The organism is Mesorhizobium sp. LEGMi-168a, assembly GCF_058312955.1.
This window is the reverse complement of sequence record NZ_JBZEGV010000007.1, coordinates 223000-278151: the sequence shown is the minus strand read 5'-3', so window position 1 is coordinate 278151 and position 55152 is coordinate 223000. Positions and strand designations below refer to the sequence as shown.

The window sequence follows — 55152 nt, the reverse complement described above, 5'->3', positions numbered from 1 at the left end:
CGTCGGGCGACTTCGCCAAGCCTCGAATCGGATGGCCATCCGGTTCGAGGCTCAGTCGCTTCCATCGCACAAAGTCTCCTCCGTGCAGATACAAGGGGCAGCGCCGACGCTTCATGGCTTGTCGTCCAGGAGGAGACAGCCTCGGCGACCGGATGGAGCCGCTTCAGATCACCGAATCGGTCCAGCGAACAATATCCTTCGCCGCCTGGCCGAAGGCGCTGTCCAGCGCGCCGACATAAGCGGCGTTGCCGCTGCCGGAGACCGGTGCGCTCGCCGTGAAGCTCTTGGAGGCACGCACCTCGCCATTGCGGTCGTTGAGGATGCGCACGAACAGATCGACGTCGGCATGCTCGCCGCCATTGACACGGACTTCGAAGGACCGGACCTCGACGATGATCTGGTAGTCGATCGCCAGCCCCTCGCCCGGCTTGCCGACGCCGGCGAAGCTGCCGGAACGCTGGAAGGTCTCGGCAAGCCTGGCCTGCACGATCAGCGGCAGTCGGTCCGCCCATTGCGCGCCCTTGAGGAACTGGATCGACTGGTCGGAGGGCCTGATCACGATGTTCTGGCTGTCCAGCGCCTTCAGCGCCGAAGGCTGTGCGATCAGGATCTGGCGGCGGCTGTGGCCGCGCATATCGACCGAAGGAGCCGAAAGCTCGAACGTATCGAGCGGCGCCGGTTTGCTTGCCAGTGCCGCGCAGCCGGCAAGCGCAAACACGAGCGCCGCGGCGGCAACCGGCTTCAACCACCCTCTACCCGACTTCACGCGCGATCCCCGTTGTCCCCGGACCTTACGATCAACTTATAGCTGCAAGCCATGTTCTTGACGTTCGCAGCAGCCGAAGTCAACGCCGCGCCCTGCCATCAAACTGCCGAACCTCTCCCTCGCCGCCCGTCAGGATGCGCTGCGGATTGCGGCTGAGATCGGTCACCGCTTCCTCGATGCGGTTGATCGAGCGCCGGCTGTCCTGCACCAGTGCTTCCACATTCTGCAGCCCCGGGCCCGAGAAGCGCGCCAGATTGTCGGTGATGGTGCCGAGACGCGCGTTCAGCGTATCGGCGACCTGCTTGAAGGATTTCAGCGTCGCCCTGGCGTCGGCCATCACGCCATTGGCCTCGCCGGAGCCGAGCAGATTGTCGACCTTTTCGAGGATGCCGTCGACGCGCACCGAAGCGTCGTTGAGCCGCTGCGCGAGCTGGCGGGCATTCTTGATGGTGTCATTGATGTCGTCGGCGCGGCTGGCGATCTTGTCGGTGACCTTGGCGATGTCGGCGGCCGCCTTGTTGGCGCTGTCGCTTGCCTTCTGGATGTTGGCCAGCGCCGTGCGCACGTCGGCCGGATCGATGCCATCGAGCACGTTGTCGACTTTGGCGAGCGTGCCTTGCGTCTGCTTGGCGAAGTCGTTGATCGAGCCGACCGCCATGTTGACGTTGTCGATGGTGGTGTCGAATTGCTTCGAGGTTTCCTTCAGGTTTGCGGTCACCGTGTCGACATTGGCGACGATGCTCTTGATCTGGTCCTTGTCGACCGAGTTGAGCAGGCCCTCGGCCGCCTTCAGCGTGCTGTCCAACCGGCCCGACACATTCTGCAATTGCTCCGAGAGCGAGCTCACCGCGGACAGGAATTTGTCGATGCCGTCCGAGTTCTTGGCCAGCGCGTCGGAGAAAGTCTCGACGTTCTTGACGGTCTGCGTCAGTGGTCCGCGAACATCCTTGGTGAAGCCCTCGAGTTCGGAGAGCACCTTGTCGGCTCGGGTGAAGATGTTCTGCGCCGTCTGCAACAAGTTGGTCACGGCCGACGGATTGGCGACGATTTCCGGAACCCGGCCTTCTTTCTCGGCCTGGTCGAGCAGCTTCACTTCCTTGGGATCGGCGCCCTTCAGCTCGATATTGGCCTGGCCGGTGAGGCCGGCAAGACCAATATCGGCCTGCGTCGACTTGGTGATCGGCGTCATGCGGTCGATCTCGGTGTCGGCGATGGCGACGGTCGGATTGTCGACGTCGATATAGACCCGTTTGACGTCACCTACCTTGACGCCGTTGAACAGCACGAAGCTGCCGCGGCCAAGGCCCGAAGCCGACCCCGGGATGCGCACGCGAAGCAGAGTCGTCTCGCCCCGTTCGCCGATCGCGGCGGTCCAGTAGACGAAGGCGAAGGCCGCGAGGATCGCGGCCAGCGTGAAGATGCCGACAATGACGTAGTTGGCTCTGGTTTCCATTGCCTCACTTATGGCTATGCGCGCGCCGCAAGATCAAGTTGCCGAGCGCGTTTTCCGCGGAAATAGGATTTTACCCACGGCTCCTCGCTCTTCAGCATGTCGTCGATCGTGCCTTCGACCAGCACCCTCTTCTTGCCGAGCACCGCAACGTGGTCGCAAGCGGTGAACAGCGTATCGAGGTCGTGCGTGACCATGTAGACCGTCAAATCCATGGTATCGCGCAGCTTGACGACCAGTTCGTCGAACTCGGCGGCGCTGATCGGATCGAGGCCCGAGGTCGGTTCGTCGAGAAAGACGATATCCGGATCGAGCGCCAGCGCGCGCGCCAGCGCCGCGCGCTTGATCATGCCGCCGGAAAGCTCAGACGGGAATTTCTGCGCCGCGTCGGGCGGCAGGCCGACCAGCTCGACCTTCAGCATGGCGAGCTCGTCCATCAGCGCCTTCGGCAGGTCGAGATATTCGCGCATCGGCACCTGCACGTTTTCCTGCACCGTCAGCGCCGAAAACAGCGCTCCGTGCTGGAAGAGAACGCCAAGCCGCATGTCGATGCGCAAGCGCTCGGCCTCGCTTGCCTTGTCGACGTCGACGTCGAACAGCCTGATGGTTCCCGATTGCTTCGGCATCAGCCCGAGGATGGTGCGCAAGAGCACAGACTTGCCGGCGCCGGACGCGCCGACGAAACCCAGGATCTCGCCGCGCTTGATGTCGAGCGAAAGCTTGTCGAGGATCAGCTTGTCCTCGATGGCAACGGTGACGTCCTTGACCGAAAGCACGATCTCGCTCTCGTTCGCGTCCTCAGTTGTCTTGCTGCCGTTGCCGTTCGCGATTGCCATCTCAGAACTCGATCGCTGCGTAGAACATGGCGAAAAGCCCGTCGAGGATGATGACGACGAAGATCGATTTCACCACCGAGGCGGTCACATGCCGGCCGAGCGATTCGGCGCTGCCGCCGACCTTCATGCCTTCGACGGAAGCGATGGTGCCGATGATCATGGCCATGAACGGCGCCTTGATCAGCCCGGCGAAGATGGTGCTGAGGTCGATGGCGACACGCAGCCGGTCGATGAAGGCTGCCGGTGGAATGTCGGAATAGAGCCAGGCGGCGATAATGCCGCCGCCAAGGGCGGCGAAATTGGCGATGATCGTCAAACATGGCAGTGCGATCACCAGGGCGACGAGCCGCGGAAACACCAGCACCCCGATCGGGTTCAACCCGATCACTTTCAGCGCGTCGACCTCCTCGCGCATCTTCATCGAGCCGATCTCGGCGGTGATGGCGCTGCCCGAGCGGCCGGCAAGCATGATCGCCGTCATCAGCACGCCGAGCTCGCGCAGGATCAGCACGCCGACGAGGTCGACAACGAAGATGTCGGCGCCGAAATAGCTGAGCTGGTAGGCGCCCTGCTGGGCGACGATCGCGCCGACGATCGCCGACATCAGCACCACCACGGGAATGGCGCCGACTCCCATGCGGTCGATCTGGTTGAAGATCGCGGCCGGATTGACGGCATGGCCGCGCCCGAGCTTCATCTGCGCGCCGCGAATGGTGGCGCCGAGGATGTTCATCGATGAGAGGAAATCGTCGCGCATCTCGTAGACGCGGCGGCCGACCAGCTCCAGCGCGCGCAGGATGATGTTGGGCGGCCCGGCCGGTCCCGATTCGGGCTCGCGCCGCACCGCGTCGCCGACCGCGCCGAGCAGGATCGAGGCGATCTCGCTCTGCCCCAGCACATGGACTTCGGCGCCTTTCTTCTCGAAGGCGCTGGCCAGCCGATCGATCAGCCAGGCGCCGGCGGTGTCCATCTTCTCGATGTTGGAAAGGTCGAGCATCAACTGCTTGGCGCCGCTGCGCTTCTCGATCTTGCGCATCTCGGCGTCGACCGATGCCACGGTCCGCGTCGTCCAGACACCGGAAAAAGCGCAGCCGAGCACGCCGCCTTCCTCGCCGACGGCGATGCGCGGCTGGTGGTTGTCCTTGGCGGCGGCGCTTGCGTCGCGTTTGCGGATGGTCAACATGGCGTCCTGTTTAGCGTGACGGGACTGGCGTGTCGATTTGCCGGCAGACCGGTGTCGCACAGCCGGAGAAGAAAAATATGGCGCGTGTCATTTCGGTCGAGGCCCAGCGATTCCCGATCGCCGGCACCTTCACCATCTCGCGCGGATCGAAAACCGAGGCCGAGGTCATCATCGTGACGATCGGCGACAACGGGCATGCCGGGCGCGGCGAATGCGTTCCCTACAAGCGCTATGGCGAGACGATGGAAAGCGTGCACGCTGCAATCGAGGCCATGCGCGAGCGGGTCGCAAGCGGCATCGACCGCACCGCTCTGCTAGCCGCGATGCCGGCAGGCGCGGCCCGCAATGCCATCGACTGCGCCCTGTGGGATCTCGAGGCCAAGCTGAGCGGCAGGCCGGTGGGGGACGCGATCGGCGCCGTTTCGCCGAGGGCGCTGGAAACCGCCTACACGCTTTCGCTCGCTGAGCCTGACATGATGGCCGCACAAGCCCGCGCCAACGCTGCGCGGCCGTTGCTCAAGGTCAAGATCGGCGGCGAGAACGACATGGCGAGGATTCGCGCCGTGACGGAAGCCGCCCCGCAAAGCCGGATCATCCTCGACGCCAACGAGGGTTGGACGGACGACAATATCGAAGCCAATCTCGCCTTTGCCGCACAGCATCGCATTGCGCTCATCGAGCAGCCGCTGCCCGCCGGCCGCGACGGCATCTTGCGCAAAATCGCGCATCCGGTGCCGATCTGCGCCGACGAAAGCGTGCATGAGGCGAAGAACCTCGAAGCGCTTGTCGGCCTCTACGACGCCGTCAACATCAAGCTCGACAAATCGGGCGGCCTGACCGAAGCGCTGACGCTGCGCGACCGTGCCCGCGAACTGGGTTTTGGCATCATGGTCGGCTGCATGGTCGGCACGTCGCTCGCCATGGCGCCGGCGGTGCTGCTGGCGCAAGGCGCCGATTTCGTCGATCTCGACGGCCCGCTGCTGCTTGCGCGCGACCGTGAACCCGGCCTGGTCTACCAGGGGTCGCTGGTGTCACCCCCTGACCAGGCGCTTTGGGGCTGAGCGGGCGGCGAGCCCGATCAACACCAGGCCGACAATCGCGATCGGGATCATGGCCAGGAACCCGTCAACGCCGAGACGGTCGTAGAGCGGGCCGGAGGCGAGCGTCACCGCGGCCATGAAGAAGCCGTTGAAGAAATAGGCAATGCCTTGCGCGGCGCCCGTGCGCTCTTCGGAAACCGTTTCGCCGATCATCTTCTGCAGGCCGATCAGCACCATCGCCACCGACACGGCATGCAGCGTCTGGACGCCGAAGAAGCCGGCGACGCCGAGCCCGAGCGGCCAGACCAGCGGGAAAGCGATCCAGCGCACGATCGAGCCGATGCCGGCGATCACCATCACCCTGACGACCGAGACGGAGGCGAAAATGCGGTTGAAGAACAGGAACATGCAGACCTCGGAGATCACGCCCCAAGCCCACAGCAGGCCAACGACGGAATCGCTGATGCCGATCGACTTCCAGTAGATCGACACGAAGCCGTAGAGGAAGGCGTGGCTGGCGGTGATGATGCCGACGCCGAGGGTGAAATAGAGGAAATAGGCGTTGAGAAGGCTCGGGGCCGAATGCTGGATATCGGTCGCCGACAGCGGCGACGCCTTGCGGGGCCGTCCCATGCGCGGCGCCCACAGCCCGGCGACGAGGGCGGCGGCAAGGGCCACGAAGATGATCACCGGAACGGCTTGAGGACCCGTGGCTGCCAGGATGAAGCCGCCCACGACATTGGCGCAGAAATAGGAGATCGAACCCCATTTGCGCATGGCTGTGTAGTTCGAGCCGAACCGGCGCACGCCTGACAACGCCAGCGAATCGGCCATCGGCGAATGCGGCGTCCAAGGGATCGAGAGCAACAACGAGACGGCCAGCACGCCTGCATAGGTAGCCGGCAGGAAATAGCCGGCCGAAAGGATCATCGATGCCGCGACAAGCGCGATATAGACGTTGGCGCGATCCTTCGCCCGGTCGGCAAGCGCGGTCAGCATCGGTGTCGTCACGACGCGCAGGAACATCGGCGCGGCCAGGATGACGGCGATCTGCTCGGCATGAAAACCTTTCGCCTCCAGCCAGAGTGGAAAATAGGGCAGATGCGTGCCCTGCGACACGAACAATGTCGCGAAGATCAGGCTCATGCGCAGTTCGAAATGGCTCGGCTTGACGAGTTGCTCAGGCGAAAGCGGCGGCAGCGACATGAATCGATCCAATTACGCTGCATCCCACGACCCGCAACGCGTTTCGATCCCTATCATGCGGCAAGGAGCGGCGGAACTGCCTGGACCAATCGATCAAGCTAAAGCTGTTGAAAGATAAAGGAACTCAAGCCCGAGGCGCTCCTGCGCCCCGGGCTTGCCGTGCTCCTCGCTCAGTTCTGGAAATAGACCGGCTGGTCGACGTCCTCGATCAGCCCGGGCTGCGTCGGCTCCCAACCCAATTCCTGTCGCGTCAGCGCGCTCGAAGCCTCGTTGTCGATCGCCGCGAAATGCGCGAACCAGCCGAAATGTTCGGCCGATTCTTCCCGGCTCTTGCTGACCACCGGCACGCCGAGCCTCTTGCCGATGACACCGGCGATCTCGCGGAACGGCACGCCCGCCTCGGCGACGGCGTGGTAGCGGGCGCCGCCCCGGCCCTTCTCCAGCACCAGCCTGTAGAGCCTGGCGGCATCGAGCCGGTGCACGGCCGGCCAGTGGTTGAGCCCTTCGCCGGTATAGACCGAGGCGCCCTTCTCGCGGGCAATGCCGATCAGAATCGGAACGAAGCCGTGATCTCCCGCGCCATGCACCGACGGCGGCAGGCGGATGATCGACACGCGGGCGCCCTTCTCGGCCGCTTCATAGGCCGCCTGCTCCGAGACGCGCGGGATCGACGGGTTGGATGCGGGCGGGACGTCCTCGGTCGCGACGCGGCCGGACTGCACCAGGCCGATGCCGGAGGTGACGATCAGCGGCCGGTCGGAGCCGGCGAGCTCCATCCCCATCGCCTCGATGGCGCGCCGGTCGGTCTCGCAGTTCTCCTTGAACCGCGAGAAGTCATGGTTGAAGCCGGTGTGGATGACGCCATCCGCCTGCGCCGCGCCGCGGCGGAGGCTGTCGAGATCCTCCAGATTTCCGCGCAGCACTTCGGCGCCCGCGGCGGCGAGAGCATTGGCGCCGGCATCCGAGCGGGCGAGGCCGAGCACCTGGTGGCCCGCTCCGAGCAGTTCCTGGACAGTGGCCGAGCCGACAAAGCCGGTGGCTCCGGTGACGAAGACACGCATTGCAGTTTTCCTTCGCTTGATTTGATCGGCGCCGCTGCCTTGGCGGCCCGTGACGCTCAAATAAGCGCTTGAGAAAAGACGATCTATGCGGCAAAGTCCTTATTATCTTCGCAATCGTCCAGGAACGCCTATGGACCCGCTATCCGACGTGCTGTCGTTGCTGAAACCGCAAAGCAATGTCTCGGCCGGCTTCGATGCCGGCGGCGACTGGGCTATCGAATTCCCGCGCAACATCGGCATCAAATGCTACGCGGTCGTCTCGGGCCGATGCTGGCTGGTCGTGGAAGGCGTTCCGGAGCCGGTGCATCTCACCACGGGCGACTGTTTTCTGCTGCCCGGCGGTCGGCCGTTCCGTCTGGCGAGCGGTCTCGAGGTGACGCCAGTCGGCGCGCACACCATCTTTCCCCCTGCCCGCGCCGGCGGTGTCGTCACCTATAATGGCGGCGGCGACGTCTTCCTGGTCGGCAGCCGGTTCGTGCTGAGCGGCCGTCACGCCGACATCCTGCTCAAGATGATGCCGCCGATCATCCATATCCGCCGGGAAGAGGACAAAGCTGCGCTCCGCTGGTCGGTGGAGCGGATGATGCAGGAGCTCAGCGAAGGCCAGCCCGGCGGCTTCCTGGTGGCGCAGCACCTTTCGCACATGATGCTGGTCCAGGCGCTGCGCCTGCATATGGCGGAAGGGCCGAATGGCGGCGTCGGCTGGCTCTTTGCGCTCGCCGACAAGCAGATGGGCGCCGCGATCGGCGCCATGCACGAGGACCCGGCGCATCGCTGGACCTTGCAGGAACTGGCGGAGCGCGCCGGCATGTCGCGATCGAATTTCGCGCTCAAATTCAAGGAGATGGTCGGAACGTCGGCGATGGAATATTTGACCCGATGGCGCATGCTGCTCGCCGGCGAAAGGCTCGCCAATTCCAGTGAGCACACCTCGGTCATTGCGCTCTCGCTCGGCTACGAATCCGAAAGCGCCTTCAGCACGGCCTTCAAACGCGTGATGGGCGCTTCACCGCGCCAGTATGGCCGCGACCGCAGCGCGGTTGCCGCTTGAGACTAAGAGGGCGGGAAGGCGCCTCAGGCGGCCTTGGCCGCCCTGCCCTTGAGATTGACGATATCGACCGGCACCATCGCGTCCTTGCCAGCCGAAACCTCGGGCAAGACGTGCGCCCAGGTCAGGATCTCCATGCGGCCGTCGAAATGCTCGACCACAGCCGTGCAGCTTTCCACCCAATCGCCGGTGTTGATGTACTGCACGTCTTCATAGTTCTCGATCGCGGCGTGATGGATGTGGCCGCAGACCACACCGTCGACATGCGAGCGCCGCGCTTCTTCGGAGAGCACCGTCTGGAACGAACCGATGAAGTTCACCGCCTTCTTGACCTTGACCTTCGCCCACGACGAGAACGACCAGTAAGGCAGCCCGAGCAGGTGGCGCAGCTTTGTCACGACGCGGTTGACCAGCATCGCCGCGTCATAGGCGTAGTCGCCGAGATAGGCGAGCCAGCGCTGATTGTGCACGACGGTGTCGAACTGGTCGCCATGGACGACGAGCAGGCGCCTGCCGTCGGCGGTCTCGTGGATGGCGCGGTCGGCAACGACGATGCCGCCGAAATGCACGCCCTGGAACTGGCGGGCGAACTCGTCATGGTTGCCAGCGATGTAGGTGATCGAGGCGCCCTTGCGCGCCTTGCGCAGCAATTTCTGCACCACGTCGTTGTGGCTCTGCGGCCAATGCCAGCTGCGCCGCAGGCGCCAGCCGTCGACGATGTCGCCGACAAGGTAGATGGTATCGGCGTCGTGATGGCGCAGGAAATCGATCAGGAAATCGGCCTTGGCCGCCTTCGAACCGAGATGCACGTCGGAAATGAACATCGTGCGAAAAGTACGGGGCTCTGGACCGGACATCGCGATTTCATCCTCTGCTTTCGCGTGCCTATGCCTCGATTCATGCAACAACCGTATGACGGTTGCGGTTGGTCCAGCCCAAGCGCTAGCTTGCCGCCCTCGAAAAAGGAGAAATCACCATGGATCTCGGCATTCGCGGCAAGAAAGCCATCGTCTGCGCTTCGAGCAAGGGACTGGGCCGCGGCTGCGCGATTGCGCTTGCCGAAGCCGGCGTCGACCTCGTCGTCAACGGCCGCAATGCCGAGTTGTTGGCCAAGACCGCGCAGGAAATCCGCGAAAAGTTCGGCGTCAAGGTGATCGAGATCGCCGGCGACGTGTCGAAGCCTGAGGTGCAGAAGGCAATGCTTGCCGCCTGCCCCGATCCCGACATCCTGGTCAACAACAATGGCGGCCCACCGCTTCGCGATTTCCGCGAGCTCGACCGCGCAAAAATCCTCGAAGGCGTGACGCAGAACATGGTGACGCCGATCGAGCTGATCCAGGCGGTGATCGACGGCATGGCCAAGCGCGGCTTCGGCCGCATCGTCAACATCACCTCGCTGTCGGTCTATGTGCCGATCCCCGGCCTCGACCTGTCGTCGGGGGCGCGTGCCGGCCTGACCTCGTTCCTCGCCGGCGTGGCGCGCACGGTGATCGACCGCAACGTCACCATCAACAGCCTCTTGCCGGGCAAGCTCGACACCGACAGGCTGCGCGGCCCGCATGAGGCCGGCACGCCGGAAGACCCGGCAGCCGCCGCCGCGCGCAAAACCCGCATCAGCGCCGACGTGCCGGCCAAGCGCCTCGGCACACCGGAGGAATTCGGCCAGGTCTGCGCCTTCCTGTGCTCGGTCCACGCCGGCTACCTCACGGGACAGAACATTCCGGTGGATGGCGGCCTGTACGTCAGTGCATTCTGACAAGGTCAAAACAATCCGCCGTAAGCTCCTGAGCCAACAGACTGAAATGGATTGATTATTTTGGCTTCGGCATTGTGAACGTCGGAGCCGAGATTTGGCGTCGCGAAGAATCGTCGTCGCATGCTAAAAGGCTCGAAAGCAGGAAGCGCAGGGAGGGGCCGGATGGACGGCGAGAGCAAGAAAACGGCCCGGTCGGACCTCGACGAGGCCGCGCTCTTCTTCCACAAGCATCCCACCCCGGGAAAGCTCGAGATCCAGGCGACCAAGCCGCTCGGCAACCAGCGCGACTTGGCGCTCGCCTATTCGCCGGGCGTCGCAGCACCTTGCCTCGAAATCCGCGACGATCCGGCGACCGCCGCCGACTACACGGCGCGCGCCAATCTCGTCGGCGTCGTCTCCAATGGCTCGGCGGTGCTCGGCCTCGGTAATATCGGTCCGCTCGCCTCCAAGCCGGTGATGGAAGGCAAGGCGGTGCTGTTCAAGAAGTTCGCCGGCATCGACGTGTTCGACATCGAGATCGATGCGCCTGAGATCGAGCGCATGGTCGAGACGGTGGCCGCGCTCGAGCCGACCTTCGGCGGCATCAACCTCGAGGACATCAAGGCGCCCGAATGCTTCGAGGTCGAGGAGCGCCTGAAGGCTCGCATGAGCATTCCGGTGTTCCATGACGACCAGCACGGCACGGCGATCATCGTCGCCGCGGCGGTGCTCAACGGCCTGGAATTCGCCGGTAAGACGATCTCCGACATCAAGATCGTCACTTCCGGCGCCGGTGCTGCGGCGCTCGCCTGCCTCAATTTGCTCGTCTCGCTCGGCGCCAAGGTGGAAAACATCTGGGTCACCGACCGCTTCGGCGTCGCCCATAAAGGCCGCGTCGAGGAGATGGACCGCTGGAAAGACCCTTACGTGAAGGACACGGAAGCGCGCACGCTGGCCGATGTCATCCCCGGCGCCGATGTCTTCCTCGGCCTCTCCGCCGCCGGCGTGCTGAAGCCCGAACTCCTGCAGCACATGGCGCCAAAACCGCTGATCCTGGCGCTCGCCAACCCGACGCCCGAGATCATGCCGGAAGTGGCAAGAGCGGCCCGGCCGGACGCCATGATCTGCACCGGGCGTTCCGATTTTCCAAACCAAGTCAACAACGTGCTCTGCTTTCCTTACATCTTCCGCGGCGCGCTGGACTGCGGCGCCAGCGCCATTAACGAGGAGATGAAGATGGCTGCGGTCAGGGCGATCGCGGCCCTTGCCCGCGAGGAACCGTCGGATGTCGCCGCTCGCGCGTATTCGGGCGAGACGCCGGTGTTCGGCCCGGATTTCCTGATCCCTTCGCCCTTCGACCCGCGCCTTATCCTGCGCATCGCGCCGGCGGTGGCGAAGGCCGCCTGCGACACCGGTGTCGCGACACGGCCGATCGCCGATTTCGCCGCCTATATCGACAAGCTCAACCGCTTCGTCTTCCGCTCCGGCCTGGTGATGAAGCCGGTGTTCTCGTCGGCCAAGACCTCGAGCGCCAAGCGCGTCATCTATGCCGACGGCGAGGACGAGCGCGTGCTGCGCGCCGCCCAGGTGGTGCTGGAGGAAGGCATCGCAGAGCCGATCCTGATCGGCCGCCCGCATGTCGTGGAGGTCCGGCTGAAGCGCTACGGCCTGCGCATCCGGCCGGGCGTCGATTTCGGCCTGATCAACCCGGAAGACGATCCGCGCTACCGTCACTATGTCGACCTGCTGATCGAGCTTGCCGGCCGCCGCGGTATAACGACGGAAGCCGCCCGCACCATGGTGCGCACCAACAATACGGTGATCGCGGCGCTGGCGCTGAAGCGCGGCGATGCGGATGCAATGATTTGCGGGCTCGAAGGCCGCTTCGAGCGGCATCTGCGCAATGTCACGCTGATCATCGGGCCGCGCGCCGGCGTCAAGGACCGCGACCTGTCAACGCTCTCCATGCTGATTTCGCAGCGCGGCATCATTTTCCTTACCGACACCTATGTCTCCATCGACCCGACGGCCGAGGAGATCGCCGAGATGACCGTCCTGGCAGCCGAGGAGATCAGGCGTTTCGGCTTGGAACCCAAGGCCGCCCTGCTATCGTTCTCGGATTTCGGTTCGCGCGACGCGCCGAGCGCATTCAAGATGCGGCAGGCCGCGGCGATCCTGGCGCGCATCGCGCCCGACCTGCAATGCGACGGCGAGATGCATGCCGATACAGCGCTGTCGGAACATCTGCGCCAGCGTGTCTATCCGCATTCGCGGCTGAAGGGCGAAGCCAATCTGCTGGTATTTCCGAACCTCGATTCAGCCAATATCACGCTGACGGCACTGGGCGCCATGATGGATGCGCTGCATGTCGGACCGATCCTGCTCGGCACCGACAAGCCCGCGCATATCCTGACGCCTTCGGTAACGTCGCGTGGCGTCGTCAACATGACGGCACTGGCTGTGGTCGAAGCTGCGCACAAGGCACAGGCGATCGCCCATTTGGACTAAGCAGATTGGGTCTGGTTGCAAGCTAGGGAACAGTTAACCACGAACGCGGTAGCCTTCCGGCCACGGGCAATCTGGGTTTCAGGCGGATGAAAGGGTTGAAGCTGACGCATCTCGCGGCGCTGCTAGCGGCGCTGGCGGGGTCGGCTGTCGCCGTGACCGAACCGGAAGCAGCCTCCCGCACGTGCCGCCAGCTCGAAGCCGAGCTCGACGCGGCCCGCGGCGGTGGCGGCGGGCCAGGCCTGATCCGCAAATATGACGACGCGATCGCACGCCAGCGCGAGCAGCTGGCGAAGGCGCGCAACCGCGCCAGCGATGCCAATTGCGGCTTCACGCTGTTTTCGCGCAATGTCAGCCAATGCGCCTCGATCAATGCCTCGATAGAGCGCATGAACGCCAATCTCGACACTTTGCAGGCCAAGCGCGAGCGGCTGGCCGGCGGAGGCACGCGGCGGGACCGCAGCCGTATCCTCGCGGCGCTCGACGCCAATGGCTGCCGCGACGACGAGATCGCGCCCCGGCGCGCTCCCGTTCAGGAGGCCGCCCGCGACAACGGCAACGGCAATCTGTTCGAGCAGCTTTTCGGCCGCGATCAGGAAACCGAGCCTCTCGACGTGCCCGATGCATCGGAGGTGCCATCCGATGATCCCAGCGTGCGCAACATCCGCCGCGTGATCAACCAGCCGGACGGCATGGACCTGCCGAGGATGAACGGCGAGTTCCACACGGTGTGCGTGCGCACCTGCGACGGCTATTTCTTCCCGATGTCGAACGCCGCCTCCTACGGCGATTTCGAACGCGACCAGAAGAATTGCGAATCGAGCTGCCCCGGCACCGAGATGCAGGTCTTCTACACGCGCGGCATGGACGACGATGCGGGCTCGATGACCTCGTCGGTGACCGGCCGCCCCTACAGCGAGTTACCGAACGCCTATCTTTACAAGCAGCCCAATTACTCGCGGCCGCCCGCCTGCGGCTGCAACGCTGAGGCTGAGAACTTCTCGATCATCGCCGGCAATCCGCCCAATCCGGAACAGTCGCAGCCGGACAGCGAGGTGACCCCGTTCGTCCCGGTGCCGGCCTCAAAGCCAGATCCGGGCGCCGATCCCGAGACGCCCGCCAATGCCGAGGGCGGGCTCGATCGCGAGGAGATCAAGCGCCTGACCACCAAGACGCCGGTGTCGCCTGTATCGGCACTGCCGCCGGAGCAGCGCAAGGTCAGGGTCGTCGGGCCAGCGTTCCTTCCCGACCCATCAGCGGCAATAGATCTGCAAGCTCCGGCCCGGAAGAGCGCCCAGTAAGCGCGAGCCGCAGCGGCATGAACAGCGGCTTGCCCTTGCGCCCCGTCGCTTCCCTGATCTTGCCGGTCCAGTCCTTCCAGACGGTGCCGTTCCATGGCTCCTCGGGCAACAGATCGAACGCCTGGTGGAGGAAGTCGCGGTCCTCGCCGGAGAATTCCGCCGCCTCCTGCGGGCCATCGCTCAGGATTCGCCACCAGGCGACCGCATCCGACAAACGGTCCAGATTGCCGCGCACCGCCAGCCAGAACGACTCGGCCTTGTCGCCGGAAATGCCGAGCACGATCAGCCGGTCGCGCGCCTCCTCGAACGACATGTGATGCATGAGGGCCCGGTTGAGTACGAAGAGCTCGTCGGGGTCGAACTTGGCGGCGGACTTGGACGTCGCCGCCGGGTCGAAATGGCCGGCGAGTTCATTGAGATCGTGCGCCGCCGTAACATTTTCCGACGTGCCGACGAGCACGGCGAGCGACGCGACCGCCATCGGCTCGATGCCGTCCTCGCGCAGGCTTTCGATCGACAGCGCGCCGGTGCGCTTCGACAGCCCCTCGCCCGACACCGTGGTCAAAAGGTTGTGGTGGCCGAAAACAGGCGGTTCCGCTCCCAGCACCTGGAACAGCGCGATCTGCACGCCAGTGTTGGTGACGTGGTCGTCGCCGCGGATCACGTGGGTGACGCCCATCTCGATGTCGTCGACCACGGACGGCAGCGTATAGAGATAGGTGCCGTCCTCGCGCACCAGCACCGGGTCCGACAGCGAGGCGAGATCGACGGTCTCCTCGCCGCGCACCAGGTCATTCCAGTGCACCTCGGTCCGCTCCGGCTGCAGCGGGTCGCTGGTGAAGTTCGGCAACAGGAAGCGCCAATGCGGCCGGCGCCCGTCCGATTCGTACTCGGCCACCTGCTCCGGGGTCAGCGTCAGCGCCTCGCGGCCATAGACCGGCGGCTGGCCGCGCGTGCGGCGCACCTTGCGGCGCAGGTCGAGTTCCTCCGGCGTTTCGTAGCAGGCATAAAGCACCCGCGCCGCCTTCAGCCGCTCCACCGCCGCATCGTAGATATCGACGCGCCGCGACTGGTATTCGGTGACATCCGGGAAAATACCCAGCCAATGCAGATCATAGAGGATGGAATCGGCGAATTCCTGCTTCGATCGGGCAATGTCGGTGTCGTCGAAGCGCTGGATGAAGCGGCCCTTGTTGTTCATGGCGAACAGCCAGTTGAACAGGGCGGTGCGCGCATTGCCGATATGGATGCGGCCGGTCGGCGATGGGGCGAAACGAACGGTAACTGTCATGAGCGGGGCGTAACGAATGCTTTTAGGCTTGACAAGACACGCCCCCGCGCAACGGCAAGAGATAGTGCAAGCCAGCTAAAATGAAAAGCCGCTCGTCAGGCTCGGCCTGGAGCTCTCCCGCGAACCGTGCGCAATGCCCCCCAATCCAGACTTTCCGAGCGCCTTTCTGTCCCCGTTATCCACATATGTGACACACAACATATTGGGGGTCACAAAACCTACAAAAACGAATCCTTGACGGTTCAAAACGAGTCGCTTTTTATAGGCCATGCGCTCCTGTTGCGGGCGTGACCGGAAAGTTCAGCGGCCGGTCTTTTTTCCCGGATTTTGTGCGTTTTGCCCGCATTTCCGCCTATTCACGAGGCCGGCGGGAGCGTTGGGATGTTGGGGCTTGGGTGGGTGAAAAGGGAGAATTGTCGGCCTGGAAAAAATGATCTGTTAACACTATATTTAGTGTTTGCAGGCAGGCTCGACCCTAGATAGTGTGAACCTCCCTCGAATGAGGGAATCGACCAAAGTTTCTGTTTAAGGACCCGCAGGGGTCGGTCTGCAGCCCAGGCGAATGCCTGGCAAGGCGTTTTGCCGTCTGCATGGCTGCACCTGCGACGAGGAGAATGTCGGCGTCGCCAGCGATGCCGGCAAACGGCGGACCGCGCTTATCGCCTTTGGGGCAGAAATCCCTGGGGAAAAGCGCTATATATAGACAAAAGGGACCGGACCAATGCGCATCGAGCGTCGCTTCACCAAGCCAGACCAAGTAGGTCAAGAAAGGGCAGCTTATGCGGAGATCGAATTCCGCAAGGCCCTGTCGGAGATCAAGAATCCCGACGGCTCGGTGGTGTTCCGCCTCGACAACATCGATGTGCCGGCCCAGTTCAGCCAGGTCGCGGCCGACATCCTGGCGCAAAAGTATTTTCGCAAGGCCGGCGTGCCGGCGCGGCTGAAGAAGGTCGAGGAGAACGACGTCCCCTCCTTCCTGTGGCGCTCGGTTGCCGACGAGGCCGAGCTCGCCAAGCTCCCGGAGGCTGAACGCTATGGTTCGGAAACCGATGCCCGCCAGGTCTTCGATCGGCTGTCCGGCACCTGGACCTATTGGGGCTGGAAGGGCGGCTACTTCAAATCGGAAGAAGATGCCCGCGCCTTCCGCGACGAGCTCGCTTATATGCTCGCCACCCAGCGCGTCGCGCCGAACTCGCCGCAGTGGTTCAACACCGGCCTGCACTGGGCCTATGGCATCGACGGCCCGAGCCAGGGCCACTTCTATGTTGATCCCTTCACCGGCAAGCTGACCAAGTCGAAGTCCGCCTACGAGCACCCGCAGCCGCATGCCTGCTTCATCCAGAGCGTGCAGGACGACCTCGTCAACGAGGGCGGCATCATGGACCTGTGGGTGCGTGAGGCGCGTCTGTTCAAATACGGCTCCGGCACCGGCTCGAACTTCTCGATGCTGCGCGGTGAAGGCGAAAAGCTGTCCGGCGGCGGCCGCTCCTCCGGCCTGATGAGCTTCCTCAAGATCGGCGACCGCGCCGCCGGCGCCATCAAGTCGGGCGGCACGACGCGCCGCGCCGCCAAGATGGTCATCGTCGACGCCGACCATCCCGATATCGAGGAATTCATCGACTGGAAGGTCAATGAGGAGCAGAAGGTCGCCTCGCTGGTCACCGGCTCGAAGATCGTCAAGATGCACCTCGAAGCGATCATGAAGGCCTGCGTCAATTGCGAAGGCGATGGCGACGACTGCTTCGACCCGGCTTTGAACACCGCGCTGAAGCGCGAGATCAAGGCGGCCAAGAAGGACGCCGTGCCGGAGAACTACATCTATCGCGTCATCCAGTTCGCCCGCCAGGGCTACACCTCGATGTCGTTCAAGACCTACGACACCGACTGGGATTCGGACGCCTATCTCACCGTATCCGGCCAGAACTCCAACAACTCGGTTTCGCTGAAGGACAATTTCCTGCGCGCCGTCGAGGCCGATGGCGACTGGCAGCTCACCGCCCGCAAGGACGGCAAGGTTCTGAAGACGCTGAAGGCCAAGGACCTGTGGGAAAAGATCGGCTACGCCGCCTGGGCGTCGGCTGACCCCGGCCTGCACTTCAACACGACGATGAACGACTGGCACACCTGCGCTTCCGCCGGTGCGATCCGGGCCTCCAACCCGTGCTCGGAGTACATGTTCCTCGACGACACGGCCTGCAATCTCGCCTCGATCAACCTTTTGCCCTACCGCAAGGAAGACGGAACGATCGACATCGCCGCTTACGAGCACACCGTGCGGCTGTGGACCGTCGTGCTCGAAATCTCGGTGATGATGGCGCAGTTCCCGTCGAAGGAGATCGCCAAGCTCTCCTACGACTACCGCACGCTCGGCCTCGGCTATGCCAATATCGGCGGCCTGCTGATGACCTCGGGCATCCCTTACGACTCCGACGAGGGCCGCGCCATCTGCGCCGCGCTCACCGCTATTATGACCGGCGTCGCCTACTCGACCTCGGCCGAGATGGCTTCGGAGCTCGGCGCCTTCCCGGACTACGACCGCAACGCGCAGAACATGCTGCGCGTCATGCGCAACCACCGCCGCGCCGCCTATGGCGACAAGGACGGCTATGAGAAGCTCGCCGTCAATCCGGTGCCGCTGGTCGCGTCCGACCTCAAGCAGCAGGCGCTGGCCGAGCATGCCCGCGCCGCATGGGACCGCGCCATCGAGCTCGGCGAGGAGCATGGCTATCGCAACGCGCAGGCGACCGTGATTGCGCCGACCGGCACGATCGGCCTGGTCATGGACTGCGACACCACCGGCATCGAGCCCGATTTCGCGCTGGTGAAGTTCAAGAAGCTCGCCGGCGGCGGCTACTTCAAGATCATCAACCGCGCCGTGCCGGAAGCGCTGAGGACGCTTGGCTATTCCGAAAGCCAGATCGCCGAGATCGAGGCCTATGCGGTCGGCCATGGCAACCTCAACCAGGCGCCGGGCATCAACCCCTCGTCGCTGAAGGCCAAGGGCTTCACCGACGAGAAGATCGCGGCGCTGAACGCGGCGCTGAAGTCGGCCTTCGACATCAAGTTCGTGTTCAACCAGTGGACGCTCGGCGCCGACTGGGTGAAGGAGACGCTCGGCTTCACCGACGAGCAGCTCGGCGACTTCTCCTTCGAGATGCTGCCGGCGCTGGGCTTCTCCAGGAAGGACATCGACGCCGCCAACATCCATGTCTGCGGTGCCATGACGCTGGAAGGCGCGCCTTTCCTCAAGGCCGAACATCTTTCGGTGTTCGACTGCGCCAGCCCCTGCGGCAAGATCGGCAAGCGCTCGCTGTCGATCCAGAGCCACATCCTGATGATGGCGGCGGCGCAGCCCTTCATCTCGGGCGCCATCTCCAAGACCATCAACATGCCGAACGAGGCGACGGTCGAGGACGCCAAGAACGCCTACATGCTGTCCTGGAAGCTGGCGCTGAAGGCCAACGCGCTCTATCGCGACGGCTCGAAGTTGTCGCAGCCGCTCAACGCCTCGCTGCTCGCCGATGACGACGAGGATGAGGACGAGGCGGTCGAGCAGTTGATCGCGGCACCGGCCGCGCAGCGCGCCGTGCAGGTGACGGAAAAGATCGTCGAGCGCGTGGTGGAACGCCTCTACCGCGACCGCGAAAAACTGCCGAACCGCCGCAAGGGCTACACCCAGAAAGCCGTCGTCGGCGGCCACAAGGTGTATCTGCGCACCGGCGAATTCGACGACGGCCGCTTGGGCGAGATCTTCATCGACATGCACAAGGAAGGTGCCGCCTTCCGCGCGATGATGAACAACTTCGCCATCGCCATCTCGCTCGGCCTGCAATACGGCGTGCCGCTCGACGAATATGTCGAGGCCTTCACCTTCACCAAGTTCGAGCCGGCCGGCATGGTGCAGGGCAACGACGCGATCAAGAACGCGACGTCGATCCTCGACTATGTGTTCCGCGAGCTTGCCGTCTCCTATCTCGGCCGCCACGACCTCGCCCATGTCGACCAGTCGGACTTCGACAAGACCGCGCTTGGCCGCGGCATCACCGAAGGCAAGGCGACGCCCTTCTCCAAGGGCCTCTATCGCGGCGCCTCGCCGGTGAAGCTGGTGTCCGGCATCGGCGGCGAGCCCAAGGGCCTTGGCGGCTCCGGCCCGACCACCGCGCCTGCCCGCGCCGCGCCCACCGCCTTCGCCGGTTCCAACGTGCTGGCGCTAAAACCGGCAAGCGACGAGGCCCTTGCCTACAAGCGCGACTATGAGGAGCGCGCCAGGGAACTGGCCGAGGAGATGGTGGAAGCGGAAGCCGAGGCCGCGGGCGGCGCCGAAGCCCTCTTCACCGACGCCGCCGCCAACGAAGCGGCCGAGGCGAAGAAGCTCGCCGCGACCCGTCGCCAGCAGTCGCTGCTCCAGGGCTACACCGGCAACGAATGCTCGGAATGCCACAACTTCACCATGGTGCGGAACGGCACCTGCGAGAAGTGCGACACTTGTGGATCGACGAGCGGGTGCAGCTGAGAACGGAACACCTCCAGGCAAATTACTGATTGAGATTTCCCGAGCGCTAAGGCGTTCGGGAAATTGAAATAGGAACAAAACAAAAACAGAGGCGCAAGAACATCCCGCCGAGCCGCTAGCGTTGATTGGATGGAATCGTGGCAACCTCACTTAATTTAAGTCCAACCGATATCCTCACCGCAATCTTGGTATTTATTACCGGTATATACGCTTGGCTTACGTATAATATAGCAAAGTCAAATAGAATGATGGTGACCGAAGTTCAGAAGCAGATTGAAGTTCAAACGAGACCGATAATTTCCTTCAACATCGAAATTCACCATCATACGATTTTTGTCGCCCGCATATGGAATAACGGGTCATCGCCGGCGGAGGACGTAAAATTATCTATTGATAAGGACTTCTATCGATTTGGCGAAACCAGAGGAGAATCAAAGAATATTGCTGATATGTACATTTTTAAAAACACGCTACCGACGCTTGCGCCGGGAGATGGCTTCTGGATCGATCTTTGCACTGGCCCAGAAGTTGGCAGAGAAGTCGACGGAAAAGTTATTACGCCGGATAAATTCGCTATCCAAGCTTCATATAAGTATGGAACACGTGAATATATTGAAAATTTCGCTGTAGACCTCAGAGCATACTTTTACACGTCGGGCCAAAAGAGAATGCCTGAGCAGCTCGAAAAAATAGCCAAATCGCTCGATCAACTGGCAAAATCGAAGCAGCTATAGGCCACGATGATCGACCACATCACCATCGAAGTGAGCGACCTCGCCAAGAGCAAGCTCTTCTACGAAAGGGCGTTTGTGCCGTTGGGGTATCGCCTCTCCTTCGGCAAGGAAGGCGTGTTCTGGGCCTTCGATGTCGGCAATGGCTGCCTGTTCGAGATCCAGAGCACGGGCGAGAAGCCGCCGCTCACCCGTCTGCATGTCGCCTTCCGTGTGAAGGGCAAGGCAGAGGTAGATGCGTTCTACCGGGCCGCGCTTGAGGCGGGCGCCGCGGACAATGGCGCGCCCGGGCCGCGTCCGGACTATGGCGCGAACTACTACGCCTGCTTCGTGCTCGATCCCGATGGCTACAACATCGAGGCGATGATCAACGAGGCCTAGCGCCCTCTCCTTCTCCCCTTGTGGGAGAAGGTGGATCGGCGCGCAGCGCCGAGACGGATGAGGGGTGGTCCAGCGGAGTGAGACGTCGGCGATCCATCGCAGCGTCCAACACTGGCGAAGGTCTGCGCCAAGCTGGAACACCCCTCATCCGGCCGCTTCGCGGCCACCTTCTCCCACAAGGGGAGAAGGGAAGATGCGCTCAATCCGCATCCGCCACCATCTGCCCGCCGCCCAGCCAGTTGCGCCATTGCCGCTCGTCGCCATGGAAGACGTTGAGGTCGATGCGTCCCCTCACCCCATGCGACAGGCCGGAGCCGGAATACTGCCAGAACAGCCATCTGCGGCCCGGATAGACCTTTGACGGATGCGCCGCCACAGCGCGCAGCCAGAACGGATAGTCGAGGAAGGCGCCGCGCAGGTTGTCGCGATAGAAGTCGGGGCTGGTGTAGATGATGGGTCGCTGGCCGTAGTACCGCTCCAGCTTGTCCATGAACACCTGCATCTTCTCCAGCACTTTTTCGCGTGAAGGCCGGCGCTTGCAGGAGGAGTCGCCGTTCCACTCGACATCGATCACCGGCGGCAGCGCGCCCTCGACCCGCGGCACGTTGCGGATGAACCAGTCGGCCTGCTCGCCGGCGGTGCGGCACCAGTAGAAGAAATGATAGGCGCCGCGCTTCAGCCCGGCGGCGTCGGCGCCGCGCCAGTTCGCCCTGAACATCGGATCGAGATGGTCGCCACCGTCGGTCGCCTTGATATAGGCGAAGTTGGCGCCCTGGGCGCGCAGCTTTTCCCAGTTGATGTTGCCCTGCCAGCGCGAGACGTCGACGCCGTGGACGGCAAGGTGCCGCGGCGAGGCGCGGCCGAAATTGATCGGCTTGGCATCGCGGAAGGCATAGCGGGTGACCGGGCTCGCGAGCATCGCCGGTGCCGCGCGCGACAGCCGCTTCGGCGTCGACACCAGCGCCGCCTCTTGAACCGGCGGCTCGACCCTGTCCGGCAGATCCTGAGCGGGGAACGCCACCGTCTCTTCCTCGGCCAGGCCGAAAGGACGCGAATTCTCGTCGTCAAGGCGCGAATTCTCGTCGCCGGGGCGCGCATTCTCGTCGCCGGGGCGCGAATTTTCTTGATCAAGACCCGCGCCCTGGTCGTCAAGCAGCGGCGCCGGCGGCCTGAAGCGCGCAGCGCCCGTCATCGACGCGGTTTCGACGGTGGTCTCGGCGTCGGCCGTCTTCATCGCCTTGGCGACAGGCGCACTAGGCCTGACCACGGAACTCGTCGTCTCGTTGGACGGCATCTGCAGGGCATCGACGCCGGACGTAGACGAGCAGCCTGCAAGGCAAAGCGATGCGAGCACGAAACTGACGACGCTAAGATTCCGCATCTTGACCTGTACGCAAAACAAAACAGACCGAAGGCAGGAACGGCGCCGCCGGAAGCCCCTTTCCTAATGAGAAATTACCAACAAAGTTTGAATCAAAATTTACTTTTGGTCCGGGGAAGCGATTCGCGACCGGCCGCGCCGCCGTGAAACCGGGAAGCCGCGGACCTGATCGGAAAGTTGCGCACCCCGACACAACCGACGTCTTGAAAGCCAGGGTCTAACCCTGCCCCAATTCGTACCCATATAGGGGCTCGCTAGATGCGTTGAAACGCTCCGACCAAAGGATTGTAACCAATGTCAAAATCACGGACGATCAAAGTTGCGTCGATCTTCCTGATCCTGCTGATGGCGCTCGGAAGCGTGTCTGTCGGCACCGCCGAGGCGCGCATGGGCGGCAGTTTCGGCAGCCGTGGCAGCAGGACTTTCCAGGCCCCGGCCCCGACGAACACCGCGCCATACACAGCGCCTGTAAGGCGCTCGATGACGCCCAACACCACCCAGTCGATCCCGCCGGCGCAGTCGTTTCCAGGTCAGGCGCGCCCGGGGTTCTGGAACGGTTTTGGTGGCGGCCTTGTCGGCGGTCTGGTCGGAGGGCTCCTCTTCAACGGCCTGTTCGGCATGATGCTCGGCCACGGATTCGGCGGCATCGGCGGCGGCCTGAGCTTCATCTTCCAGCTGCTGCTCATCGGCGGCCTCATCATGCTGGCGATGCGGTTTTTCAGCCGCGACAATGCCGCGCCGGCCAATATGAGAAGCTCGGGCCTTCCCTTCGGCCGGCAAGACTGGGGAGGCGCGCAGCCCAGCTACCCATCCCGCATCACGGGTTTGGGCGCGGCCGGCTCATCCGGCGCTGACGAAATCGGCATCACGGATACCGATCGGGACGCGTTCGAAAATATCCTCGGCGACGTGCAGGCCGCATTCAGTCGCGAGGATCACCAGGGATTGCGAAGGCTGACGACGCCCGAGATGGTTTCCTACCTTTCTGAAGAGCTGGCGGACAACGCCACCCATGGCCTCAAGAACGATGTGACAAATCTTGAGCTGCTGGAAGCCGATATTGCGGAGGCGTGGCGAGAGGGCTCGCGCGACTACGCCACCGCGGCAATGCGCTGGTCGGCCATCGATGTCATGCGCAACCGCCAGACCGGCGCCGTCGAAAAGGGCGATCCGAAAAATCCGGTCGAAGCGACCGAGTTGTGGACCTTCACCCGTGAGGCCGGAGGGCCGTGGCTGTTGTCCGCGATTCAGGACGCGTCCAACTAAACACAATCGCGGCGCTATCCGCGTCGCGGTACCCTACGGCGGTGCCTACCGACCTCGCCTGAACACCCCGATCATCGGCCCAAGATTCCAGAAATCGTCGTTGCGGCCGATGGCCGGCGCGTACAAGCTGGATATGGAGCCATCGAGGAACAGCGCGTTCGGGCAGCCGAGCTCGTCGCGGAACAGGCGCGCGAATTCATGGAAGGTCACGACGTCGTTCGAGATGGCGAAGACGGCAACCCCATCGGCCCGCACGCCGACGCCGTCGCGGATCTTTCGCGATGGGCTGCCGGCCTGGAATTTCGGATGCAGCTTGCCGTCGATGACCAGCATCGGCCCGGACTGGGTTGCGTAATCCACGCGCGGCGAACGCTTCAAAAAGTCCTTCGTCGCGCGAACGCCTGCCTTGCCGTCGCCGAGATAAAAGATGCCGTTCGGCTGCATGGAAAAGTTACCGGTGCCGGCCCCGGTCTTCGCCGGCGTGATCTGTTGTCCCTGCTCGACATAGAGCCCGACCGGCGCGAGGTTGGGATGATACATGCCCGCATTCATGCCGAACAGCATGGTGCGGCCGGCGGCCTGCTCGGCGGTGCGAAGATTGTGTAGCGAGCGGTAGAGCTCGCCGTCCTTGTTCTTCCAGAACAGCTCGATCGAAAAATGCTTCGGATCGGTCTCGCAGACGAGATAGCTCGCCCTTTCGAAGCTGAGGTCGCGGCACGGCGGCAGCGCCGCCAGCCACTGACCGGCGCCTAAGCCCGCGCCGACAGCGGTCGGCAGCGCCAATTTCACCAGCGTCGCCAGCAAGGGCACCGATTGCAGCAGCGTCGCAAGATCCATCAGCGCACCCGAAGCGAAGGTTCAGGGTGCCGGTATAGCGGATTCGGTGAAAGCCTCTAGCTCAACCAGCCGACGGCGACGCCGATCAGAAGCACGATGCCAAGCAGGCCGCGATAGATGACGAAGGGCCAGGCGGAAAAGCGCTCGAGCACCCGCATCAGCCCCCATATGGCGAAGAAGGCCGAGATCGAGGCGACGACGAGGCCGACACCCAGGACCGACCAGCCATAGGCGCCAAGATGAATCTTGTGCAGTTCCCAAAGCTCTTTCAGGCCGGCAAGCGCGATCGCCGGCAGGCCGAGCAGGAAGGAGAGCCGCGCCGCCTCCGGCCGGGCATAGCCAAGACCCAGCGCCGCCGTCAGCGTCGAACCCGAGCGTGACACGCCGGGAATGAGGGCGCCGACCTGGGCGACGCCGACCAGCAAGGCGTCGAGCACGGACACTTTTTCGAGGGTCAGCCTGTGGCGGGCATAGATTTCGGAAAGCGCCAGAAGCACGGCCATGACGATGCAGGCCCAGCCGATCACGGCCAGCCCTCGCAGCGGCGAATTGCAGGCATTGAGAACACTGGAAAGCGCGAGCCCGGCAATGACGATCGGAACGGTCGCAAGCACGATGCCGATCGCCAGGCGAAAGTAGCGGTTGGCGAAATCGCGGCGCGCGAGCGCCGACAGCGACCCCATCGCGACATCCCTGATATCGCTCCAGAAATAGCTGACGACCGCCGCCAATGCCGCAAGCTGCATGGCGGCCGAGAAGGCGGAGCCGGGATCCTGCCAGCCGAGCACGGCGGGCACGACGCGCATATGCGCCGTCGAAGAGATCGGCAGCAATTCGGTGATGCCTTGCACGATGCCGAGAAATGCCACCTTGGCATAGCCCAGGCCGACAAAGCCGGTGTCCAGTCCCTGCGTGCAGACGTCAGTCATCCCGATCCTTTCCCCAGAACAAAGTGCATCGTCATTCGCAAAGCCCCTCAACGACAGCCTTATCCGCGCGATACCGGGAATCCAACTCACGGATTTGTAAGGTGCCGCTAATCCTGCTTGACAATGGGTGTCTCCATATTATCATCCGCTAATCTTACGCTGTAAGGCAGATCGGAGGAGGACCATCATGTCGACCGCCGCCCTCTGGGAGCTAGAGCCGCCGCCGGAACCGCATCTGCCGGAAATCGCGATCGAGGACGTCTCGCGCGATCTGAGCCGCGCCATCGAGCGCGCCGAGGTCAATGCCTGGCTCGACCTCTATGACGCCGCGCCCGCGGATTTCGCCGCCAGGCACGGCCTGTCGATCGCCCGTGACGGCGATCTTGTCTGGACCACCTGCGCGACGATCCCGTTCATCCACTTCAACTGCGTGAAGAACATCGGCGTCGAGGCACCGGCTTCGGAGGCCCAGCTCGATGCGCTGCTGGCACATTACCGCGCGGCCGGCATCTTGCGGCCATGGTTCTACACCAGTCCGCATACCGAGCCGTCGCGGCTGAGATGCTGGCTGGAAGCGCGCGGGCTGCAGCATCAGAGCGGCTGGGAACGCATCTTTCGCGATGCGACCCCGCTGCCGGCCGAACCGCTCTTCCCAGCCGACGATCTGTCGGTCGAGGAGGTCACGCCCAAAACGGCTCCGGAATGGGCGTCCTTCATCGACGCCAAATACAGGCTGCCCACTTCGCCCTGGCTCCTGGCGCTGGTCGGCCGCAAAGGCTGGCGTCACTATATGCTGAAACGAGATGGCGCGGTGGCCGCGGTGCGCTCACTGTTCATCTCAGACGGCGCCGCCTGGAGCGGCATCGACGCGCCGGTGCCCGGCATCATGGCGCCAAGCTTCGATCTCGACGCTGTGCTTGGCGAAAGGCTGGTACGCGACGGCATCGCCGCCGGCGCGAAACTGTTCGTCGCCGATATCGAGGCGCCGCACCCCGACCGCGACGGTCCGGCCTACCGCAACTACGCGCGGCTCGGTTTCAAGATTGCCTATTTCCGCAGTCATTATAGCTATTTGCCGGCGTATTCGAGCTGATGGAAAGAGGGCGCGGCTCTAGCGGTACAGCCATTGCGTCAGGCAGCTCCTGGCCACGACATGGGCCGGCGGCACCATAGGCTGGTCGATCCGGGAATCGTCGGCGGCCCTGTCGCGCGCTTTTTCCAAGAGCATGCGGAGTTCCGCCGGGCGCACGCGGTCGCGTTCCATCACGAGTTGGATCATCGGGTCGTTCAAAAGCTCGTCCAGGGTGTTGATGCTCTCGCTCATCCGTCGCCTCCTCGCGATGCCTTCCCGCATGGCGCTTAGATAGGCAGCCAATGATGGCCCGCCAATGACGCTTTGCCGGCTATCTCGTGAATCGAAGATGAAATTTTTGTGCAGGCCTTAACCTTCTCCCCTTGTGGGAGAAGGTGTCGCCGAAGGCGACGGATGAGGGGTGCTGGAAGAAACGGGACGGCGGCAATTCCAAGCATTTGCCAAGCTGGAACACCCCTCATCCGTCTCGGCGCTGCGCGCCGATCCACCTTCTCCCACAAGGGGAGAAGGGAGAGGGCTAGGTCGGCGGAGCGCCTTCATATTGCGGCAGGCCGTCATCGAGCCGCACCCAGGGCTGCATGGACGCCGTCCAGAAATGCATGTCGGGCTTGAACACGGACGGATCGTCGAGCGAACCGGACGTGACGCCGAGAATGCCTCTGGAGTCGCGCCGCGAAAACATCGTCGTGCCGCAGGCGGGACAGAAGCCGCGCTTGAGGTCCGGCGAGGAATTGACCGTCGCCAAAGGCCCTTCGACGGTCACATCGTCGATGCGGAACAGGAGCCGCGCGTTGAAGGCGGCCCCGATCGCCTTCTGGCAGATCCGGCAATGACAGACGCGCTCGTTGATCGGCTCGGCCTCGGCGCGATAGCGCACCGCGCCGCACAGGCATCCGCCCTGGTATTTCGTCATTGAAAGCACCTGCTTTGTGGAGTTGGCCACGGTAGTAGCGGTCGCCATCTCAGCGTCAATTGAAAAGCTTTGATGGGACGCGATCGGTTGTCGTGATGCAGGCGCCGACGTAGCAATAAATGGGATGGCTCAGTGGCGCCGGGCCTGGACGAGGTAGGCGTCGATCTCGGTTTCGCCGAGCCATTTGGCGGCCTCGAGCCGATGCAGCCCTTCGACCAGGACATGGCGCTTGCCGTCGTGACGTACCTGGATCGGCGTCTTCATGCCGTTCTCGAGGATGTCTTCGGCGAGATGGCGCACTGTCTCGGGATGCAGCGTCTTGCGGCGCGCCGTTGGCACGTAGATGTCGTCGACCTTGACCTTTTGCACGCGCAGCATGTCCGCTCCCGGCGTTGAACCATCGCTTCAGAATGAAATAGTTGGTTTGCCGGATATGGCCAAGCGCTCGCTGGCCCGATTGTTTCCATTTGACGCTTGGCCGGCCAATCGTCTCAATGGCGGCCGTCTTGGTTTCAGGTGTTCATTGACGCAACTGCCTACCGAATTCCCCGATTTCGGGCTGACGCCCGAGCAGCGCCGCGAGGCGGTGCGCGGCCATTACTACGAATGGCCGGGCATGGATGGCTCAAGGGGCGAGATCTGGTGCTACAGCGACCGCTTTTCGTATCGGCCGGCCGAGACCGTGGTGCTGCATGTCAGCTCGACGGCGCCGCAATTCGACATCGTCATCGTCCGCGACGGCAGCGTTGAAACCAAGGTCTTCGAGAAAACCGGCCTGTCGGCACGCTGGCAGGACACGCCCGACCAATGCTCCGTCGAGGGCTGCGGCTGGGAGGCCTCGTTCGAATTCAGCATCGGCGACGACTGGCCGTCGGGCGCCTATCGCGCCACCCTTTCGGCCGAAGGCCGGGACGGCAAGACGATCCACAGCCACCATCTCTTCATCGTCGCGCCCCTGCCCGGTAAAAAACCCGGCCGCCTGCTGCAGGTCGCCGCGACCGGCACTTGGCTCGCCTACAACACCTGGGGCGGCTCCAACCATTATCAGGGCATCACCGGTCCGAACCGCGACCAATACGCGACGATGGTGTCGACGCAGCGCCCCTGGTGCCGGGGCTTCGTCGTGCTGCCGAAGGAGGCGCCGCGCGTGCCGCTGGAAGTCGCGGTGCCGCCGAAGACGGTGCCGCGCTATCCGCACATGGAATGGGCTTTTGCCACCGGGCATTCGAAGAAATACGCCTCTTCCGGCTGGGCGAGCTACGACAGCCATTTCTTCCGCTTCGCCGAGCGCGGCGGCTATGCGGTCGACCTCGCCAGCCAGCACGATTTGCATTTCTCGCCCGAAATCCTCGACGGCTACGATTGCGTCGTCTTCGTCGGCCATGACGAATACTGGACCTGGGAGATGCGCGACGCAGTCGACCACTATGTCGAGCGCGGCGGCCATGCGGCGCGCTTCGCCGGCAACTTCATGTGGCAGACGCGGCTGGAGGACCAGGGCCGCCGCCAGGTCTGCTATAAATACAAGGCCCGCGCCGAGGACCCCGCCTATCGCGGCGGCGACATCACCCGAGCCACCAATTCCTGGGAGGCGCCGGAGATCGACCGTCCGGGCAGCGCCACCTTCGGCCTCAACGCGACCAGGGGCGTCTATGCCGGCTGGGGCGGCTGCGCGCCGCGCGGCGTACGCGGCTTCCCGGTCTACCGCCCCGACCATTGGGCCTTCGCCGGCGCTGGCATTTACTATGGCGACCTGCTCGGTGCCGACAGCCATGTCTATGGCTACGAGGTCGACGGGCTGGACTTTGAGATCCGCGGCGGCTTGCCCTACCCGACCGCAACCAGCGGCGCGCCGGACGGCTTGCAGGTTCTGGCGGTCGGCATGGCGAGCCAGGTCGAGGAAAGCGCCGACATCCCGATCGAGGACCAGTTCCTCACCGACGAGGACGGGCGCTTCACCGCCGAAACGCTGTTCGGCGAGGCCAGCGACGCCAATCTCGACAAGGTCAAGCGCGGCAACGGCATGATCGTCAATTTCCCGCGCGGCAAGGGCGAGGTCTTCCATGCTGGAAGCTGCGAATGGGTCGCCGGCCTGCTAAGGCAGGACGCGATGGTCGAACGCGTGACCAAAAATGTTCTCGACCGCTATCTCGGAAAGTCCTGACATGCCGAAACTGGAAGCGCAGCCCTCATCTCAGACAGAAGAGCGGCGGCCGTCGCATCTGTTCTATCTTGCCAACCTGCGCCGGCCGCTCGTCGACCGCGCCGAAGGCATCTATTTCTGGACCAAGGACGGCCGCCGCTTCATCGACGGGTCGAGCGGGCCGATGGTCGCCAACATCGGCCATTCCAACCGCAACGTGCTGGACGCCATGAAGCGGCAGATGGACAAGACCACCTTCGCCTACCGGCTGCATTTCGAAAACGAGCCGGCCGAAGAGCTGGCGCGGGCACTGGCCGGGAAACTGCCGGAGGGCATGGACCGCATCTTCTTCGTCTCCGGCGGTTCCGAGGCAACCGAATCCTGCATCAAGCTTGCCCGGCAATGGGCGGTCGCCACCGGCCAGCCCAAGCGCTGGAAGGTGATCACCCGCTTCCCCTCCTATCATGGCGGCACGCTCGGCTCGCTTGCCGTCACCGGCGACGACGCGCTGGCCGAAACCTTCACGCCGATGATGCGGGTGATGCCAATGGTGCCGGCACCGACTGCCTGGCGCGACCGCGACAACCTCTCGATGGAGCAGCGTGGCATCCGCTACGCCGACATGCTGGAGGAAAAGATCCAAGCCGAGGGCCCGGAAAGCGTGCTCGCCTTCATCATGGAGCCGGTCGGGGGTGCTGCGACGGCAGCGCTTGTCGCGCCCGACAGTTACTATCCGCGCATCCGCGAGATCTGCGACCGCTACGGCATTCTGCTTATCCATGACGAAGTGATGAGCGGCGCCGGCCGCACCGGCAAATTCCTTGGCGGCGACCATTGGAACTGCAAGCCGGACATCGTCGCGCTGTCGAAGGGGTTGGGCTCGGGCTACGCACCGCTCGGCGCGCTGGCGGCTCCCATGCGGCTGGTCGAGCCACTGCTGGCTTCCGGCGGCTTCCAGCACGGCCACACCTATGCCGGCAACCCGCTCGCCTGCGCGGCCGGCCTTGCGGTGCTCGGCGAGATGGACCGGCTCGATCTCATCGCCAATGCCGCGGCCATGGGCGATGTGCTGATCGAAGAGCTGAGAGGACTGGCGAAACGCTTCCCTTTCATGGCCGACGTGCGCGGCAAGGGATTGCTCCTTGGCGTGGAAATGCTGGCCGATCCGGAGACGCTGAAGCCCATCGAACCCACCCGCAAGGCAACCCAGCGCCTGCTCGATCACGCCTATGCGCGCGGCCTGATCATCTACGGCCGCAAGGTCAAGGGCGGCGTCGACGGCGACAATTTCATGGTGGCGCCGCCGATGATCATCACGCGCGAGCAGATCGGCGAGATGATCGCCATCATTGGGGACTCGCTGGAGGCGCTGGCTGCGGAGCTAGACTTGCCGGTGGAAGGCTGAGGGATGGTCGGGTTGAGATAGCCAATCTGAGATGATGGTGTTCCTTCGCGCCCCCCTCTGGCCTGCCGGCCATCTCCCCCTCAAGGGGGGAGATTGGCGGCTTCAATGGCAGCGCGCTTTCGGCACCCTCGGTAATTGGCGAAAGCCGGCGCGACGTCCGATCTCCCCCCAAGTGGGGGAGATGTCCGGCAGGACAGAGGGGGGCGCCTGGGCGCCGTACTTGTCGTGAGCGCAATTATTCTTCGCCCCGGCCGCATCGACGACGTCGAGACCATCCATGCCGCCCTGCTGCGCCTCGGCACCCATATCGGCGCGCATCAGGAAATCACCTCCACTCCCGACGATCTCCGGCGCTACGGCTTCGGCGAAAAACCCGCCTTCTCGACCCTGATAGCCGAGATCGACGGCGAGTTCGCCGGCCTTTGCCTGCACTTCCCGATCTTCTCGACCTGGATGGGCCGGCCCGGCGTCTTCGTGCAGGACCTCTATGTCGAGGACCGCTTTCGCGGCCGCCGGATCGGCGAGAAACTGCTGCGGCGCGTGGCGAGGGAATGCCGCTTAGCGGGCGGTGTCTATCTCAGACTCTCCGTCGATACCGACAACGAGATCGCCAAGGCCTTCTATGAGAAGCTCGGCATCGGCTGGTCGAGCTACGAGCAGGTGCAAAAGATCGTCGGCGAGGCCTTCTTCGCCTTTGCCGATGCGCCGGAGGAAGAACGATGAAAGCCTTCTACGCCGAGGAACAGAAGCGCCACGACCCAACGGCCTTCCTTTCCAGCGGCGCGCCGCAACCCAACCCGGAGAAGCCGGAGCGCGTCGAAAGATTGTTAGCTGGCGCAAGATCGGCCGGTTTGACGATCGAACGGCCGAAGGACTATGGCCTCGGGCCAATCGCCGCCGTGCACACGCCCGAATATCTCGACTTCCTCGAGCACATCTTCGCCCGCTGGCAGCGTATCGAAGGCGCCTCGGCAGAGGTCATTCCGAATATCCACCCGATCGCCCGCAACGGCTCCTATCCGGCTTCGGCGGTCGGCCAGGCCGGCTATCACATGGCCGACACCGCCTGCCCGATCTCGGCCGAGACCTGGAACAGCGCGCTGTGGAGCGCCTGGAGCGCGGTCGAAGCCGCCGAAGCGGTGATGGCCGGCGCGCCTTCCGCCTATGCGCTCTGCCGACCGCCGGGTCATCATGCCTTCGCCGATGTCGCGGGCGGCTTCTGCTTCATCAACAATTCGGCGGTCGCCGCGCAGGTGCTGCGCAGACAGGCAGCGCGCGTCGCGATCCTCGATGTCGACCTGCATCACGGCAATGGCACGCAAGGAATCTTCTACGCGAGGCCCGATGTGCTCACCGTCTCGCTGCACGCCGATCCGGTGCGCTTCTACCCGTTCTTCTGGGGCCATGCCGACGAGCGCGGCGAAGGGCCGGGTCTGGGCTACAATTTCAACCTGCCGCTGCCGCGCAAGTCCGGCGACGCAGCATTTCTCGAAGCGCTGGCCTCAGCCTTCCGGCGCATCCACGCTTTCGTTCCCGATGCGTTGGTCGTGGCGCTCGGGCTCGATGCCTTCGAGGGCGACCCGTTCGGCGGCCTGTCGGTGACGACGCCAGGCTTCTCGCGCATCGGCGAGGCGATAGCCGATCTCGCCCTGCCGACGGTGATCGTCCAGGAAGGCGGCTATCTGTGCGATGCGCTGGGCGACAACCTCACCGCTTTCCTGATCGGCTTCGGCGGCAAGCAGGGATAGCGCGTTTCAGGCGAGCTGCTGCCTCAGCATCGCGATCACGCGGTGCACGCTTTCCAGCGTCTCGTCGATCTCGACGGCCGTATTGTAGTGGGCAATGCCGATCCGCACGACGCCCTGCTCCGGTGGGATGCCGAGCTGGTGGACGATTTCCCATGCGTAGTTGTGGCCCGACCAGAGAAAAATGTTCTCGGTGTTCATCTGCCGCACGATCGTTTCCGGCACGATGCCTTCGACCGTGAAGGAAACCGTCGGCACGCGTTCACTTAGGCGCTCCGGGTCGATGATGCCGCGGATGGTCAGGCCAGCGATATCCGACAGGCCTTCGATCAACTGCCGGGCGAGCGCGTTTTCGTAGGCGATCGACACCTCGAAGGCTTTCGCGATCCGCTGCCGCCGCGAGCCGCCCTCGCCGGCCGCCGCGCCGAGATCGGCGAAATAATCGACGGCGGCGGTGAGGCCGGCCATCAGCTCGATCTGCGGCGTGCCGAGCTCGAACCGCTCCGGCAGGCCGTTGGACGAGCAGCGACATTTGTAGGGTTTTAGTCCGTCGATGACGTCGCGGCGGCCCCACAATATACCCATATGCGGCCCGAAGAATTTGTAGGCCGAGCAGACCAGGAAATCGCAGCCGAGTTCCTGCACGTCGATCAGCCCGTGCGGCGCGAACTGCACGGCGTCGACATAGACCAGCGCACCGGCCTGCCTGGCGATCGCCGTCAGCGCCTTCACGCGGTTGATCGAGCCGGTGAGGTTCGAGGCATAGTTCAGCGCCACCAGCCGCGTCTTTTCCGAAAGCAGCGCCTTCAAAGCGTTTCCCTCGACCTGCCAGCTCCGTTCGTCGAACGGCAGGAAACGCACGACAAGACCGAGATCCTCGGCAAGCTGCAGCCAGGGCGAGACATTGCCCTCATGGTCCATGCGCGTCAGGATGATTTCGTCGCCAGCCTTCATCGCCCGGCCGAGCGTGCGTGACATATGGTAAGTCAGCGTCGTCATGTTGGCGCCGATGATGATCTCCTCGACGCTTGCCGCACCGAGGAAGTCGGCCATCGCCGCATGCGCCTCGTCGACCACTTTTTGCGCTGCGACCGTCGTTTCGAAGAAACCGCCAAGATTGGCGTTGGTGGTCAGCAGGCAGCGCGACACCGCGTCGGCCACCGCCAGCGGCACCTGCGTGCCGGCTGGATTGTCGAGATAGATGCGACGGCGACCTTGGTCGGTCAGCGAAAGCGCCGGAAATCGCTCGCGCACGGCCTCGATCGGAAAATCTGCCATCGTCTCCACCCCTTTGTCTTTTCTAATGATTTCCGGTCACGGGCACGGATTACCGACGCGCTGATGGATGGCGTCGACTGCCTTCTGCATCTCATCCGTCCAGGTGACCTCGGCTGAGGACAGCGCCATATCGAGCTGCGCGACGCTGGTGGCGCCGACGATGTTCGCGGTCACGAACGGCCGGCTCGATACATAAGCGTTGGCAAAGAGCGCCGGCTCCATGCCGAAGGAGCGCGCCAACTCATTGTATTCGAGCAGCACCTCTGCCGCATTCGGCGTCTCGTAGCGCTGGCCGCGGTTGAAAAGCTGCGAGCGTGAGCCTTGCGGCCGCGCGCCATGATCGTATTTGCCGGTCAGATAGCCCTGCGCCAGCGGCGAATAGGCAAGCAGCGAAACCTCTTCGCGCTCGCAGACCTCGGCCAGGTTCACCTCGAAGGTGCGATTGACCAGATTGTAGGCGTTCTGCAACGAGGCGACGCGCGGGCCGATGCCCTTGCCGGATTCGGTGAGGAAACGCATGACGCCCCACGAGCTCTCGTTCGACAGGCCGAGATGGCGGATCTTGCCTGCCTTCACCAGTTCCTCGAAGACGGCGAGCGTCTCGGTGATCGGCGTCTCGCCCGCCGGAGCGCCGGCAGCGTCGGCCCGACGCGCCACCGCGCCGATGCGCGTGGGATTCGAGCCCCATGGAATGTCTCGGTCCGGCCAGTGGATCTGGTAGAGGTCGATATAGTCGGTGCGGAGTTTGGCCAGCGACTTCTCGACCGCATCGAAGATATCGGCGCGCACCAGCTTCGATGGCCGATCGCCGCGGAACCAGGTGTTGGCCGTGCGGCCGACCACTTTCGAGGCGATGATGACCTTGTCACGATTTCCCTTCGCCTTCATCCAGCTGCCGATGATCCTCTCGGTCCATCCTTGCGTCTCCGCCTTCGGCGGGATCGGGTAAAGCTCGGCCGTGTCGATGAAATTGACCCCGCGCGAGAATGCCAGGTCCATCTGCGCATGACCTTCCGCCTCGGTGTTCTGCTGGCCCCAGGTCATCGACCCCAGGCAAATTTGCGAAACAAGGAGATCGGTCCGACCGAGGCGGCGTTTTTGCATTGAAATGTCTCCGGCGGGGTTTTGCGCAGGGCTGCGCGGGGAGGAAGCCCAAGCATAGAGCAAAGCAGCGATGCTCTCCAAGCCCTTCTGCCGGCGGGAGTCTCAGTCTGAAATTTAGATCAACCTGCAGATCGTGTAGTAGACCACCACGTGCGTCGCTTCGAACATCGCCAATGTAGCGACAAAGACTAAGGCGAGAACAACTGAAGGATATCGGTCGTACCATGAAGGTGGCTCATCGCCGCTCTCGTTGAGAACAGCACGAACCTGCTTGAAAACGGCTAGAAAACGAACTCCGGTCCACACGGCAGCCCACGCCACGACGAATTCAATGGAAAAGCCCCGGACTGCGAAATAAATCGGGCCAAGGAGTGAGATTAGTGGAACAAAAACGCTCATTTGCGGGCTGGAATATCAACCGACCTTAGCGCCGGGTGGCAGCCAGCGCCCGCCGTTTGGCCTCGTCGATCAGCATATTGGCCACCTGCATGCGGATCATGGCGCGCTGGCGCAGATGCGGCGCGACGCGGTCGGGATGGTTGGAAAAGGCGAAGTTGCGGCGCATGCGGCCGAAATCGGCATTCTTGCCGGGGCGGTCGAGGCCGAGCTCTCCGGCAATCGATTCGGGATCGATCGGCGGCAGCTTTTCTTCTGGCCGGTGCTCTTCATCGGCAAGCGTCAGCTTGGCCTGGTCGAGAAGCGCGGCGAACTCTGCCGCGAGGTCGGCGCCCGCCTCACGATATTCGGCGGCGACGCTCTCGCCAGCAACCTTGATGCGCCCTGAGTGAAGCTCGTCCGCCACCGACAGGTAGTCGAACGGAATGGAGGGCCGGGCGCCCCCATCCTCGCCCTTCTCGGCGGCTATGATGAGGTCGTCGAGCAACGAAGCGAAATCGAGCTTGTTCCCGGTGCCGATCTCAGCCTCCCCTTTCACGACGGTTTTCACTGTCGCGGTCGACCTTAGATCGCTCTCGTTAAAAATGAATGCCGACGACGTTAACAATTGTGGGCATTCAGCTCCGAAAACCTGCTGCCGAATGCACGGAAATGAAAGGCCGGACTGCATTTTCGTGCAGCCCGGCAGGATCGCCAGGAGTGGCGAGGAAAAAGCCGGCCATGTGCCAGCACCGAGGCGTACGGTCGAGCGTCCGCAAAAGTTTCAGAAAGAATCGATTATGACGAAAAAAACGCCAGGCATGGCTGCCATGCAATTGCTGCACTGCACAATTGTAACAAATCACCTATATCTTAGACGTGTGGAGGACAAATTAGGGGCCTGGGATATGGGGTTCTTCACCGAAATGTTCGCGCGGCCGCGCCCGCAGGAACAGCAGCGTTACCGCTCGGCGCTCGCGCTTCTCAACGCGATGAGCAATGCCGACCGCGCCGATATCGGCATCAAGCCAGCCGATTTTCCGCGTATCGCCCGCGAAATGTCGATACGCTGACGATGAAAAGAGGTTTCCCGGCACCGGGAAACCTCTTGGTCTTCAGCGTCCCAGGAACGTCGCCTTGCCCAGCGGCACGCCGTTGTGCCGCAGGATGTCGTAGGCCGTGGTGACGTGGAAGTAGAAGTTCGGCATGGCGGCGTTGAGCAGATATTGCAGCCCGTTCATCGACACCTCGCGCCCGGCAAGCCTGAGTTCGATCGTCCGCTCCTCCGACCCGTCGAGATCCGCCGCAGAGAACGACGCCAGATGGTCGAGCGTCTTGGCGATTCGGGCGTGCAGCTCTTCAAAGCTTGACTCGTTGTCCTCGTATTTCGGCACTTCTCGGCCGGCGAGCCGCGACGGCGCGCCTTTGGCATGGTCGGTGGCGATCTGCACCTGCCGGGTCAACGCGAACATGTCGGGCGCGAGCCTGGCGGACAGGAACACCTGCGGGTCGATCTTGCGATCGGTGGCGTTCTGCTCGGCCAGCGACAGCACGCTGTCCAGCGCCTTCAGCCGGGCCGAAAAGACGGCCACGGAAATGTCGTACATGGATATGGTCACGTGAGTAATCTCCCTAGGCGGCCTTAGCGCCGCGGATGATCAGCTAGTGCCTCCCGACCCGATTCTTCAAGCAGCCCTGCCCCCGCGTCACCGCGCCGCCGCAATCGCCGTGGTAGTATTTTTGTTATCGAGCGGAGATTCCCCGATGAGACGCATCTTTCTCGCAGCGACTGCCTTGTTTTCCCTTGCCGGCATCAGCCAGTCGGCGCTCGCCGCCGAAGCGCCCTATATCGACGACCGGTCCAGTGCCGAGGCAGTCATCCGCTCGCTCTACAGCGCCATAAGCCGGCATGAATTCGCCCGCGCCTGGGGGTATTTCGGCGATACAAAGCCGGCGAAAGATTTCAACGCCTTCGTCAAGGGTTACGACAACACCGATACGGTCGAGGTCAAGACCGGCGCCGTTTCGAACGAAGGGGCTGCCGGCAGCATCTACTACAGCGTTCCCGTCGCCATCCAGGCGACCGACAAGAAGGGCGAAGCAAAAGTCTTTGCCGGCTGCTACACACTGCGCCAGGTCAACGCGCAGATCCAGGAACCGCCGTTCCAGCCGATCTTCATCGACAAGGGCGCGCTGAAGCCGTCGACGTCAGATTTTGAGGATGCCGTGCCGGCAAGCTGTGGCGACGGCCCGCCACCGCCGAAAAAGGACGAAGCGCTGGAACAGGCCAGGAAGGCGTTCCTCGCCACTTATGGCGAACAGTGCGACAGGGAGAATCCGGAAGGCAAGCCAGTCGGCGAGCCGGACGCCTACTCCATCCATTACAAGGACAAGGATGCCGGTGCCGACGAGCCGGAGCGCGAGACGCGCCTCTTCCGCTTTTTCTGTTCGATGGCCGCCTACAATGAAAGCGCGGTCTATTACATCTATGATGACGTCAACGGTGTAAGGCAATTGCAATTCGCCTCACCCGAGCTCGACATCCGCTACGAGAACAACAACAGCGAAGGCAAGGTCGAGGGGATCCACATCATCGGCTTCCAGACCGACGATCAGCTGGTCAATTCCGACTATGACGACAAGACCAAGACGATCAGCTCGATGAACAAATGGCGCGGCGTCGGCGACGCTTCATCGGCCGGTACCTATCTGTTCCGCAACGGCAATTTCTCGCTGGTGCAATATGACGTCGACGCGTCCTATGACGGCGAGATCAACCCCGAGACCGTGCTGGACTACAACACGCCGCCTTGAGCCGGCGCCGGTTCAAGGTGCCTTCGTCAGCATCCAGTTCAACGCGCCGCGCCAGTCGACCATGCGGATCGGCGTGCCGTGCGTGCCGGTCTCGAAGCGCACGAAGCGGGTTGGATAGGCCTTCGACTTGGCGAGGATCGAGCGGAAGAAAGCTTCCTGCTTCTCCACCGGGAAAACCACGTCATGGCTGCCCTGTCCAAAAAACACCGGCACGCGGCGCTTGAAGGCCGGGCTGGTCAAAAAACTGTCGTCCCAGAGCGAGCCAAGCAGCAGCAGCCCGTCGATCCGGGTGCCGGTGTCCTTGCGGTCGGCCAGCTTCCAGCAGAGGATGCCGCCCATCGAGCCGCAGGCGACGAAGATTTTGGCGCCGGGCGATTTCTCGGCATAGTGATCGATCAGCGCCGCGACCTGCGCGGCGCCCTTGTCGCCGAAATCAGGAAAATCCGGCGAGAGGTAGAGGCCGCCATTTTCGGCCATCAGATTCTTGATGCGGTTGAAATTGCCGCCGAAGGTGAAGTCGTCTACGCCCTGCTTGCGGCTGCCGCCCTGCCCGTGCAGGTAGAGCACGATGATGGCCGCGCCTTCCGTCTTACCGACCGCGACATGCCTGACGTCGCCGACATCCGTCCTCAGCATCAAATCCTGCTGCACCCTGCGCACGCCGGGGTCGGTAAATTGCGCATGCACGCGCTTTTCCGGCACCTCGTCGCGCTGGTTGATATCGCGCATCTCGCGATAGTCGAGGACCGTGTAGGCGCCGTTGTCGCCGGTCGACAGCGTCGCCGGGTAGGCGAAAAGGTCGTCCTTGAAGGGTTTGAGTTCGACAGCGCCGGCGTAGTCGGCAGAAAAAAGGATAAACAGAGAAACCAGAAGGGTATGGAGCGTGAACACCCCCCTCTGCCCTGCCGGGCATCTCCCCCTCAAGGGGGGAGATTGGCAGCTTCGATGGCTGCGTCCATTCTGCAGCCTTGGAGATTGGCGAAAGCCGATGTGACATCCAATCTCCCCCCTTGAGGGGGAGATGCCCGGCAGGGCAGAGGGGGGTAAGCGGCGACGAAGGAGGAAAAGGAGAGCCATAGCCGAGCCATGCGAAATTCGGCTTCGGTTTGTCAATCCTGCAGGACGCCGCCCGCCCCTTCCAGCGCCTCGCGTGTATCGACGTCGATCGAGGCGCCCTGGCCGATCTCGACATCGATGACGTCGAAACCCTCGGACTCGACCAGATGGCGCGCGCCGGTGTCACCCTCGAGATGCGCGACGGCGGAAAACAGCGAACGCGGCAACAGCACGGGGTTGCCGCGCTTGCCGAGATGCGCGGCGCGCACCACCGCGCGACCACCGGACCTGCGAAACGCGTCGATCAAGCTATCGAGGTCCTTCGACGAGACGCCGGGCATGTCGCCGAGCACGATCATGGCGCCGGCAGCGTCGGGCGCAACCCGCGCGATACCGGCCTTCAGCGACGAGGCCAAGCCGTCGACGAAGTCCGGATTGTCGGCGAGCCTCACATCGAGGCCGGAAAGCGCCGAACGGACACGCTCGCGCTGATGGCCGGTGACGACGATGGTGGCGGCGGCCTTCGAGCCCAGCGCCCGCTCGGCCGTGCGGCGCACCAGCGGCTTGCCGTCGAACAGTGCCAGCAGCTTGTTCGGCCCGCCCATGCGACTGGAGCGGCCGGCAGCAAGAAGCACGATGTCGACCCTCGGCTCCGATCGTGCCGACTGTGACGCCGGCAGCGGCTCGCGCGGCTGCGGCCTTGTCGGGATTTCCATCAGGAGACCCCCGACGCCCATACCGGCAATGTCGCCCGCAGTCACGTCGAGCCCGGCGATCAGCCGGTCGAGCACCCAGTCGAAACCGTTTTCCTTGGGGCTGCGGGCGCAGCCGGGCGCGCCGATGACGCGCTTGCCGCCCAGCGTTCCAAGCACCAGCAAATTGCCGGGATCGACCGGCATGCCCGCGCGGATCACGGTACCACCGGCGCGTTCGATCGCCGCCGGGATGACATCGGCGAAATCGGCCAGCGCCGAGGCGCCGAAGATCACCACCATATCGTTGTCGCGGGCCAGCGCGCTTGCTGCTTCCGCGACGGGCGCGATCTCATGCGGGATGCGCCGTTCCGCCGTCAGCCGGCCGCCCGAGCGCGCCAGCCGCGCCTCGGTGACGCGCAGCGTCTTGTCGAGCACGCTTGCCTTCACGCTGGGGAGCACCGTCTGGATGACGCCGATATTGACCGGCTGGTAGGCGTTGACGGCAAATATCTCCCTACGGGTGCAGATCTTCACCACCGCGTCCACCAGGCTTGCGGCGACGGCAAAGGGGATGATCTTAACCGTCGCCACCATCTGGCCCTTCTCGACCGGCGCGTGCTGCGCCAGCGTCGCGATGGTGATGGACGGATCGATTGCATTGATGGCGTCGATCATTTCCACGCTGACGGTGAAGACGCCTGCGGTTTCGGCATGCAGGTTGACGCGTCCTGTTGCGGCGGGCTTCGTCTCGACATTGCGATGTGCCATGCCCAACGCGATTTTTTCGGCCGCGGCATCCTCGCCAAGATCGTCGGGAGCCAGAACGGCCACGACGACTTCACTGATACCGGCCGCCTTCAGCGCCGCAACGTCGTCGCCGCTCAGCCGATGCGCCTTGCGAAACCGCCGCGCGCCGGCGGTGGTCGCATGCGCCAGCACCGCGCCTTCGGCCTCATCGATCGGAACCGAACCGAACTTCACGCCACGGCGCCTTTCGCTTCGAGACCGCGCGAGCGGAAGGCGTGGATGGCCTGCGCCAGGACGGCTACAGCGATCTCGGCCGGGCTCGCCGCGCCGATGTCGAGACCGATCGGCGCATGGATGCGGGCGATCTGGTCGGCGCTGGCGCCAAGCGCCAGCAGGCGCCCGACCCGCTTGGCGTGGGTCTTCCTGCTGCCCAGCGCGCCGACATAGAAGCACCCGGCATCGAGCGCCGCCTTCAGTGCAAAATCGTCGATCTTCGGATCGTGGGTGACGGCGGCAAGCGCGGTGTAGCTGTCGAGCGGCTCGCGCTGCAGCACGTCCTCAGGCCATTCGGCATGAAGCGCCACATCCGGGAAGCGTTCGGGCGTGGCGAAGGCGGTGCGAGGGTCAATGATCTCGACCGGATAGCCGGCGATCCTGGCCATCGGCGCCAATGCCTGGCTGATATGCACGGCGCCAATCACCACCAGGCGGGGGCGCGGCAGATGCACGTTGAGAAAGAAGGTCCGCCCTTCCGCCTCGACAGATTCCGAATTGCCGGTGCGGAATGCCCTGGCGATCGCCGCGCCGAGATCGCCCGCAACATGGTCGCCCTCGCGCACAATGCGGTCGCGGCCGTCGCCGAGATCGGTGACCAGCACCGCGGCACGGCGAGCGCGGCGTTCTTCGTTCAGTGTCTTGAGAACGTGGGGGTCCATAAGAAAGTCTCTCGTTTGAGCATGATTTTGTCTGCAAACCGGTTCCCACTTTGCGGGATCATGCTCTAGCCCAGCCGTTCGACATAGACCTTGATGCGGCCGCCGCAGGACAAGCCCACCTGCCATGCCGTTTCGTCGGCAACGCCGAACTCCAGCATCCTGGCCTTGCCGCTGTCGATGACATCGACCGCCTCGGTCACCACCGCGCCCTCGACGCAGCCGCCGGAAACGGAGCCGTGGAAATTGCCCTCGGCGTCGATGACCAGATGGCTGCCGACCGGGCGCGGCGCCGAGCCCCAGGTTTCGACCACGGTCGCGATGGCGACATCCTTGCCGTCCTTCATCCAGCCTTCCGCGATGATCAGGGGATCGCGGGCCTCATCGAGATAAATGCTCTCGTCCATCGTCACTTCTCACAAAGTCTGTTTTTCAGGGGAAACGCATGTTTTCCCCACGAACATATGGCTACGCGGCATGCCTCTCGCCAGTTTGCAGCCAGCGGCGCGGATCGACCGATGCCGCCGGCCGCTGGTCGAGCGAAGCGCAAAGATCGGCCAGCGCATCGAGATTATGCACCGCGCGGAACTCGTCGACATGCGGCAGCATCGCCTTGACGCCGCGGGCACGCGCCTCGAAACCGTCGAAGCGCAACAGCGGGTTGAGCCAGATCAGCCGCCGGCAGGATTTGTGCAGCCGCTCCATCTCCTCCGACAGGCCGCTGACGTCGTCGCGCTCGAGGCCGTCGGTGATCAAGAGCACCACCGCGCCCTGCCCCAGCACGCGGCGCGACCACAGCCGGTTGAACTCGGCGAGAGCATCGCCGATGCGGGTGCCGCCCGACCAGTCCTTCACTGCTGCCGAGCATTCGGCCAGCGCCTCGTCGGGATCGCGGTGACGCATCTGGCGGGTGAGGTTCGTCAGCCGCGTGCCGAAGACGAAGGCGTGCACGCGCCGGCGCTTCTCCGTCAATGCGTGAAGGAAGTGGAGGAAGATGCGCGTGTACTGGCTCATCGAACCGGAAATGTCGGCCAGCACGACCAGCGGCGGATGCACTTCGCGCCTCGAGCGGAATTTCGGCAGGATCAGCGTGCCGCCGGTGCGCGCGGCCGAGCGCATCATGGCGCGCGGATCGATGCGCCGCCCTTGTGCATCCGACTTGAAGCGCCGCGTGCGTACCAGATCGAAGGGCAGCCGCAACGCCGCGATCGCCTTTTTGGCCTCGGCCAGTTCGGCCGCATCCATCTGGGCAAAATCCTTGGCCCTCAGCACCTCGTTGCCGGAGAAGGTGAAACGCGCATCGACCTCGATCTCAGGCACTTCCCGCACCGGCTGGTTCTTGTGGTGGCCTTCGAACATCGCCTGGCTGACGCGGTTTTCGGCTGCCCGCGGCTTTTGCTTTTCACGATCGTCGGGCGCGACCGGCGAAAACATCGCCAGCAGCTTCTCGATCAATTCGTGCGACTTCCAAAACAGGCGGAAGGCTTCGTCGAAAACCGGATGATCCTCGTGCCGCGAGACCAGCACCGCATGCAGCGTCCAGTAGAAATCGTCGCGCGAGCCGATGCCGGCGGCAAGCACCGCCTCGATGGCATCCTTGACCGAGGCCGGCCCGACGCGCATGCCGGCCTTGCGCAGCGCCCGCGCAAAATAGACGATGTTGTCGGCGATGTGCCCATCCGCTGTCGCCTCTTTGGGTTCCGGGCGCGGCGATGGCATCGCACCTACTCCGCGGCCGAAAGCTCGGCCTTGACCTCATTGAGGATACGCCGGCCTTCGCCCTGTTCGATGCGGGCAATGTCGTCCTGGTATTTCAGCAGCACGCCGATCGTGTCGGATACCGTTTCCGGATCGAGCGCCACCTTGTCGAGTTCGGTGAGCGCGCCGGCCCAGTCGATGGTTTCGGCGACGCCCGGCGCCTTGAACAGCTCGACCTGGCGCAGCTTCTGGATGAAGGACACCACCTCGGCCGACAGCCTCCTATTCGCCTGCGGCACCTTGCGCCGCACGATCTCCAGCTCGCGCTCGGCGTTCGGATAGTCGACCCAGTGATAGAGGCAGCGCCGCTTCAACGCGTCGTGGATCTCACGCGTGCGGTTGGTGGTGATGATGACGATCGGCGGCTCTTCCGCCTTGATCGTGCCGAGTTCCGGGACGGTGACCTGGAAGTCCGACAATATCTCGAGCAGGAAGGCCTCGAAGGCCTCGTCGGTGCGGTCGAGTTCGTCGATCAGGAACACCGGCGCCGCACCCGACTTGCCGGTCAGCGCATCGAGCACCGGACGGCGGATCAGGTATTTTTCGGAAAAGACGTTGCGCTCCATGTCGGAGCGCACGACTTTGCCAGCCGCCTCCTCCATGCGGATTTCGATCATCTGGGCGGCGTAGTTCCACTCATAGACGGCGGAGGAGACGTCGAGCCCCTCATAACACTGCAACCGGATCAGCCTGCGGCCGAGCGCATCTGCCAGCACCTTGGCGATCTCGGTCTTGCCGACGCCGGCCTCGCCTTCGAGGAACAGCGGCCGCTTCATGCGCAGCGACAGGAACAGCACCGTCGCCAGCGAGCGATCCGCGACATAATCCGCGCCGGTCAGGAGATCGAGCGTCTCGTCGATCGACTTCGGCGCGGGCCGCGGCACAGTCATTTTGTCTCCGTGGATCCCGCGCACCCGTTTCACAGAACGTGGTAGCCGCGGTTGTGGTAGATCAGCGGCCGCAAATTATCGCCGATGCGCAGGCCTGTCACCTTGCCAAAAAGCACACGGTGGGTGGCGAAATCCTTGGCGTCGATGATCTGGCAATCAAACACGGCGAGCGCGCCTTTCAGCGTCGGCGCGCCTGTCGAGATCACGTCCCATTCGCCGAGCGCGAAGCGTTCTTCGGGCGGCAGGCCGGTCATGCCGGAAAAGCCCACAGAGATCGCCTCCTGGTCCGAGGCGAGCGTGTTCAGCGCAAAGTTGCCGTTCCTGATGAACGGTTCGTTCTTCGGATTTTCGCGATTGAGGCAGACGAGCACGGTGGGCGGCGTGTCGGAGACCGAGCAGGCGGCAATCACCGTTGCACCGCGTTTGCCCGCCGGGCCGTCCGTCGTCACCACATGCACATGGCCAGCAAAATGCGCCATCGCATCGCGATAGTGCTGGGGCCCGATGTCATTGATCTTCAGCACCCGATGATTCCACCTGTCAAAACCAAGTCCGTTATATATGGCCACATATTGCACGCCACAAGTTGCCTGGCACGGGCGAAGTGCTTGACCGCAATCCTGAAATTCGCGTGTTGCGCCGGGATTAGCCAGCCTTTAGGTCTTTGCTGGAATAGTGCCGGACTGTAACTCCGGCATAGGGGAACCTCTTCGCCCGAATGCGCCATATCACGACGACATTAGCCGCGCTGTTCTGGCTGTCGCTGGCCGCGAGCGCCAATGCCGATATATTAGTCGGCGTCGCCGCGCCGCTCTCCGGGCCGTCGGCGATCCTCGGCAAGCAGATCGAGGCAGGAAGCGGTCTGGCGGCGGAGGCCCAAGGCATCACGGTCAAGACCGTCGACGACGCCTGCACCGCCGACGGCGGCGCGGCGGCCGCCAGGCAATTCGTGGACGCGAAAGTCAGTGTCGTTGTGGGTTTTCTCTGCACCGAAGCGATCGAGGCGGCGCTGCCGATCCTGAAGGACGCCAATATTCCGGTCATCACCGTCGGCGTGCGCACCGAGAGCCTGACCGACAGGCGCGCCAAGACCGGCTGGCCGGTCTACCGCCTCGGGCCGCGCGGCGACGACGAACGCAATGCCGTGGCCACCATCCTCACGCGGCTTTGGCAGAACGACTTGTTCGCCATTGTCGACGACGGCACCATTTATGGCCGAGAGATCGCCGAGACCTTCCGCGCGGCCGCCGAACAGGCGGCGCTGAAGCCGGTCTTCGTCGACACCTTCCGGCCGCAGCTCGACAACCAGATCGGGCTTATCGGCCGTTTGAAAAAGGCTGGAGCCACAAAAGTGTTTGCCGGCGGCGACGGCGACGACATCGCCATCATGGGGCGCGACGCCGCGCAGCTCGATGTCGGCATCACCTTCGCCGGCGGCGAGACATTGCGGACGCCGACCGGCGACGTCCCCTACGCGGTAGGCACGCTGATGATCGCATTGCCGGAATGGGCGGAGGTCGCAGACCCCAAGGTCGTGCAGGCCTTTGGCGAAAGGAAGATCGTGACGGACGGCTATACCTTGCCGGCCTATGCCGCGGTGGAGGTGGCGAAAGCGGCAACGGCCGATGCGGAAAGCTCCGGCAGGTCGCTCGCCGAGGCCCTGACCGGACATGATTTCGCAACCGCGATCGGCACCATCCGCTTCGACGAAAAGGGCGATCTCGGTCAGAACCCGTTCCGCGCCTTCCGCTTCGACGGCACGCATTTCGTACCGCTGGAGGAAAAGTGATGTTCCGCACCGGACCCCGTAACCTGATCACCGATGTCGCCGGCCTCAGCGTCGGCAATGCGGACGACGCCAGGCTGAAATCGGGTGTCACGGTGGTGCTCTGCGAGGAGCCAGCGGTGGCCGGCGTCCAAGTGCTGGGCGGCGCGCCCGGCACGCGCGAGACCGATCTGCTCGAGCCGCAGAATTCCATCGAAGCCATCCACGCCGTCGTGCTGTCCGGCGGTTCGGCCTTCGGGCTCGATGCCGCTTCCGGCGTGCAGGCAGCGTTGCGGGAGAAAAACATCGGCGTCGAAGTCGGCGGTTTTCGCGTCCCGATCGTGCCGGCGGCGATCCTGTTCGACCTGCGCAATGGCGGCGACAAGGATTGGGGCCGTTACCCGCCCTATCGCGAGCTCGGCTACGCGGCGGTTCAGGCGGCAACGGCCGACTTCCCGATCGGCACGGTCGGCGCCGGCACCGGCGCGCTGACCTCTGGCCTAAAAGGCGGGCTGGGGTCGGCCTCGAGCGTGCTCGACAGCGGCGTCACCATCGGCGCGCTCGCGGCCGTCAACCCGACTGGCTCGGTGACGGTCGGGCGCAGCCGCCACTTCTGGGCGGCGCCCTTCGAGATCGGCGACGAATTCGGCGGCCTGGGCTATCCCGATCCGATACCGGAAGACGCCAGAAAAATATTGCTGAAATACCGCGACAAGCATGTCGGTGCACCGCCAGAAGGCGGCAGCACCACCATCGCCGTCATCGCCACCGACGCGGTTCTGACCAAGGCTGCAGCCAAACGTCTGGCGATTTCGGCGCATGACGGGTTTGCCCGCGCCATCTGGCCGACTCACACGCCGGCCGACGGGGACCTGGTCTTCGCGCTGGCGACCGGCAGTAGCGGCATCGAGCTCAGCGCCGACGCAGCGATCGACCTCTATGCGGCGGCCGGCGCCACCATGGCGCGCGCCATCAGCCGCGGTGTCCATGCGGCCACGCCCGCCGAGGGCGATCTGTTTCCGGTCTGGTCGTCTCGCTGACGATCGTTCGGGATCAGGTCGGGTCGGACTTCTCTTCCTCGAACGTCACCGCGACATCCGAATTCGCCGACAACCAGACTTTTTTCTCGTCGATTTCCGCGACGAGACTGAGCGGAATGTAGTGGTGGTGGCCTCTATGCCTTCCCATGCCGCTGTCGGCCCTGATCAGCTTGATCCGCTGCCCTTCGACCCTGTCGACAGTGCCAACATGAACGCCGTCGGCGCCGATCACTTCCATTTGCCCGCGAATCTTGCTGATGTCGGTGGTCATGCTGGTCCTCCGTTGGATGGCCGCGCCCCCGTCGACGTGAGACGGCCGACAATAACAAACGAGCGCCGGATTGGATGCATCGAGCGGCACGTCTTGTTCACCATGGCGTGATAGGCATGACGCCAATGAGACAGACCGCATCGCCAGCGACACGCAACCTGAACGGCCATTCGCCGTGCGACGCGGTCCGCTGCCCGTGACGCCGCTGCAGCCAAGCCCGTTGCGCCTGCGCCTGGGAACCCGCCTGCGCGATGCCCTGCCCTCGGCGGGCGCGGCTGTCGTTGGCGCCTTGCTCTGGGGCATGGCGATGGGCACCAGCGCGTTCCGCAATCTGCTGCTCTATAACTGGGAGACGTCGGACAGGATCCGCCTCGTCGTGTCTCTGTATTTCATCGGCGGCGCGCTTGCCTTTCCGGTCGGGTTGACGCTTGCCAGGCTGGTATCGCGCGGCCGGCACTGGGAAACCGCTTTTGCCGCCGCCTTCGTATGCCTGCTTGCCACCACGCTCGCCTTCACCGGCGGCCTTTTCGCGCTGCAGTACCGTTCCTATTACGCCGAGTGGCACGCGCCGGCCTTCACGCTGACCTGGGCATTCGAACTCGTGTTCACGGCGCTGACAGCGCTCTATCAGTTCGTCGTCTTGGGTGTGCGGCTCTATTTCCCGCTCGGCTTCTTCGCCCTTGCCGCCGCCAGCATCTGGTTCGCGCGCCAGCGGCGTTGAGCATTTGGCCCGCCTCTGTTAGGACGCGGCCAAAGCTTCTCCCAGGCAGGACTTGGAAACGATGATCCCTCGCTATTCCCGGCCGGAAATGGTCGCCATCTGGTCGCCCGAAACCCGCTTCCGCATCTGGTTCGAGATCGAGGCGCATGCCTGCGACGCGCTGGCCGAGCTCGGTGTCATCCCGAGGGAAGCGGCGGAAACCATCTGGGAAAAGGGCGGCGCCGCCAAATTCGACGTCGACAAGATCGATGAAATCGAGCGCGTCACCAAGCACGACGTAATTGCTTTCCTCACCCATCTCGCCGAATTCGTCGGACCGGATGCCCGCTTCATCCACCAGGGCATGACCTCGTCCGACGTTCTCGACACCTGCCTAGCGGTGCAGCTCACGCGCGCCAGCGACATCCTGCTTGCCGACATCGACGCGCTGCTTGGCGCCCTGAAGCGCCGCGCCTTCGAGCACAAGGACACCATCACCATCGGCCGCAGCCATGGCATCCATGCCGAGCCGACCACCTTCGGCGTCAAGCTGGCGCAGGCCTATGCCGAGTTCTCGCGCTGCCGCGAGCGGCTGGCGCATGCGCGCGAAGACGTCGCCACCTGCGCCATCTCGGGGGCCGTAGGCACCTTCGCCAACATCGATCCCTATGTCGAAGAGCATGTGGCGAAGAAGCTCGGCCTGAAGCCGGAGCCGGTGTCGACGCAGGTCATTCCCCGCGACCGCCACGCCATGTTCTTCGCCACGCTCGGCGTCATCGCCTCGTCGGTCGAGCGGCTGGCCATCGAAATCCGCCACCTGCAGCGCACCGAGGTGCTGGAAGCGGAAGAGTATTTCTCGCCGGGACAGAAGGGCTCCTCGGCGATGCCGCACAAGCGCAACCCGGTTTTGACCGAGAATCTCACCGGCCTTGCCCGCATGGTGCGCTCCTATGCCATGCCGGCCATGGAGGATGTGGCGCTCTGGCACGAGCGTGACATTTCGCATTCCTCTGTCGAGCGCATGATCGGGCCGGACGCGACGGTGACGCTGGACTTCGCGCTTTCACGACTGACCGGCGTCGTCGACAAGCTGCTCGTCTATCCCGACAACATGCTGAAGAACATGAACAAGTTCCGCGGCCTGGTGCATTCGCAGCGCGTGCTTCTGGCACTGACGCAGGCCGGCGTGTCACGCGAGGACGCCTACCGCCTCGTGCAGCGCAACGCCATGAAGGTGTGGGAGCAAGGCGCTGATTTCCTTCAGGAACTTCTCACCGACAAGGACGTGACCGCGGCGCTGCCCGAGGCTGAGATCCGCGAGAAATTCGACCTTGGCTACCACACCAAGCACGTCGACACGATCTTCAAGCGGGTGTTTGGGAAGGCCTAAGTTCCCTTCTCCCCGTTTACGGGAGAAGGAAGCTGTGCCGACGCTCAATCACGCCTTGCCAGGCACAGTGCGGATAACTGTACCCCACGGGTCTTCCCGCGCAGTCTCGGCCTTCACATTGTCCGAGCGCATTTCGACCCAGGCGAGACCCGAGCGGGCAGGATCGCGGCGGCCGGCGCCGGCGCTGTGCCATGCGTTGGCACCGATATGGTGATGGTAGTGGCCCGACGACAGGAACACGGCCTGGCCGCCATATTTGGCCACCGTGTCGAAGCCGAACTCGTCATGCCACCAGGCTTCCGCCTCTTCCGGCCGGCCGACGCGCAGATGGACGTGGCCGACGATGGTGTTTTCCGGCGCGCCCTGCCAGCCGGCGTCACCCGCCGGCACGCTGGCGACGACCGCGGGCAGGTTCAACCGCTCGGTCGCCATGGCTATTCTGTCGCCGTTCCATTTCCAGTCCTGCGGGCGGCGGTCGGCATAGATCTCGATACCGTTGCCCTCGGGGTCGGTAAGGTAAAGCGCCTCGCTGACCAGGTGATCCGACGCGCCCTCGATGCCGATCCGGTTGGCGGCGGCATGGTTGATCCAGCGGCCGAGATCGGCGCGCGACGGCAGCAGGAAGGCCGTATGAAAAAGGCCGGCGCTGCGCGGATCGTCAGGCTTGGCCGAGGCATCCTGCTCCAGCACCAGCAGCGGACGGTTGGCGGCGCCAAGCGTGATCGCGCCGTCGGCGCGGCTCAGCTCCTGCAGGCCGACAACGGCGCGGTAGTAGGCGGCCAGATTTTCGGCGTCGCGCGCCTTCAGACCGACACGCGAGACGCTGACCGGCGTGGTCGCGGCAAAAGGCAGTTCGCTCATCTAACTCTCCGTTCTGGCCGCGACCTTCCAGGAGCGGCCATACCAGCTTTTATTAGGTACTTCTGTTTTCCCTCACATTGTCCATCGCGATCGTTCACACAAGACGGAAAGAATCGAACAGGTTGTTCACAATTGTGATCTGCTGCATCCCATTGGCACGGTTGCATGAGACAGGGCCGCTCGCTACATCCGCGCCATGAAAGTCAAGGACGCAGATATTCTCATCGTGCCGGGCTACACCAATTCCGGCCCCGAGCACTGGCAGACCCGTTGGCAGTCGAAGCTGTCGACGGCGCGCCGGGTCGAGCAGGCCGAATGGTCGAAGCCAGTGCGCGAGGACTGGACGGCAAGCGTGGCGAAGGCGGTCAACGAGGCCGAGCGGCCCGTCGTGATCGTCGCGCATTCGCTGGGTGTAGCGGCGGCGGTGCAGGCCATTCCGCAATTCCAGAAGCCGGTCGCGGGCGCCTTTTTCGTCGCGCCGCCGGATGTCGCCAACCCGGAGATCAGGCCGAGGCACCTGATGACCTTCGGCCCCTATGCGCGCGAGCCCCTGCCCTTTCCGTCGATCGTGATCGCCAGCCGCAACGACCCGTTCTGCGCCTTCGGCATCGCCGAGGACATTGCCGCCGCCTGGGGATCGCTGTTCATCGACGCCGGCGAGGCCGGCCATCTCAACGCGGATTCAGGCTTCGGCCCCTGGCCGGAAGGCTCGATGACCTTCGCCAAATTCCTCACGGAACTCAAGGAGCCTTGAGACGCCGGCGCCTTAGGCGCCGATCGAATCCCGCATGCTCTTCAACAGCGTCTTGGCGCCGAGCGAGATCAGCGTGTGGTCCGAGCCCATGGCGAGCAGCCGATAGCCCATCGACACGACGCGCCCTGCCACGGCCGGCTCGATGACGTAGATCGCCGCATGCTTGCCGGCCTTGCGCGTCCGTTCGGCGATCGAAGCGACCGTCTTCATCATGCTTTCCAGCGTCGAATTGACGGTGGCGCCGTTCGACCAGGCAATCGAGAAATCCGACGGCCCGACAAAGATGCCGTCGATGCCGGGCGTCTCGAGGATGCCGTCCAGCGCCTCGAACGCCGCCCGCGTCTCGACCATGGCAAAAGCCATGGTGCGCTGGTTCGAGTCGCGCAGCCATTCGGCATGATCGCCCTTGCCATGGCGCGGAAAGGCGTAGGTCGGGCCCCAGGAACGCTCGCCCATCGGCGGATATTTCATCGCCGCGGCGAACTGCCTGGCATCCGCAACGGAGTTCACCATCGGCGCGATCACCGCCTCGGCGCCAAAATCGAGCGCGCGGCTCGCCATGTCGAAGCGGCCGACCGGAATGCGCACCAGCGCCGGCTTGTTGGCGGCCAGCACCGGCACTAGGCCGCGCAGCACGCTGTCCTCATGGTGGCCGCCATGCTGCATGTCGAGGGTGACGGCGTCAAAACCCTGCTTGGCGATGATTTCGACCGTCAGCGCGTCCGGCACGCCGGACCAAGCGGTGAACAGCGTTTCGTCGGCAGCCAGGCGGGATTTGAGCGACATCTGAACTTTCCTTGTTAACATCGCATCGGCCCGAAAATCGGATCGATTTTCGGAAAGCACGATGCGACACTCAAAGCGTTAGAGCGTACTTTGTGCGCCCGAAGGGGCGCACGTCGCTCTAATGCAGTTTCAGCCGGAAACGGCGGCAAGGCAAAGAAAAACCGCCCGGCTGAGCCGGGCGGTCGATTGGTCCAGCTAGAGCATGATGCCGAAAAGCGTGAAGCGGTTTTCGGACGACATCACGCTCTTAAGACTCAAGCGTTCTTGATCTGCTCGATCGCCTGCGCCATCAGCTCGTCCATGGTGCGGCGGATCTGATGGTCCGACTGGTTGACGCCGGCCGCGTCGAAATCCTTGCGGATCTTGCGGAAGACGTCGTGATCGCCGGCTTCCTCGATATCGGAGACCACCACTTCCTTGGCATAGGCTTCGGCATCGGCGCCGGTTTTGCCAAGCTTTTCGGCGGCCCAGAGGCCGAGCGCCCTGTTGCGGCGCGCCGAGGCCTTGAAGCGGAGCTCTTCGTCGAAAACGAATTTGCGCTCGAAGCCCTCTTCGCGGTCTTTCATGCTGCTCATGACGTCCCTCCGGTCAATCCGATTCGCTTGGCGGTGAATATGTGTGCTGGCCAAGCACAAACCAAAAGGTCGCGGGCCGGTCAATATGCTTGATCGCATGCTGCGCTGCGGCATTTCGGTCTCGAAACCGGTTGATCGGCAGGATTTGCCGATTGAGCAAACACTACGATTGTTATAGACACCGGCATTGAACGCTACCGTCGCCGCAACTAATTTAGGCAGACGGACAGGAAATGGTCGCTTGCCGCCTGCCCGCCAATCCAGAGAAAAAATCAGATGAAAAATCGCCGCCGCATTTACGAAGGCAAGGCCAAGATCCTCTATGAAGGGCCTGAGCCGGGAACGCTGATTCAGTTCTTCAAGGACGACGCCACCGCCTTCAACAAGAAGAAGCATGAGGTGGTCGACGGCAAGGGCGTGCTCAACAACCGCATTTCCGAGCACATCTTCAACCACCTCAATCGCATGGGCATCCCGACCCACTTCATCCGCCGGCTCAACATGCGCGAGCAGCTGATCAAGGAAGTCGAGATCATTCCGCTCGAGGTAGTGGTGCGCAACGTCGCCGCCGGCTCGCTGGCGAAGCGCCTCGGCATCGAGGAAGGCACGGTGCTGCCGCGCTCGATCATCGAATTCTATTACAAGGCCGATGCGCTCGATGACCCGATGGTGTCGGAAGAGCACATCACCGCCTTCGGCTGGGCCAGCCCGCAGGAGATCGACGACATCATGGCTCTGGCCATCCGCGTCAACGATTTCCTCTCCGGCCTGTTCCTGGGTGTCGGCATCCAGCTCGTCGACTTCAAGATCGAATGCGGCCGCCTGTTCGAAGGCGACATGATGCGCATCGTCGTCGCCGACGAGATTTCGCCGGATTCCTGCCGGCTGTGGGACGTGGCGACCCAGGACAAGCTCGACAAGGACCGCTTCCGCCGCGACATGGGCGGCCTGGTCGAGGCTTACCAGGAAGTCGCCCGTCGTCTCGGCATCATGAACGAGAACGAGCCGCCGCGCCCGACTGGCCCGGTGCTCGTCGCCTCCTCCGAGCCGTCGAAGGGCACGAAGCACTGACTGCCAAGCGGCCTGCCGGCAAAGGCAGGCCCGCCGCACACACGATCGACCATCGAGGAGTATCGATGAAAGCCCGCATCACCGTCACCCTCAAGAACGGCGTTCTCGACCCACAAGGCAAGGCGATCGAGCATGCGCTGTCAGGGCTGGGCTTCGACGGCGTCGGCCAGGTGCGCCAGGGCAAAGTGTTCGACATCGAACTCACCGGAACCGACAAGGCCAAGGCCGAAGCAGACCTCAAGGCCATGTGCGACAAGCTTCTGGCGAACACGGTGATTGAGAATTATAGTGTGGCCATAACCTGAGGTTGTACCGGAGGAACTGGTGGAGGAAGTCACGAGCGAACTGATTTACAGGCTCTTGAAGCGCGTCGGTCGGCAGCTTGGTGAACTTTCCCAGGACTTTTCGGAGGTCAAATCCGAACTTGGCTCGATCCGAGGGCACATCATTGCCACCGAGGATGATCTAAGGAATATCCATGGCGTGCTGGCTCGCCAAGACGACCGGCTCGACCGCATTGAACGTTCCCTAGATGGCACCTAAGACGATTGCCATTTTATAAAGCCCGTGGACCACGAATAAAAGCAGCAAGCCCACCAAGATGGTCATCGAGAATGTCCACGGCGGCTTTTTCATCCGTTGATTCGCGACGCCGTACTTAGAGCGGATGGCTAGTATTTCGGCGCGAAGCTGCGGATCTTCAGGCAACTCGTCGTAATTACGATGGAATCGTATAGCCCGAAAATATAACAGTTCCATAAGGATGAGCATCCAAGAACCGAAGGCAAGCCAAACGCTCATTGCGTAGAGACGAAGGAAATCTGTGTGATGACTTTGCGCACACGCATCTATCAGACTCAAATGGCGCCCGAAAAATCTGCGACCCGTAGAACTAAGCCAGAACCCATCATCTTTCATCGCAAATGCGAGCAACAAGAGCAGGAACGCCAATGTTGCTAGGAGGAGCTTGAGATATCTGGACCTGTTCGGGGCATCACTGATAGCAGCAAAACCCATGGCGATCGCAAGCCCCAACTGCACGAGGCAGATCGTCAATGCGTATACGATCTGTGCCATGACTACATCGGCAAAGGACGGGGAGCATTGTCCGAGATCGGCCTTCAATGAAAACCTTTTTGAGAACGCGGTCGTGAAAGTGGAATCAGCCTGAGAGAAGAGCGCATAGATGAATGCGAAAATGAGCAGAACAATCACTGCGGCCACGCCGGAGGACCAGCGTCGGTCGTCGAATTTGAGTTCCCAGCCACTTTTCAAGTGCGTCGCCCCTTTCAAATGGCCAAATAGCTTAAAACCCTTAACCTCCGCTTGACCCGCAATTGTGCTGCCGATACGCCAAAGTCGGATATGCCTCTTGATTCAATTGGACATGCCATGAAATCAGCCGTCGTCCTCCTGCCTGGCCTCAACCGCGACCGCGACATGATCGCGGCGCTGACCAAGATTTCCGGACAGGCGCCGGCGACCGTCTGGCAGACCGATACCGAAATCCCTGATGTCGACCTGATCGCCA

Annotated in this window: 55 protein-coding genes (1 of these 55 only partly in view); 25 read left to right on the top strand and 30 right to left on the bottom strand. The window is 63.5% G+C overall.

What is annotated here, in order from left to right; translation table 11 throughout:
• Positions 1–163: 163 nt before the first annotated feature.
• The 4 genes from AC4FWB_RS13155 to AC4FWB_RS13140 form a co-directional block, all read right to left on the bottom strand.
• Entirely contained in the window at positions 164–766 is a 603-nt protein-coding gene (locus tag AC4FWB_RS13155) for an ABC-type transport auxiliary lipoprotein family protein (RefSeq protein WP_491026487.1), read from the bottom strand.
• A gap of 79 nt (positions 767–845) precedes the next feature.
• Positions 846–2219: an MlaD family protein gene (locus AC4FWB_RS13150; RefSeq protein WP_491026486.1), complete on the bottom strand. Its 1374-nt coding sequence runs from the start codon at positions 2217–2219 to the stop codon at positions 846–848.
• Between the two features lie 14 nt (positions 2220–2233).
• Positions 2234–3052: an ABC transporter ATP-binding protein gene (locus AC4FWB_RS13145; RefSeq protein WP_491026485.1), complete on the bottom strand. Its 819-nt coding sequence runs from the start codon at positions 3050–3052 to the stop codon at positions 2234–2236.
• Between the two features lies 1 nt (position 3053).
• Positions 3054–4235: an ABC transporter permease gene (locus AC4FWB_RS13140; RefSeq protein ID WP_491026484.1), complete on the bottom strand. Its 1182-nt coding sequence runs from the start codon at positions 4233–4235 to the stop codon at positions 3054–3056.
• Positions 4236–4312: 77 nt separating this feature from the next.
• On the opposite strand from AC4FWB_RS13140, the gene dgcA reads away from it, so the two are divergent.
• Positions 4313–5296, top strand: a complete 984-nt coding sequence (gene dgcA / locus AC4FWB_RS13135; RefSeq protein WP_491026483.1) for an N-acetyl-D-Glu racemase DgcA — start codon at positions 4313–4315, stop codon at positions 5294–5296.
• On the opposite strand, the gene AC4FWB_RS13130 is transcribed toward dgcA, so the two are convergent.
• Both AC4FWB_RS13130 and AC4FWB_RS13125 read right to left on the bottom strand, forming a co-directional pair.
• Positions 5267–6481: an MFS transporter gene (locus AC4FWB_RS13130; protein WP_491026482.1), complete on the bottom strand. Its 1215-nt coding sequence runs from the start codon at positions 6479–6481 to the stop codon at positions 5267–5269. The two genes, dgcA and AC4FWB_RS13130, sit on opposite strands and share 30 nt — an antisense overlap.
• A gap of 170 nt (positions 6482–6651) precedes the next feature.
• Positions 6652–7542 carry an SDR family oxidoreductase gene (locus tag AC4FWB_RS13125; RefSeq protein ID WP_491026481.1) on the bottom strand — a complete coding sequence of 297 codons (891 nt, stop codon included), beginning with the start codon at positions 7540–7542 and terminating at the stop codon, positions 6652–6654.
• A gap of 130 nt (positions 7543–7672) precedes the next feature.
• Between AC4FWB_RS13125 and AC4FWB_RS13120 the strand changes: the two genes are divergently transcribed.
• Positions 7673–8593 carry an AraC family transcriptional regulator gene (locus tag AC4FWB_RS13120; RefSeq protein WP_491026480.1) on the top strand — a complete coding sequence of 307 codons (921 nt, stop codon included), beginning with the start codon at positions 7673–7675 and terminating at the stop codon, positions 8591–8593.
• 23 nt (positions 8594–8616) lie between these two features.
• Here the strand turns inward: AC4FWB_RS13120 and AC4FWB_RS13115 are convergent, their stop codons facing one another.
• On the bottom strand, positions 8617–9447 hold the full coding sequence (locus AC4FWB_RS13115; RefSeq protein ID WP_491026479.1) for a UDP-2,3-diacylglucosamine diphosphatase: 831 nt from the start codon (positions 9445–9447) through the stop codon (positions 8617–8619).
• 119 nt (positions 9448–9566) lie between these two features.
• Here AC4FWB_RS13115 and AC4FWB_RS13110 point away from each other — a divergent pair, with 119 nt between their 5' ends.
• The 3 genes from AC4FWB_RS13110 (at position 9567) to AC4FWB_RS13100 (ending at position 14131) form a co-directional block, all read left to right on the top strand.
• Positions 9567–10346, top strand: a complete 780-nt coding sequence (locus AC4FWB_RS13110) for an SDR family oxidoreductase (RefSeq protein WP_491026478.1) — start codon at positions 9567–9569, stop codon at positions 10344–10346.
• Positions 10347–10508: 162 nt separating this feature from the next.
• Positions 10509–12833 (top strand): NADP-dependent malic enzyme, encoded by a 2325-nt coding sequence (locus tag AC4FWB_RS13105; protein ID WP_491026477.1) that lies wholly within the window; start codon positions 10509–10511, stop codon positions 12831–12833.
• Positions 12834–12919: 86 nt separating this feature from the next.
• Positions 12920–14131, top strand: a complete 1212-nt coding sequence (locus AC4FWB_RS13100; RefSeq protein ID WP_491026476.1) for a DUF2865 domain-containing protein — start codon at positions 12920–12922, stop codon at positions 14129–14131.
• Here the strand turns inward: AC4FWB_RS13100 and gltX are convergent.
• Positions 14049–15422 (bottom strand): glutamate--tRNA ligase, encoded by a 1374-nt coding sequence (gene gltX / locus AC4FWB_RS13095; protein ID WP_491026475.1) that lies wholly within the window; start codon positions 15420–15422, stop codon positions 14049–14051. The two genes, AC4FWB_RS13100 and gltX, sit on opposite strands and share 83 nt — an antisense overlap.
• A gap of 721 nt (positions 15423–16143) precedes the next feature.
• Here gltX and AC4FWB_RS13090 point away from each other — a divergent pair.
• The 3 genes from AC4FWB_RS13090 (at position 16144) to AC4FWB_RS13080 (ending at position 21047) form a co-directional block, all read left to right on the top strand.
• Entirely contained in the window at positions 16144–19935 is a 3792-nt protein-coding gene (locus AC4FWB_RS13090) for a vitamin B12-dependent ribonucleotide reductase (protein ID WP_491026474.1), read from the top strand.
• Positions 19936–20072: 137 nt separating this feature from the next.
• Positions 20073–20669 (top strand): DUF8453 domain-containing protein, encoded by a 597-nt coding sequence (locus tag AC4FWB_RS13085; protein WP_491026473.1) that lies wholly within the window; start codon positions 20073–20075, stop codon positions 20667–20669.
• 6 nt (positions 20670–20675) lie between these two features.
• Positions 20676–21047 carry a VOC family protein gene (locus tag AC4FWB_RS13080; protein ID WP_491026471.1) on the top strand — a complete coding sequence of 124 codons (372 nt, stop codon included), beginning with the start codon at positions 20676–20678 and terminating at the stop codon, positions 21045–21047.
• Between the two features lie 199 nt (positions 21048–21246).
• On the opposite strand, the gene AC4FWB_RS13075 is transcribed toward AC4FWB_RS13080, so the two are convergent.
• Positions 21247–22428, bottom strand: a complete 1182-nt coding sequence (locus tag AC4FWB_RS13075; RefSeq protein ID WP_491026470.1) for a GH25 family lysozyme — start codon at positions 22426–22428, stop codon at positions 21247–21249.
• Positions 22429–22722: 294 nt separating this feature from the next.
• Between AC4FWB_RS13075 and AC4FWB_RS13070 the strand changes: the two genes are divergently transcribed.
• On the top strand, positions 22723–23694 hold the full coding sequence (locus AC4FWB_RS13070) for a Tim44 domain-containing protein (RefSeq protein WP_491026469.1): 972 nt from the start codon (positions 22723–22725) through the stop codon (positions 23692–23694).
• A gap of 45 nt (positions 23695–23739) precedes the next feature.
• Here AC4FWB_RS13070 and AC4FWB_RS13065 read toward each other — a convergent pair whose 3' ends face one another.
• Together AC4FWB_RS13065 and AC4FWB_RS13060 are read right to left on the bottom strand one after the other, a co-directional pair.
• The gene (locus AC4FWB_RS13065; protein WP_491026467.1) at positions 23740–24531 is read right to left on the bottom strand and encodes a phosphodiester glycosidase family protein; all 792 of its coding nucleotides are present in this window, start codon (positions 24529–24531) and stop codon (positions 23740–23742) included.
• Between the two features lie 56 nt (positions 24532–24587).
• Positions 24588–25460, bottom strand: a complete 873-nt coding sequence (locus AC4FWB_RS13060; RefSeq protein WP_491026466.1) for an undecaprenyl-diphosphate phosphatase — start codon at positions 25458–25460, stop codon at positions 24588–24590.
• A gap of 187 nt (positions 25461–25647) precedes the next feature.
• Between AC4FWB_RS13060 and AC4FWB_RS13055 the strand changes: the two genes are divergently transcribed.
• On the top strand, positions 25648–26553 hold the full coding sequence (locus AC4FWB_RS13055; RefSeq protein WP_491026464.1) for a hypothetical protein: 906 nt from the start codon (positions 25648–25650) through the stop codon (positions 26551–26553).
• A gap of 18 nt (positions 26554–26571) precedes the next feature.
• On the opposite strand, the gene AC4FWB_RS13050 is transcribed toward AC4FWB_RS13055, so the two are convergent.
• From AC4FWB_RS13050 to AC4FWB_RS13040, 3 genes are all read right to left on the bottom strand, one after another.
• Positions 26572–26784, bottom strand: a complete 213-nt coding sequence (locus AC4FWB_RS13050; protein ID WP_491026462.1) for a hypothetical protein — start codon at positions 26782–26784, stop codon at positions 26572–26574.
• Between the two features lie 286 nt (positions 26785–27070).
• The gene (locus AC4FWB_RS13045; RefSeq protein ID WP_491026460.1) at positions 27071–27466 is read right to left on the bottom strand and encodes a GFA family protein; all 396 of its coding nucleotides are present in this window, start codon (positions 27464–27466) and stop codon (positions 27071–27073) included.
• A 129-nt stretch (positions 27467–27595) separates the two neighbouring features.
• Entirely contained in the window at positions 27596–27844 is a 249-nt protein-coding gene (locus AC4FWB_RS13040) for a ParB N-terminal domain-containing protein (protein WP_059189249.1), read from the bottom strand.
• 145 nt (positions 27845–27989) lie between these two features.
• Between AC4FWB_RS13040 and AC4FWB_RS13035 the strand changes: the two genes are divergently transcribed.
• The 4 genes from AC4FWB_RS13035 (at position 27990) to AC4FWB_RS13020 (ending at position 32762) form a co-directional block, all read left to right on the top strand.
• On the top strand, positions 27990–29630 hold the full coding sequence (locus tag AC4FWB_RS13035) for a N,N-dimethylformamidase beta subunit family domain-containing protein (protein ID WP_491026459.1): 1641 nt from the start codon (positions 27990–27992) through the stop codon (positions 29628–29630).
• A gap of 1 nt (position 29631) precedes the next feature.
• Positions 29632–31014 carry an aminotransferase family protein gene (locus AC4FWB_RS13030; protein ID WP_491026458.1) on the top strand — a complete coding sequence of 461 codons (1383 nt, stop codon included), beginning with the start codon at positions 29632–29634 and terminating at the stop codon, positions 31012–31014.
• 225 nt (positions 31015–31239) lie between these two features.
• Positions 31240–31737, top strand: coding sequence for a GNAT family N-acetyltransferase (locus AC4FWB_RS13025; RefSeq protein WP_491026456.1), 498 nt, complete (start codon positions 31240–31242; stop codon positions 31735–31737).
• A complete protein-coding gene (locus AC4FWB_RS13020) occupies positions 31734–32762 on the top strand; it encodes a histone deacetylase family protein (RefSeq protein ID WP_491026455.1) in 1029 nt (342 codons plus the stop codon). Before AC4FWB_RS13025 ends, AC4FWB_RS13020 begins: the two co-directional genes overlap by 4 nt.
• Before the next feature lie 6 nt (positions 32763–32768).
• Here AC4FWB_RS13020 and AC4FWB_RS13015 read toward each other — a convergent pair whose 3' ends face one another.
• The 3 genes from AC4FWB_RS13015 to AC4FWB_RS13005 form a co-directional block, all read right to left on the bottom strand.
• Positions 32769–34037, bottom strand: coding sequence for a cysteine desulfurase-like protein (locus AC4FWB_RS13015; protein ID WP_491026454.1), 1269 nt, complete (start codon positions 34035–34037; stop codon positions 32769–32771).
• 36 nt (positions 34038–34073) lie between these two features.
• Positions 34074–35141, bottom strand: coding sequence for an aldo/keto reductase (locus AC4FWB_RS13010; RefSeq protein ID WP_491026452.1), 1068 nt, complete (start codon positions 35139–35141; stop codon positions 34074–34076).
• Between the two features lie 424 nt (positions 35142–35565).
• The gene (locus AC4FWB_RS13005; RefSeq protein WP_491026450.1) at positions 35566–36075 is read right to left on the bottom strand and encodes a hypothetical protein; all 510 of its coding nucleotides are present in this window, start codon (positions 36073–36075) and stop codon (positions 35566–35568) included.
• Positions 36076–36424: 349 nt separating this feature from the next.
• Here AC4FWB_RS13005 and AC4FWB_RS13000 point away from each other — a divergent pair, with 349 nt between their 5' ends.
• Positions 36425–36589: a DUF1127 domain-containing protein gene (locus tag AC4FWB_RS13000; protein WP_082954041.1), complete on the top strand. Its 165-nt coding sequence runs from the start codon at positions 36425–36427 to the stop codon at positions 36587–36589.
• A 42-nt stretch (positions 36590–36631) separates the two neighbouring features.
• Here the strand turns inward: AC4FWB_RS13000 and AC4FWB_RS12995 are convergent, their stop codons facing one another.
• Positions 36632–37135, bottom strand: coding sequence for a DUF1993 domain-containing protein (locus tag AC4FWB_RS12995; protein ID WP_491026448.1), 504 nt, complete (start codon positions 37133–37135; stop codon positions 36632–36634).
• A 145-nt stretch (positions 37136–37280) separates the two neighbouring features.
• Between AC4FWB_RS12995 and AC4FWB_RS12990 the strand changes: the two genes are divergently transcribed.
• Positions 37281–38330 carry a DUF1176 domain-containing protein gene (locus tag AC4FWB_RS12990; protein WP_491026446.1) on the top strand — a complete coding sequence of 350 codons (1050 nt, stop codon included), beginning with the start codon at positions 37281–37283 and terminating at the stop codon, positions 38328–38330.
• A gap of 12 nt (positions 38331–38342) precedes the next feature.
• Here AC4FWB_RS12990 and AC4FWB_RS12985 read toward each other — a convergent pair whose 3' ends face one another.
• The 7 genes from AC4FWB_RS12985 to AC4FWB_RS12955 all read right to left on the bottom strand — a co-directional run bounded on the left by AC4FWB_RS12985 (position 38343) and on the right by AC4FWB_RS12955 (position 44932).
• On the bottom strand, positions 38343–39200 hold the full coding sequence (locus AC4FWB_RS12985; RefSeq protein WP_491026503.1) for an alpha/beta hydrolase family protein: 858 nt from the start codon (positions 39198–39200) through the stop codon (positions 38343–38345).
• Between the two features lie 239 nt (positions 39201–39439).
• Positions 39440–41062 (bottom strand): NTP transferase domain-containing protein, encoded by a 1623-nt coding sequence (locus tag AC4FWB_RS12980; protein ID WP_491026445.1) that lies wholly within the window; start codon positions 41060–41062, stop codon positions 39440–39442.
• Positions 41059–41763: an XdhC family protein gene (locus tag AC4FWB_RS12975; protein ID WP_491026443.1), complete on the bottom strand. Its 705-nt coding sequence runs from the start codon at positions 41761–41763 to the stop codon at positions 41059–41061. Before AC4FWB_RS12975 ends, AC4FWB_RS12980 begins: the two co-directional genes overlap by 4 nt.
• A gap of 65 nt (positions 41764–41828) precedes the next feature.
• Complete coding sequence (locus tag AC4FWB_RS12970) at positions 41829–42167, bottom strand: XdhC family protein (RefSeq protein WP_126100569.1); 339 nt, start codon at positions 42165–42167, stop codon at positions 41829–41831.
• 61 nt (positions 42168–42228) lie between these two features.
• Positions 42229–43479 carry a vWA domain-containing protein gene (locus AC4FWB_RS12965; RefSeq protein WP_491026441.1) on the bottom strand — a complete coding sequence of 417 codons (1251 nt, stop codon included), beginning with the start codon at positions 43477–43479 and terminating at the stop codon, positions 42229–42231.
• Positions 43480–43484: 5 nt separating this feature from the next.
• A complete protein-coding gene (locus AC4FWB_RS12960; RefSeq protein ID WP_491026439.1) occupies positions 43485–44408 on the bottom strand; it encodes an AAA family ATPase in 924 nt (307 codons plus the stop codon).
• A gap of 29 nt (positions 44409–44437) precedes the next feature.
• Entirely contained in the window at positions 44438–44932 is a 495-nt protein-coding gene (locus AC4FWB_RS12955) for a flavin reductase (RefSeq protein ID WP_491026437.1), read from the bottom strand.
• A gap of 194 nt (positions 44933–45126) precedes the next feature.
• Here AC4FWB_RS12955 and AC4FWB_RS12950 point away from each other — a divergent pair, with 194 nt between their 5' ends.
• Positions 45127–46197 (top strand): branched-chain amino acid ABC transporter substrate-binding protein, encoded by a 1071-nt coding sequence (locus tag AC4FWB_RS12950; RefSeq protein WP_491026436.1) that lies wholly within the window; start codon positions 45127–45129, stop codon positions 46195–46197.
• Positions 46197–47213 (top strand): P1 family peptidase, encoded by a 1017-nt coding sequence (locus tag AC4FWB_RS12945; RefSeq protein ID WP_491026434.1) that lies wholly within the window; start codon positions 46197–46199, stop codon positions 47211–47213. Before AC4FWB_RS12950 ends, AC4FWB_RS12945 begins: the two co-directional genes overlap by 1 nt.
• A 13-nt stretch (positions 47214–47226) precedes the next feature.
• Here the strand turns inward: AC4FWB_RS12945 and AC4FWB_RS12940 are convergent, their stop codons facing one another.
• Positions 47227–47484: a DUF2171 domain-containing protein gene (locus tag AC4FWB_RS12940; RefSeq protein ID WP_491026433.1), complete on the bottom strand. Its 258-nt coding sequence runs from the start codon at positions 47482–47484 to the stop codon at positions 47227–47229.
• A gap of 301 nt (positions 47485–47785) precedes the next feature.
• Here AC4FWB_RS12940 and AC4FWB_RS12935 point away from each other — a divergent pair, with 301 nt between their 5' ends.
• On the top strand, positions 47786–48205 hold the full coding sequence (locus tag AC4FWB_RS12935; protein ID WP_491026502.1) for a hypothetical protein: 420 nt from the start codon (positions 47786–47788) through the stop codon (positions 48203–48205).
• Between the two features lie 61 nt (positions 48206–48266).
• Complete coding sequence (gene purB, locus AC4FWB_RS12930; protein WP_491026432.1) at positions 48267–49574, top strand: adenylosuccinate lyase; 1308 nt, start codon at positions 48267–48269, stop codon at positions 49572–49574.
• Between the two features lie 48 nt (positions 49575–49622).
• On the opposite strand, the gene AC4FWB_RS12925 is transcribed toward purB, so the two are convergent.
• Positions 49623–50435: a VOC family protein gene (locus AC4FWB_RS12925; protein WP_491026430.1), complete on the bottom strand. Its 813-nt coding sequence runs from the start codon at positions 50433–50435 to the stop codon at positions 49623–49625.
• A gap of 196 nt (positions 50436–50631) precedes the next feature.
• Here AC4FWB_RS12925 and AC4FWB_RS12920 point away from each other — a divergent pair, with 196 nt between their 5' ends.
• The gene (locus tag AC4FWB_RS12920) at positions 50632–51189 is read left to right on the top strand and encodes an RBBP9/YdeN family alpha/beta hydrolase (protein WP_491026428.1); all 558 of its coding nucleotides are present in this window, start codon (positions 50632–50634) and stop codon (positions 51187–51189) included.
• A 12-nt stretch (positions 51190–51201) separates the two neighbouring features.
• Here AC4FWB_RS12920 and AC4FWB_RS12915 read toward each other — a convergent pair whose 3' ends face one another.
• Both AC4FWB_RS12915 and AC4FWB_RS12910 read right to left on the bottom strand, forming a co-directional pair.
• Entirely contained in the window at positions 51202–51975 is a 774-nt protein-coding gene (locus AC4FWB_RS12915; RefSeq protein ID WP_491026426.1) for an HpcH/HpaI aldolase family protein, read from the bottom strand.
• 254 nt (positions 51976–52229) lie between these two features.
• Complete coding sequence (locus AC4FWB_RS12910; protein ID WP_320219031.1) at positions 52230–52550, bottom strand: DUF1476 domain-containing protein; 321 nt, start codon at positions 52548–52550, stop codon at positions 52230–52232.
• Positions 52551–52826: 276 nt separating this feature from the next.
• On the opposite strand from AC4FWB_RS12910, the gene purC reads away from it, so the two are divergent.
• The 3 genes from purC (at position 52827) to AC4FWB_RS12895 (ending at position 54164) form a co-directional block, all read left to right on the top strand.
• Positions 52827–53621, top strand: a complete 795-nt coding sequence (purC, locus tag AC4FWB_RS12905; RefSeq protein WP_059185109.1) for a phosphoribosylaminoimidazolesuccinocarboxamide synthase — start codon at positions 52827–52829, stop codon at positions 53619–53621.
• A 65-nt stretch (positions 53622–53686) separates the two neighbouring features.
• On the top strand, positions 53687–53926 hold the full coding sequence (purS, locus tag AC4FWB_RS12900; protein ID WP_040969562.1) for a phosphoribosylformylglycinamidine synthase subunit PurS: 240 nt from the start codon (positions 53687–53689) through the stop codon (positions 53924–53926).
• Between the two features lie 19 nt (positions 53927–53945).
• Positions 53946–54164 carry a hypothetical protein gene (locus AC4FWB_RS12895; protein ID WP_491026424.1) on the top strand — a complete coding sequence of 73 codons (219 nt, stop codon included), beginning with the start codon at positions 53946–53948 and terminating at the stop codon, positions 54162–54164.
• Here AC4FWB_RS12895 and AC4FWB_RS12890 read toward each other — a convergent pair.
• Positions 54150–54896: a hypothetical protein gene (locus AC4FWB_RS12890; protein WP_491026423.1), complete on the bottom strand. Its 747-nt coding sequence runs from the start codon at positions 54894–54896 to the stop codon at positions 54150–54152. The two genes, AC4FWB_RS12895 and AC4FWB_RS12890, sit on opposite strands and share 15 nt — an antisense overlap.
• Positions 54897–55013: 117 nt before the next feature.
• Here AC4FWB_RS12890 and purQ point away from each other — a divergent pair, with 117 nt between their 5' ends.
• On the top strand, positions 55014–55152 hold the 5' portion of the coding sequence (purQ, locus tag AC4FWB_RS12885; protein WP_491026422.1) for a phosphoribosylformylglycinamidine synthase subunit PurQ. The gene runs 530 nt beyond the window's last position; the window shows 139 of its 669 coding nt (coding positions 1–139); it begins with the start codon at positions 55014–55016; its stop codon lies beyond the right edge, outside the window.

Coding starts and splice junctions, on each gene's coding strand:
- AC4FWB_RS12950 (WP_491026436.1), top strand. CDS start 45,127: ATGCGCCATATCACGACGACATTAGCCGCGCTGTTCTGGCTGTCGCTG.
- AC4FWB_RS13065 (WP_491026467.1), bottom strand. CDS start 24,531: ATGGATCTTGCGACGCTGCTGCAATCGGTGCCCTTGCTGGCGACGCTG.
- AC4FWB_RS12915 (WP_491026426.1), bottom strand. CDS start 51,975: ATGTCGCTCAAATCCCGCCTGGCTGCCGACGAAACGCTGTTCACCGCT.
- AC4FWB_RS12990 (WP_491026446.1), top strand. CDS start 37,281: ATGAGACGCATCTTTCTCGCAGCGACTGCCTTGTTTTCCCTTGCCGGC.
- AC4FWB_RS13105 (WP_491026477.1), top strand. CDS start 10,509: ATGGACGGCGAGAGCAAGAAAACGGCCCGGTCGGACCTCGACGAGGCC.
- AC4FWB_RS13040 (WP_059189249.1), bottom strand. CDS start 27,844: ATGCTGCGCGTGCAAAAGGTCAAGGTCGACGACATCTACGTGCCAACG.
- purS (WP_040969562.1), top strand. CDS start 53,687: ATGAAAGCCCGCATCACCGTCACCCTCAAGAACGGCGTTCTCGACCCA.
- AC4FWB_RS13000 (WP_082954041.1), top strand. CDS start 36,425: ATGGGGTTCTTCACCGAAATGTTCGCGCGGCCGCGCCCGCAGGAACAG.
- AC4FWB_RS12960 (WP_491026439.1), bottom strand. CDS start 44,408: ATGACTGTGCCGCGGCCCGCGCCGAAGTCGATCGACGAGACGCTCGAT.
- AC4FWB_RS13140 (WP_491026484.1), bottom strand. CDS start 4,235: ATGTTGACCATCCGCAAACGCGACGCAAGCGCCGCCGCCAAGGACAAC.
- AC4FWB_RS13090 (WP_491026474.1), top strand. CDS start 16,144: ATGCGCATCGAGCGTCGCTTCACCAAGCCAGACCAAGTAGGTCAAGAA.
- AC4FWB_RS13015 (WP_491026454.1), bottom strand. CDS start 34,037: ATGGCAGATTTTCCGATCGAGGCCGTGCGCGAGCGATTTCCGGCGCTT.
- AC4FWB_RS13130 (WP_491026482.1), bottom strand. CDS start 6,481: ATGTCGCTGCCGCCGCTTTCGCCTGAGCAACTCGTCAAGCCGAGCCAT.
- AC4FWB_RS13060 (WP_491026466.1), bottom strand. CDS start 25,460: ATGACTGACGTCTGCACGCAGGGACTGGACACCGGCTTTGTCGGCCTG.
- AC4FWB_RS12945 (WP_491026434.1), top strand. CDS start 46,197: ATGTTCCGCACCGGACCCCGTAACCTGATCACCGATGTCGCCGGCCTC.
- AC4FWB_RS13070 (WP_491026469.1), top strand. CDS start 22,723: ATGTCAAAATCACGGACGATCAAAGTTGCGTCGATCTTCCTGATCCTG.
- AC4FWB_RS12975 (WP_491026443.1), bottom strand. CDS start 41,763: ATGGACCCCCACGTTCTCAAGACACTGAACGAAGAACGCCGCGCTCGC.
- AC4FWB_RS12925 (WP_491026430.1), bottom strand. CDS start 50,435: ATGAGCGAACTGCCTTTTGCCGCGACCACGCCGGTCAGCGTCTCGCGT.
- AC4FWB_RS13080 (WP_491026471.1), top strand. CDS start 20,676: ATGATCGACCACATCACCATCGAAGTGAGCGACCTCGCCAAGAGCAAG.
- AC4FWB_RS12970 (WP_126100569.1), bottom strand. CDS start 42,167: ATGGACGAGAGCATTTATCTCGATGAGGCCCGCGATCCCCTGATCATC.
- AC4FWB_RS13055 (WP_491026464.1), top strand. CDS start 25,648: ATGTCGACCGCCGCCCTCTGGGAGCTAGAGCCGCCGCCGGAACCGCAT.
- AC4FWB_RS12935 (WP_491026502.1), top strand. CDS start 47,786: ATGGCGATGGGCACCAGCGCGTTCCGCAATCTGCTGCTCTATAACTGG.
- AC4FWB_RS13150 (WP_491026486.1), bottom strand. CDS start 2,219: ATGGAAACCAGAGCCAACTACGTCATTGTCGGCATCTTCACGCTGGCC.
- AC4FWB_RS13020 (WP_491026455.1), top strand. CDS start 31,734: ATGAAAGCCTTCTACGCCGAGGAACAGAAGCGCCACGACCCAACGGCC.
- purB (WP_491026432.1), top strand. CDS start 48,267: ATGATCCCTCGCTATTCCCGGCCGGAAATGGTCGCCATCTGGTCGCCC.
- gltX (WP_491026475.1), bottom strand. CDS start 15,422: ATGACAGTTACCGTTCGTTTCGCCCCATCGCCGACCGGCCGCATCCAT.
- purC (WP_059185109.1), top strand. CDS start 52,827: ATGAAAAATCGCCGCCGCATTTACGAAGGCAAGGCCAAGATCCTCTAT.
- AC4FWB_RS13030 (WP_491026458.1), top strand. CDS start 29,632: ATGCCGAAACTGGAAGCGCAGCCCTCATCTCAGACAGAAGAGCGGCGG.
- AC4FWB_RS13050 (WP_491026462.1), bottom strand. CDS start 26,784: ATGAGCGAGAGCATCAACACCCTGGACGAGCTTTTGAACGACCCGATG.
- AC4FWB_RS12940 (WP_491026433.1), bottom strand. CDS start 47,484: ATGACCACCGACATCAGCAAGATTCGCGGGCAAATGGAAGTGATCGGC.
- AC4FWB_RS13110 (WP_491026478.1), top strand. CDS start 9,567: ATGGATCTCGGCATTCGCGGCAAGAAAGCCATCGTCTGCGCTTCGAGC.
- AC4FWB_RS12965 (WP_491026441.1), bottom strand. CDS start 43,479: ATGCCATCGCCGCGCCCGGAACCCAAAGAGGCGACAGCGGATGGGCAC.
- AC4FWB_RS13145 (WP_491026485.1), bottom strand. CDS start 3,052: ATGGCAATCGCGAACGGCAACGGCAGCAAGACAACTGAGGACGCGAAC.
- AC4FWB_RS13010 (WP_491026452.1), bottom strand. CDS start 35,141: ATGCAAAAACGCCGCCTCGGTCGGACCGATCTCCTTGTTTCGCAAATT.
- AC4FWB_RS13100 (WP_491026476.1), top strand. CDS start 12,920: ATGAAAGGGTTGAAGCTGACGCATCTCGCGGCGCTGCTAGCGGCGCTG.
- AC4FWB_RS13115 (WP_491026479.1), bottom strand. CDS start 9,447: ATGTCCGGTCCAGAGCCCCGTACTTTTCGCACGATGTTCATTTCCGAC.
- AC4FWB_RS12920 (WP_491026428.1), top strand. CDS start 50,632: ATGAAAGTCAAGGACGCAGATATTCTCATCGTGCCGGGCTACACCAAT.
- AC4FWB_RS13120 (WP_491026480.1), top strand. CDS start 7,673: ATGGACCCGCTATCCGACGTGCTGTCGTTGCTGAAACCGCAAAGCAAT.
- AC4FWB_RS13125 (WP_491026481.1), bottom strand. CDS start 7,542: ATGCGTGTCTTCGTCACCGGAGCCACCGGCTTTGTCGGCTCGGCCACT.
- AC4FWB_RS13045 (WP_491026460.1), bottom strand. CDS start 27,466: ATGACGAAATACCAGGGCGGATGCCTGTGCGGCGCGGTGCGCTATCGC.
- AC4FWB_RS12910 (WP_320219031.1), bottom strand. CDS start 52,550: ATGAGCAGCATGAAAGACCGCGAAGAGGGCTTCGAGCGCAAATTCGTT.
- AC4FWB_RS13075 (WP_491026470.1), bottom strand. CDS start 22,428: ATGCGGAATCTTAGCGTCGTCAGTTTCGTGCTCGCATCGCTTTGCCTT.
- dgcA (WP_491026483.1), top strand. CDS start 4,313: ATGGCGCGTGTCATTTCGGTCGAGGCCCAGCGATTCCCGATCGCCGGC.